Origin of the sequence: Nonomuraea maheshkhaliensis (assembly GCF_039529435.1) — a bacterium.
In the GTDB taxonomy this organism is placed as follows: Bacteria; Actinomycetota; Actinomycetes; order Streptosporangiales; family Streptosporangiaceae; genus Nonomuraea; species Nonomuraea maheshkhaliensis.
Window position 1 is genome coordinate 1 of the sequence record NZ_BAAAMU010000075.1, and the last position, 49,338, is coordinate 49,338.

The window sequence follows — 49,338 nt, forward strand, 5'->3', positions numbered from 1 at the left end:
CCCCAAACCACCAACCGCACTCCTTCCACCCCCGCCGCCCGCCCCACCCTCACCACCCCCACGACCCACCGCAACGCCACACCCTCCCCCGGCCCCGACCTGAACCCCGGTCCCCGCCCTGGTCCCGGCCTGCGAGGAGCCGCACCGAGCACGCGCGGGACAACCACCATGCGCGCAACTCCCACCACGCGCGGGGTCACCGACGCGCGCGGAACGTCCGCCGCCTCACGCCCTGCGGCCCAAAACCCGCGCCGGGCCACGTCCGACACCCAAGGGGCGGCGCCGGACACATGCGGGACCAGGACCGACTCGCACGGCACCACGTCCGGGCGAGCGAGCAGCACCGGCTCGGGTGGTACCGGAACTGATCGAGTGGGCGGATCTGGGCGGCGAGAGGGCCGGTCTGATGCCGTTGAAGCCTCGAAGGGTGGCGTCCACCAACCCACCTCGAACCACAAGCCCACCTCGAACGTCGTCGCCGGCGGGCCGTTTCTCGGGGACAGGTGGGATCGGCCCGATCTCGTCGTCCTGGCCCAGGTCGGCCCCCTGGACACGGTGCTGGTCAACGAGCTGAACACTCTGCGGATCCCCCACCTCCTCGTGGCCGCCTTCGAGGGGTACGGGTGCGTCGGCCCGCTGGTCCTGCCCGGAGAGACCGCGTGCCTGCACTGCCTCGATCTCACCCGGCGCGACCACGATCCCCACTGGCCGATCGTCACCGCCCGGCTGGGCGGTTATCCGCCCGGCGAGATCGCCTGCGACGTGGCGCTGGCCACCGCCGTGGCGGCCGCGGCGACCGGTCACGCACTCGCCTACCTGGACGGTAAGGAGTCATCTGTGACCAATGGCACAGTAGACGTAACGCCTGATTGGCAATGGAAAAGGCGATCGTGGAGGGTACATCCGCAATGTCGTTGTATGCGAAGTAACCCATATTCGCTAAGAATGGTCATGGCACCCAACCGCGACTGACGTGCTCAGACGACCACGAAGGGGGGAAGCGGCATCTCGACGAGGTTCCGCGCATCGGTGTGAACGATCTTCCGCGCCGCGCTGTCACGCGTTCGGCCAAACTGGCCACCCTTCCACTCGGCTTCGCGGGCCGCGCCGCCCTGGGGCTGGGCAAGCGCATCGGCGGCAAGTCCGCGGAGATCGTGGCGCAGGAGGTGCAGCAGCGTACGGCCGAGCAGGTCTTCAGGGTTCTCGGCGAGCTCAAGGGCGGCGCGATGAAGCTGGGCCAGGCCTTGTCGATCTTCGAGGCGGCACTGCCGCAGGAGGTCGTCGGGCCCTACCGCGCCGCGCTCACCAAGCTGCAGGAGGCCGCCCCGCCGCTGCCCGTGTCCACGGTGCACAAGGTGCTGACCGAGCAACTGGGCGACGGCTGGCGCGAGCACTTCCTGTCGTTCGACGACCAGCCGACCGCGGCCGCCTCCATCGGTCAGGTGCACAGGGCCGTGTGGCACGACGGCAGGGAAGTGGCCGTCAAGATCCAGTACCCGGGGGCGGGCAAGGCCCTGCTCGGCGACTTCGCACAGCTCGCGCGGCTAAGCAAACTGTTCGGCGCGCTGCTGCCGGGCCTCGACATGAAAGCCGTGCTCGGTGAGCTGCGCGAACGCATCGCGGAGGAGCTCGACTACCTGAGGGAGGCCGAGGCCCAGCACGCGTTCGCCCTGGAGTTCAACGGCGACCCCGACTTCCACGTGCCCGACGTGGTGGCCGCCAACGAGATGGTGCTGGTCACGGAGTGGATGGCAGGCACGCCGCTGTCGCGCATCATCGCCGAGGGCACCCAGGAGCAACGCGACCGGGCCGGCCTGCTCTTCGTACGGTTCCTGTTCTGCTCCCCAGCACGGGTCGGGATGCTGCACGCCGACCCGCACCCCGGCAACTTCCGCATGCTGGCCGACGGCAAGCTCGGCGTGCTCGACTTCGGCGCGGTCAACCGCCTGCCCGAGGGCTATCCGCCCGCGTTCGGGAAGCTCACCCGCATCTTCAACCAGGGCGACATGGCCACCGTCACGGAGGGGTTGCGGCAGGAGGGCTTCATCCGGCCGGACATCGAGGTCGACGGCGACGCGCTGCGCGCCTTCCTCGCACCGTACGTGGAGCCGACCGCCGTGGAGGAGTTCACGTTCAGCCGGGAGTGGCTGCAGGAGCAGGCGGCCAGCGTCACTGACCTCAGGCCGACCAACGTGATCCGCCAACTCAACCTGCCGACGTCGTACGTGCTCATCCACCGGGTGCACGCGGCCGGCATCGGCGTGCTCTGCCAGCTCGGCACCACGGCCCGGTTTCGCGACGAGGTGATCCGCTGGGTCCCGGGCTTCGCCGACGATCCCGACCCGGATGCGAACTCCGACGACGAACCGCTGGCGATCGGCTGACCTGGCTCAGGTCCCTTCGACTCGACTTCCTCCGGCCCAACTCCGCCCAGCTCGACCTTCCCGACGCGGCTCCTTCCGGATCAGCTCCCTCCGGCTCGGCGCCCTCCCCTTCGGCCCGACTCCCTCCGAATCGGTGCTCTCCCGCTCAACTCCTCTGGCTCGACTCTCGCGGCTCAACCATTTCCGCCTGGGATCTTCCCGCCGCTGCTGGGATCTCTCCAGCCTCACCACCGCCCTCTCCTCACCTCGTCATCACCCGCTGTCTTCATCTCGCCGCCGCCCTCCCCCGCCGCACCGTCACCCGCCGTCTTCGCCTCGCGCTGCCCTCTCTTTCGTTGCTGGTCGCGCTCACGCCAAGCCAGCCTTCTGGGGCACGGCCCAAGGTGAGTTCGTGAGACTTCGGCGACCCAGCGTTGAACTAGTGCCACTCTGTGTAATGATATGACTTCGGAGAGTAACGATTCCTTCGGAGACGCCTCATGTATCGATCAGCTCGCCCGGTGTTCGCCACCGCGCGGGTGGTTGCCGGCTCACTGGTGGACGCCGCCGCACGAGTGGTCGCCGGTTCATTGACGGGCGCCGCCACACGAGTCGTCGCTGGTTCACTGGCGGGCGTGGCCGTGCTGGTGATCGCCGCCACATTCGCGGAGGCCGGCTCGTTCGCGGGGACCGGCCCGCTGGTGATCGTCAGCTCGCTCACCACCGCTTTGGTGGCCGCACTCTCACAGATGAACGCCGAACGAGTGGCCGCCGCGCCGATTGTGGCGATCGGCTCGCTGGTGATCGCCGGCTCGCTCGGCACCGTTCCGGCCGCGATGGCGTCCACGGCCGGGGCACTTGTCACCGTCCCGGCCCCGATGATGTTCGAAGGCAGTACACGTGCCACCAGCGTGATCCCGAGGGCGCGTACGGGTGGAACATCCGCTGTCCCGATCGCGGTGGCAGCCACAGCTGGAACACCCACCACCACCTCGCCCGAGATGGCAGCTGCGGACGGTCCGCCGGCCGCTGTCCCGGCCATGGGCGCCGTGGTCGATCCTGGGATCGCCGCGCCGGTCGCGAATGCCATTGTCGATCCGAACGCCACCGGTGAGTGCTTGATCTCCAAGGCAGGGAAGGTCACCGCCATCATCGATCCGTCGTACTCGGGCGCACCCGTCGAGGTCGGCGCCCTCTCCTGCATCACCGGGCATTGAGCGTACGACTCCGGCGAGCGGTTGCGCATGGCGGCGTGATCGTGGGCCGGGTACGCACGTGGCCGGTGTTCTGACCGAGTTGTCCGATCCGCCCGTCCCGCCAGGTACTCGAACTTCCGCACGAGCCTGATGGGTGCGCGGGGGTGGACAGCTCAATGGCTGGTCGGCGGGGTAAATGCTCGCACCTGCCCCGCCGGCCAGCGCCCTTTCGTGGCCCTGGCCCCCGGCACGCCGTCCCGGTCCACCTCAGCGATCATCCAGACCATCACCGTGGCCGCGTGACCAGCTTGTGAGCCGTACTGGCCGGAGTCCGGGGGTGATGCGCTGTCCAGCTCGTCAGATCATGCCGCCGGCGGCGTTGATGGTCTGGCCGGTGATCCAGCGGGCGGCGTCCGAGGCCAGGAACGCGACGACGTCGGCGATGTCGGCCGGTTCGCCCAGGCGGCCCAGCGGGGTGCGGGCCTTGGCGTCGTCGATGAGGTGCGGGGGCACGGTGTCGAGGACTTCGGTACGGGTCAGGCCGGGCAGGACGCTGTTGACCGTGACGGATCTGGCGCCCACCTCCCAGGCCAGCGTACGGGCGAGTTGATCACCGGCGGCCTTGCCGGCGGCCAGCAGCGACATGCCGGGCAGCGGCGACACGGTCAGCGCGGACGAGATCAGGATGATCCGGCCATGGTCGCGGATGCGTCGCGCGGCCTCGCGCAGTGCCACGAACGTAGCCAGCACGTTGGCCTGCAAGAACTGGTCGAAGTCGGCATCGGTGGCGCGGGCCAGCGGGCCGGCTGTCGCCGTGGCGGCGTTGTTCACCCATACGTCGACCCGGCCGTACTGGGCCTCAGCCGCATCGAACAGCTCCTTGACCGTCTCGGGGCGGGTGATGTCCGTGCGGACCGCGGTGGCCAGCCCGCCCGCGTTCTTGATCTGGTCCACCGCCCGCGCGGCCGTCTCCTGGTCGCGGGAGCCGACGACGACGCGCATCCCCGCCGCGGCGAGCCGGTCGCTGATCGCCCGTCCGATGCCGCGCGATCCGCCGGTGACGACCGCGACCCGATCCTCGGTACGCATGATCTCTCCAATTAGTCGACTCTATGGATAGTCCATAGCATCGACTAGTTTGGTCGAGAGTGTCAACTGTCCAGGGAGTAGACTGCGTGGTATGGGCGCCGCACCCGATGACGAATTCGTCGAGACGCTGATCGGCGTCTACATGGAGATCGACGGGCTGTTCAGCACGGCCAGCCGCCAGCTGGGACTGACCCCCCAGCAGGCGCAACTGCTGTGCTTCGCCCAGCATCTGCAGCCGTCACTCGGCGAGCTCGCGACTCTGCTGCACTGCGACAAGACCAACATCACCGGCCTGGTCGACCGGCTTCAGCGACGCGACCTGCTCACCCGCGAAACCGACCCCGACGATCGGCGGATGATCCGCGTCCACCTCACTCCCGAGGGCGAGGCAGTCACCCGGAAGTTCCAGCAGGCCATCGACACCACCCTGATCACCCGCTTCGATTCCTGGCCCAGCAGCCAACGCGACCGCCTCGCCCAGCTGCTCAGATCCGCCACGACAGCGCTGCGTTCCTGATCGCCGCGGTCGCGACCGACCTCGCATACGCCTCCATTCCGGGCAGGGCTGATCACACCGAACCAGCGTGACCACCTGACCAGGAAGCCGGGTTAACGCCCCTCCATCAACACCGGACGCCGCCGTCGGCTCGGTCACGGTGTCGTTGATCCAGTACGGCGTCGGGCCCGGCCCGATGCACGATTGCTCTCGGCTCGCTCGTACCGGGGCTCAGGTCAGGCCGGAGAGGAGGGCTTGGACACCGGCGGTGAGGATGCGTTCGCCATCCTTCTCCGAGTTCAGGAACCAGCCGGGAAGCGGCGTGCGCAGGGAGCAGGTGAGCTCGATGCTGACCAGGCCGTGGATCGTGGTCCACACCAGGTAGGCCGCGCGCTGCGGGTCCGTTGATCGGATGAGGCCCTCCTGCGCGGCGGCGGAGGCGGCCAGGGTGAGCGGGTCGAAGCACAGGCGCAGGGCGTCGTGGCGCTGCTCGGGTGAAGGGTCGAAGTCGGGCAGCGGGCGCTCGAACATGAGCGCGTACAGGGCCGGGTCGGCCCGGGCGAACCGCCGGTAGCCGTAGGCCACCGCCATGATGCGGGCCAGCGGGTCCGGGTGGCCGTCCATGGAGGTGGTCATCGCCTCGTGGAGGAGACGGAAGCCGTACTCGTAGATCGCTTCCAGGAGGCCGGCGCGGCCGCCGAAGCAGGTGTAGATGCCCATGGTCGAGGTGCCGGCGGCGTCCGCAACCCGGCGGAGGGTCAGGTGAAGCGCGCCCTGTTCGCGGAGCACGCGCATGGCCGCGTCGAGCAGGTCCTGGCGCAGGGCGCCGAGTTCTTTCGAGGTGCTTACGGCTCTCGGCACCCTCTCACCATATCGGTCGATAACGCTCATCATAACAAGCGTTATCAAGGGCCGACCAACCAGGACCGAGAGGTCGAGAAGGGATCGCGACATGAGCGTTCATCGGGTCGCCGCGGCGGCCGGGTTCCTCTGCGCCGTGCTGCTCGTCGTCAACTCCGCCCGCCGTGCCGGGCTTCTGCCGGAAACGGCTCTCACGCATGCCATCGCACCGTTCGCAGCCCTTGCGGGGTTACTCGCGATCACCGGCATCTACCTGCTCATCCGCGGTACGGCCGGCGCTCTCGGGCTCGTCGGGTACGTGCTCAACTCGGCGGGGCTGGCCGGGGCGTTCGCGATCGAGTACACGCTGCACTTCGTCTTCCCGTATCTCGGCGGCGGCACCGTGAGCGGGCTGCTCGCCGGGGGGACCGGGCGGGCGTTCCTGGTCACGTCGATCGTTCTGCTGGTGGGGGTGCTGACGTTCAGCGCGGCGGCGGTCAGGAGCGGGATGCTGCCGGTGGTGGCGGTGCTGCTGTACGCCGGGGGCATGGTGCCCGGGGCGCTGCGGAGTGTGGTGCCACTGCCGGTCTATCTCGGGGGGCTGGTGGTCGCGGGGATCGGGGTCGCGTGGATGGCTGCGCGGCTCTGGGCGGCGGAAGGGGTGGATGGGGAGGTCGTGGTGTCCGCGCGGCGTCCGGTTCGTCCTACGGGCTGAGCTTCCGGCGGCGGGCCCGGCCTTCATAGCGGCGGCCGGGCCTTACGCCGCTTGCGGGCTTGGGGCTGGCGGCCCGGTGGGCTTGCTTGCTCGATCATGAATCCGCGCGAGTTTCGCTGTGGCTAGGCTCGCGCGACCCGTGTCGGGACGTCTGATGGCCGGGGTCGCGCGAGTCGGGCCGTGGGTGGGCTCGCGCAGCCGCGTGGTTGGGCGATCCAAGGTCGGGCGATCCAAGGTCGGGCGATCCAAGGTCGGGCGATCCTGTGGTCGGGTCGTGGCGGGCGGGTGTGTTTGGGTGAGTCACGTGGTACCGGTGCGTAGCCAGGCATCGCCGAGGAGGGCGTTGCATACGGCGGTGGCGTGGTCCTCGCCGAGGAGGCGGGTGCAGGCGGCTTCGAGGCATCGGGCGAAGTAGCGGACCTCCGCTGCGGCTACCTCCGCGGCCTGGGCCAGTTCTAGTCTGGGGAGCCAGCCGAGCTCAGGGCCGGGGTCGCCTTCGGTCGGTCCGGTCAGGAGCAGGGCGTCGCCGTCTGCGGCGACGTGCACCCAGGGGTGTCCGACCCACACCATGCACGGCGAGGTGTCGGTGTGGCAGGCGGCGTTTCCCCAGTTCATGACATCGGTCAGGTCGCTGCAGCAGCCTGGGGACACGATCGTGCCGTCTCCCCCTAGTAGCAGGTATCCGCCTGGTAGGGGGCTGATGCGCTCAATGGCGGCGTCGGCATCGTGAGCGAGGTGCCGTCGCACATCGGACAGGTCATCAGTGGCGAGGTCCGGCGGTGAGGGAAGTGCGCCTTCGCTTGAGTTGCCGACGTTACCGGCGCCACCCGGGGGTCGAAGTGGCGTGTCGGTGTCGGTGTGGGCATCGGTCCTGGTCCTGGTCTCGGACTCGGACTCGGACTCGGACTCGGACTCGGACTCGGACTCGGCGAAGTCTCGCCACAGGGCGGCCCGGAGCAGGGTCGTCAGTGGGCCTTCAGCGAAGAAGTCCGACAGGCGGATCAAGGATTCGGGGCGGTGGCCTGGGATAGGAGCCGGAAGGCCGGCCGCGATCACCCTTGCGGTCCAGTACGCGTTGCGGAGATCTTCGTCGGTAGCCGGGTCTTCCCGGAGCAGAGGCTCCCCCGTCGAAGGCGAAGCGTCCTGGGACAGGTGGTCCGAGGGTAGGGCATCCTCGCCCAGGTGAACCGAGGGCGCGCTGTCCGCGGAGCGGTCAGGGGACGGGACGTGCTCCCCGAAATTCGAGGGGGCGGCGTGTGCGGGTGAGGCGTGCCCGGCCGAATCCGACGAGGCCGTGGGCGCAGGTGAGGCATGCTCGCCGGAGTCCGCAGAGGCCGTGGCCGCGAGTGAGGCGTGCTCACCCGAACCCGAAAGGACCGTGGGCACGGGTGGAGCTTGGGGAGGGAGATGGTCGAGGAGGCCGGAGAGGGTGTCCACTACGGGGACCAGGCGTAGGCCGGTAAGAAGCGGCAGCGTGGGGGCCGGGTGCTGGTGACGGGCTGGGGCGGTGGCGTGGAGGGCGTGTTCGTACTGGCGGCGGGAGAAGACGAACGGGCCGAGGCGGCCGGTCAGGTCCCAGTCGCGGTGGTTGTTGCGGAAGCCCGACCAGCGCACCACCACGCCGTCGATCTCGATCCTGGCCAGCAGGGCCCAGCAGTCCGCGATGCCGCACGGGCACCCGAGCAGCATGGTCTCGTCGTCCTCCTGGTTGCAGGCCGTCTGCTCCCGCTCGCCCAAGTAGTGGCGGCTCGGCCAGCCGAAGCGGTCGCGGGAGAAGCCCTGGTAGTCGCCTGCCAGCAGTGGGGCCGGTTCGGGGGCGAAGTCCGCCTGGCGTTCGAGTTGCTCCTGGCGGGCGAAGGGGAGTTCGGCCTCTCGTACCAGGTCGAGCAGGGGTACGTCGTCGATGACGATCTCTATGAGGGCGCCGGCCCCCTGCCGGGGATCGGTGCGGAACTCGATCTGGTGCGGCGTGTTCACGAAGTGTTCCTCCCGCCGGGAACCGTTCCCCATCGGACAGAGAAAGAGCCGGGCGCTGGGTGCGCCCGGCTCTCTCATGAGCGATCTGTGCGGGAGATCCTACGCCGGCGGCAGGATCTCCTCGATCAGATCTGGCGGCTCAGGGCCTTGCGGAGGCGGTCGTTCGCCCGCTTGACCTCGCGCCGCGCCCGCTGCACGCGGCTGACGCGCAAGATGAGGCGCTGTTCGGCCGCTTCGCGGTGGAGGGTTTGTATTCGGTCGTTTACCAGGTCATGAATAAGATCCGGCACGGTGAGGCTCCTCGTCGGTCGTGCGTTCATCGGTTCAGTTCGCTTTCTGTGTGTCGTGCGTTGGTGCGAGGTGGTCAGGCAGCGACCGGGTGCTTGCGGGGACGCCCGCGCGGACGCTTGCGGGGAACGATGGTTCCCCTGAGGACCAGTTCGCCGCCCCAGACGCCCCAAGGCTCCTCGCGCTCAAGCGCGCGGGCCAGGCAGGCCTCCTGGATCGGGCAGCCGCCGCAGAGTGCCTTGGCGAACTCGACGTCCTCCGGCGACTCGGCGAACCACAGGTCAGGGTCGGTACGACAGGGGATCTTGGCTTCGTCGATCAGGTCCATGATCGTCTTCGCCCCCATCTGCTTTCTCCTTTGATCGATCTTTTTGATCTTGTTCGGGCACCTCGTGGGTGGTCGGGGATCACGGACAAACAAGAAGGCCGCGGATCCTGTGTGCGGATCCGCGGCCTGGAGGCTTTTGCTGCCGGTCAGGTTATGACCGGAGCTTCCCTCCAGGGATGCGGACCGCACAGTCCACCCTTGGTGAGCTGGTTGGCCGGCAGTTCGATACGTGCGCTGTAGGCAGGAGCACCTTGCTCGGCGGCGACACCGACATAGGCGTGCGCGTAAAAGGCGGCGGCCTGGCTACGGGCAGACTTCTCCTGCCGCGGCTTGGCGGGGCCATCGGCCAGACTCACCGAGTCACGGCATGCGAAGGCGAGCCACGGCGTGACTGGCATCTTGATGCTGATCACAGTGACCCACCTCCACTCTCGGGATCGTCGGAACAGGACTGTCCGACTCGCTTGACCATGACCCTAAACCGGGAAGCCGGGAAGGGGCAACATATTTTCTACCTGCGATTTCGTGTCACTTCGCGAGGCGAATCATGGCCTCTTGAACCACGGAGACCACGAGCTCACCCGACGCGGTGAACATCTCACCCCGCGCGAGCCCCCGGGCCCCCGCGGACCACGGCGACTCCTGAGCATAGAGCAGCCAGTCGTCGGCCCTGAAGGGGCGGTGGAACCACATCGCGTGGTCCAGCGAGGCGCCGACGATGCCGGAGGCGCCCCACGCCATGCCGTGCGCCAGCAGGATCGTGTCGACCAAGGTGAAGTCGGAGGCGTACGCGGCCAGCACCACGTGCAGGAGCGGGTCGTCGGGCAGCTCGGCGTGATAGCGGAACCACACGTTGGTACGGGAGCTGCGCAGCTCCGGGTTCTGGTACGCCTCCCAGGTGAGCGGCGAGGCGTGACGGGAGTCGACCGGCCTGGGCCGCGAGAGCCAGTCGCGCAGCTCCGGGTGGTCGCCGACGAGCTCGTACATCTTGTCCTGGAACGTCGGCAGCGTCTCGGGGTCGGGCACCTGGGGCATCACCGACGCCTGGTGGGCCACACCCTCCTCGACGATGTGGAACGACGCGGACATCGTGAAGATCGCCTTGCCGTGCTGGACGGCCACGATGCGGCGGGTGGTGAACGAGCGTCCGTCGCGCAGGCGGTCCACGTTGTAGACGATCGGGACGGACGGGTCGCCCGGCCGGATGAAGTAGGCGTGCAGCGAGTGCACGTGGCGGTCCTTGGGCACCGTGCGGCCGGCCGCCACCAGGGCCTGCGCCGCCACCTGGCCGCCGAAGACGCGCTGGATGCGCTCTTCCGGGCTCCTGCCGCGGAAGATGTCGAGCTCGATCTGCTCAAGGTCGAGCAGGTCGAGCAGCTCCTTGAGCGCCTCGTTCACGTGTCGGTCCCCTCATGCTCTTCTCCGGTCCTGGCCGATGTGCCGCGCCGGACGTAACCAGGTCTGGCCAGTGTGCCGCCCTGGACGTGACCAGGTCTGGCCAATGTGCTGCGCCGGACGTGACCAGGTCCGGGCTTTGTGCCGCGCCGGACGAAGCCAGTCTGACGTGTCGGACGAAAGCACTCGAACGCGACCCGTCCCGACCTCATCATGGCCGGTCCCGATGTCGGGGGCGTTACGCGTGACAGAGCGACAGGACGGCCTCGCCGTAACGGTCGATCTTGACCTTGCCGACCCCGGGGATCGCCCGCAGCTCCTGTTCGGTGGCCGGCGCGCGTTCGGCGATGGCCTGCAGTGTCACGTCGGTGAAGATGACGTAAGGGGGCACCTTCGCCTCCTTGGCCATGGTGGTGCGCCACGCCTTGAGTCGTTCGAGCAGCGCCTCGTCGTAGTCGGCGGGGCAGGTCGAGCAGCGGCCCAGCTTCTGCTCGGCGGCGGCCACCAGCGTCTTCGCGCACACCCTGCAGCTGACCGGCGCGGCCACCTGGCGGCGTTCGCGCGGGGCCTGCGCGGCGCGCGGCGGGGACGCGGCGCGCCCTGTGAGGCCGTCGAGGAAGCGGGACGGGCGGCGGCTCTTGCGCCCGCCGGGCGCACGGGCCAGCGCCCACGAGATCGACAGGTGCTCCCTGGCGCGGGTGACGCCCACGTAGAGGAGGCGGCGTTCCTCCTCGATCTGCTCGGGGGTCTCGGCGTAGATGATGGGCAGCATGCCGTCGGTGACGCCGACGAGGAAGACGGCGTCCCACTCCAGGCCCTTGGCGGCGTGGAGCGAGGCCAGGGTGACGCCCTCGACGGGCGGCGCGTGCTGCTCGGAGGCGCGGCGTTCGAGCTCGGCCACGAACGCGGGCAGATCGGCCCCCTCGGCGGCCAGGTCTTCCGCCAGGTCGGCCAGGGCCTTGAGCGACTCCCACTTCTCCCTGGCCTTGCCGCCCCCGGGAGGCGAGGGCGTCAGGCCGACGCCGGCCAGGATGTGGTGGACCTCGGAGGCCAGCGGCTCACCGGACACGGAGCGGGCGGCGCCGCGCAGCAGGACGACCGCCTGACGCACCTCGGGGCGTTCGAAGAAGCGCTCGGCGCCGCGCAGCACGTAGGGGATGCCGGCCTTGGACAGGGCCTCCTCGTAAGCCTCGGACTGGGAGTTGACCCGGAAGAGCACCGCGATCTCGCGCGAGGGCACGCCCTTGTCGAGCAGCTTCCTGATCGCGCGGGCCACGCCGGCCGCCTCGGCGGGCTCGTCGTCGTAGTCGGAGAACGCCGGCCGCGGCCCGTCGGGGCGCTGGGCCACCAACTCCAGGCGGTGCGGGGACTTGCCCTTGGCGATGACCAGGTTGGCCAGATCGACCACCTGGGGGGTCGAGCGGTAGTCGCGCACGAGCTTGATCACGGCCGCGTCGGGACGTTCGACCGCGAACCCGGTCAGGTAGCGCGGGCTGGCGCCGGTGAAGGAGTAGATGGTCTGGTTGGGGTCGCCGACCACGCAGACGTCGTCGCGCCCGCCGAGCCAGGTGTCGAGCAGGAGCTTCTGCAGCGGGTTGACGTCTTGGTACTCGTCGACCACGAAGTAGCGGTATTGCTGGCGGATCTGCGCGGCCACCTCCCGGTGCTCGGTCATCACCGCCGCGGTCAGTTCGAGGATCGTCTCGAAGTCGAGCAGGTGGCGCTCGCGCCTGATCTGCTCGTACGCCTCGTAAAGCCGGGCCAGCTCCTCGACCGGGATCGGCGGCTTGCGGTGGTGCTTGGCCGCGGCCGCCACGTAGTCCTCGGGGCCGACCTGGGTGACCTTGGCCCACTCGACCTCGGCGGCGATGTCGCGCAGCTCGGAGCGTTCGGGGGTCCTGCGCTGCTGGCGGCACGCCTCGGCCAGGACGGGCAGCTTCGACTCGATGATCGAGGGCGCGTCGCCGCCGATCACGCGCGGCCAGAAGTAGGTGAGCTGACGCAGCGCCGCGGCGTGGAACGTGCGGGCCTGGACGCCGGGCGCGCCGAGCGCGCGCAGCCGCTGGCGCAGCTCACCCGCCGCGCGAGTGGTGAACGTCACAGCCAGCACGCTCGGCGCGTCGACGACGCCGCTGCGGACCGCGTACGCGATGCGGTGGGTGATCGCTCTGGTCTTGCCGGTCCCCGCTCCTGCCAGCACACACACCGGCCCGCGCACGGCCTCGGCGACCGCGCGCTGCTCGGGATCGAGTCCGATCAGTACGTCGTCCGCGTTGTTCACCCGTACATCCTCCCAGCCGCTGGCGGTGCGGCACCTTATTCTGGCAACATGCGGGCCGACGTATGTTCTTAGTCTGCCGGATGCGAAGAACTGGTCTCTTCCCCCACAATGGGGCCGACCATCTGTATGGGGGAAAGGAAGGCCGTGCGAACTGCGGTTTCCGTGAGCGCTGTCGCGCTCGCAGCCGTTGTGCTCACACCCGTCGCCGCGACCGCGAGCAACGCGAGCGCGATCAAGGAGCCCACACCCGCCCCGACGGCGAGCAGCTCCATCATCGACGACGGGTTCGACGGGCTGGCGGCAGAGACCGTGAAGTACGGATCTCACCACCGCCAGAGCATGGACGTGTGGTGGACGACCGACGGCGAGAACCGGCCCGGGATCTTCCTCATCCACGGCGGCTGGTGGTCCAGCGGCGACAAGAAGTACATGAGGGAGATCACCCGCAGCTACGCCGAGCTGGGCTACACCGTCTTCAACCTCAACTACCGCCTGTCCGGTGACGCGGCCTGGCCCGCGCAGCGCACGGACGCGCTGGCCGCGATCGCGGTGGCGCGCAAGCACGCGGCCAGGTGGTCGTTCGATCCGCGCAATTACGTGCTGGTCGGCTTCTCCGCGGGCGGGCACATCGCGGCGGCGGTGGGGACGTACGGCAACGGCGTCAGCGGGCTCAAGGGCGTGGTCGGGCTGTCGCCTATCATCTCGCCGCTGCGGGCCTACGCCGACGGCGACAAGAGCCCCGACCCCAACAAGCGCAGGCTGCGCACCGCCGCCATCAAGGTGGCCGGCGGCTGCGCGCCCAGGGGCAAGTGCTCGCGGATCTGGGCCAGCATGGAGGTGGCCTGGCACGCCAGCCCCAAGGACGCGCCGATGCTGACCCTGCACTCCAAGGACGAGTTCGTGCCGCCGGTGCAGAGCCAGTTGCTGCAGAGGATGCTCGGCCAGGTGGGCGTGCCGGTGAACGTGGTCACGGTGCCGGGGATCAACCACAGCTCGCCCCTCTACCGCGAGCCCGGCGTGGCCGAGCGGGTGCAGGCGTGGATCGCCGAACGCATCGGGTAAGAACCGGGATTAACCAGGCACCCGGCGTTGTTGCACGGATCGCCTGATTTCCTGACCTTGGAGGGATTCCCCGAGATGGCGCTCACGGTCTACAGCACCACGTGGTGCGGCCCCTGCAAGCGGCTCAAGTCTCAGCTCGCCCGCGAGGGGATCAGTTTCGACGAGATCGACATCGAGCGCGACACCGCTGCCGCGGAGTTCGTGATGAGCGTCAACAACGGCAACCAGGTGGTGCCGACCGTGGTGATCGAGACGCCGAAGGGCCGTGTCGTCCGCACGAACCCCTCGGCGCGCGAGGTCAAGGCGCTGCTCGAAGCGGCCTGACCGGACTCACCAGTCGCCGACGAGCTCGCCGCCGTGCCAGGTCTCGATCAGGCGGCGGGCTATCGACACGGGAGGCGGCAGGCGCAGCTCACCCGACTCCAGGGCCGCGGTGAGCTCCTGCCGCGAGTACCAGCGCGCCTCCGCGATCTCGTCCCTGTCGGGCACGAGCGTGGTGGTGACGGCCTCGGCGAAGAAACCGAGCATGAGGCTGCGCGGAAACGGCCACGGCTGGCTGCCCAGATAGCGCGGGTTGGCCACGGCGATGCCGACCTCCTCGGCCACCTCGCGGACGACGGCCGCCTCCAGCGACTCGCCCGGCTCCACGAACCCCGCCAGGATGGACAGCCGCCCCTCCGGCCACTGCGGCCCGCGGGCGAGCAGGCAGCGGTCGTCGGCGTCGCGGATCAGCATGATGACGGCCGGATCGACGCGCGGGAAGTGCTGACTCGCGTCCTTCGGGCAGACCCGGATGTGGCCGCCCGCCGAGACCTCGGTGCGCGCGCCGCAGCGCGGGCAGAACTCGTGCGTCGAGTGCCACGCCTCCAGCGCCACGGCGTAGACCAGCAGGCCCGCGTCGCGGTCGCCGAGCAGGCCGCCGGCCTGGCGCAGCCCGGCCGGCACCGGCTCGCCCTCGGGGGTGTCGCGCAGGCCCATCGGCACGGTCAGGCGGCCGTTGACGTCGCTCTTGGAGACGCCCGGCAGCGGCGCGGCGACCGCGAAGTAGGCGACCCCGTCTTCGACGCCGAGCAGGTAACGCTGCCCAGGGGGCGCGTCCTGCGGCGTGAACAGCACGGCCTGGACGTCGTCTCCCGATCGCCGCACCAGGGTATGGCCGTTGTCGATCACCAGCACCCTCGTCGCGGGGTCGGACCACGCGCGCTCCAGCCACCGCTCGTCGGCCCGCAGCGGCGAGGATCGGTCGATGGTCCCCCGCGCGAGAAGCAGTGGCCCGATGAGTTGCTCTTCCGCGGTCTCCACTGGCCGCCCCCTCCTGAGTCCCATGTCATCCTATGACCTCGCCGTTAGCCCGCGATTGCAGTATCCGGGCACCGGGGTGATCTCTCCGGGGCTAAGATCGACGAGTTAGGTTAGCCTTACCTGATTCCTCGGGGGTGCCTTGCCGTTGCGGCTCTACCTGACCGCGCTCAAACCGACCGACTCCGTGACGGACGGCTTCCTGCCCGCGGCGCGGGCGCTCGGTTGCGAGGTGATCATCCTGACCGATCGCCCGGAGCGGCATCCGCACGCGGTGGCGTGTGACGTACGGGACCCGCGGGCCCTGATCGACGCCGTCGAGCAGCTCGGCCGGCCGGACGCGATCTTCTCCAACTCCGACCACCTGCAGACGGAGACCGCGCTCGCGGCATCCTACTTCGGGCTGCCCGGCAAGGACTGGCGGGCGTGCGCGACGGCCAAGAACAAGTTCCTGACCCGGCGCAGGCTGGCCGAGGCCGGGATCGAGCGGGTGTTCTCGCTGCGGCTCGGGCCGGGCGATCCCGTGCCCGCCGACGTGCCGTACCCCGTGGTGCTCAAGCCCCGCGAAGGGGTGGCCAGCGAGGACGTCAAGCTGGTCGAGCGGGACCTGGCGCGGGCCGTGGCCGAAGTCAGACGGCGGCGTCCCGGCGAGGCGCTGGTCGTGGAGGAGTACCTGGAAGGGCCGCTGCGGACGCTGGAGACGCTGGGGGACGAGAGCGGGCTGCGGGTGCTCGGCGGGTTCGAGACGAGCCTGGGGGCACTGCCGTACTTCGTCGAGGAGCGGCTGGACTGGGCGCCCGAGCCGGACGCGCACGTGCTCGCCGCGCTGCGGGCGCTCGGCGTGGGGTTCGGCGCCTGTCACACCGAGTACGTGCTCACCGCGGCCGGGCCCAGGATCGTCGAGGTCAACTACCGCGTGATCGGCGACCACTGCGACTTCCTGATGGCGGACGTGCTCGGGGTGCCCTTGTTCGAGTGGATCCTGCGGGTGCACCTCGGGGAGCGCGTCCCTTCCTTCACGAACGGGAGCGATTTCGGGAGTGCCGTCAGTCTTGTCGCGGACCGCGAGGGGGTCGTCAAGGAGGCGCCGGGGCACGAGAGCGTGACCAGCGGCGACGTACGGCTGTGGCACCGGCCGCTGCGCGAGGTGGGCGACATCGTCACGCTGACCAGGACGAACCGCGACTACCTGGGCGTCGTCCGCGGCGTCGGCCCCTCCCGCGAGCTGGTGGACGCGGCCATCGAGGACTACCGGGCCACCCGGCCGTGGGTGGTCGAATGAGCTCCAGGGAGGCCCACCTGGCCGCCCGCGTGCTGAACGCCCTGCTGCGCGAGGACTACGGGCGGCTGGCCGCCCGCATCACCAGGACCAGGGACGGCGTCGGGCTGACGCTGGCCGACGGGCGGTGGGCGCGGCTGACGCCCGGGGTGCTGTTCCAGGACTTCGTGCTCGCGCCTGAGGAGCGGCTGGGGCTCGAACAGGTGCTGGAGACGCTGGCGGAGGTCGCCGACCCGGCGGACGCGGAGGGGGTGGCCGCCTTCTTCGACGAATGTCTGGCGGCCCTGGCCGCGCTCGAACTGCATGACGGGGTCGCGGCCTCCGTGCTGCGCTCCGGGCCCTCGTACGAGACGCTGGCCGCGTTCGTGGACCATCCGGTCTATCCGACCTCGCGCGCGCGGGTGGGGATGGCTCCGGGCGAGCTGCCCGCGTACGCGCCGGAGTTCGGGCCCTCGTTCGAGCTGCGGTGGGCGGCGGTCCCGCGCCGGGCGCTCGCCCCGGGCTCCGCCGCGCGCCTGCCCGCCGACGTCACGCCGGACGGGGAGTGGGAGGTCGGCGCCGGCGAGGTGCTCTTCCCCGTGCACCCGCTGTCCGTCGCGGAGGTGCGCAAGATCGATGGCGTACGGGTGCTGGACGGGGCGGCCGTCACCGTACGGCCCACGCTGTCCATGCGCACCGTCGAGCTGAGCCCGCGCCTGCACCTCAAGCTGCCCCTGCCCATCAGCACCCTCGGCGTGCGGAACCGGCGCTCGATCAAGCCGGGCACGCTGGCCGACGGCGCCACGGCCGAGACGCTGCTGCGCCGGCTGGCCGATCCCGACGTCGTCCTGGCCGACGAGCAGACCTGGGCGCACGCCGGCCACGAGTACCTGGCCTGGATGGTCAGGCGGCTGCCCGAGGGCACGATCGTGCCGGTCGCCGCGCTGAACGCCCCCGGGGTGCTCGCCGAGCTGGGCGACGTGCTGCCCGGCTACCTGCGGCTGCTGCTGCGCTGGAACGTGCGGCTCTTCGTCCGGTACGGCGTCGCCCTCGAAGCCCACCAGCAGAACCTGGCCCTGCTCTTCCAGGGCGAACGCATGCGCCTGCTGGTCAAGGACAACGACGGCCTGCTCGCCTCACCGTCGCGGCTGCGGGCCGCCGGGGTCGAGGTGCCCGATTTCGCCGACGAACGCCTGCTGAACGACGACCCCCACGCCCTCGCGGACGTCTTCGTCACCATCACGCTGCACCTGGCCGCCGCCGCCGTGACGTTCGGCGCCCTGCCGCACGCCCGCGCGGCCGCCCTGGTCAGGGAGACGCTGGCCGAGGCCCTGGACGAGTACGGCGACGACCCCATGGCCAAGATCCTGCGCGGCCGGACGCTCGACGCGGTCAGGCTCACCGGCAAGTCCATGATCACCGCTGGGACCCTCGTGTCGAAGGAGCGCTCAGGCGCCCGTGACGTCAACAAGTTCTACGGCACCAGCGGGCCCAACTATCTGAGGAGAGCTTGAATGCTGCGAGGACTGGCCGTCGACGCCGTCGAAGCCGTCGAAGCGCCCTCCGGCCTGACCGACGCGCCCTTCGACCTGGCCGGCGCACCTTCCGACGCGCTTTCCCGCCGGGCCGAGGCGGGCCGGGCCGAGGCGCCTTCCCGCCTTGCTGAGGAGGCGACGCTGGCGACTCTGCTGCGGTGCTGTGTGCGGGAGGTGGCCGGGCCGCGCGGCCTGGTGTGGCCGGCGCCGCCGTACCTGCTGTTGCGGGTGGCGGGGACGCTGCTGCGGGCCCGCACCTCCGGCGGCGCGGCGCTGCGCTTCGAGGGCCGGCCCGAGCGGCTGGAATCCGGCGCGTGGCGGCCGCTGACGAGCGACGAACTGGTCCGCCTCGTTGAGACCGAGCTGCGCGGGCACGCCGTCGAGGGAGGTGTCGCGGCGCACGGACAGAATGGCGAGTTCGCCGGGCAGGTGGTGGCCAGCAGGCGGGCCGTGGCCGCGATCCTGGAAACCAGGGCGAAGGCGGAGCCGCCCGCCGATCCGTGGCTGGCCTCGGAGCAGGCGCTGGTGTACGGGCACCCGTTCCACCCCAGCCCCAAAGCGCGAGGCGGCGGCGACTGGCTGCGATACGCGCCCGAGACCCACGCCGAATTCCCCCTCAGGCTGCTCGGCGTCCGGGAGGACGTCCTGGACGAGGGCGGCGACCCCGCCGCGCTGGACGCGATGGGCCGGGCCCCCGACGGCTACCGCGTGCTGCCCGCGCACCCGTGGCAGCTCGACCTGCTGCGACCGGCCTTCGGGCCGGAACTGATCGACCTCGGCCCTGGCCCGGTGGTGACCCCGACCTCGTCCGTACGCACGGTGTACGCCCCGGACGCGGAGGTCTGCCTGAAGTTCTCCCTGGACGTCCGGATCACCAACTGCGTACGCAAGAACGCCTGGTACGAGCTGGCCGGCGCGGTCGAGCTGACCCGGCGCCTGGCGCCCCTCTTCGACCTGACGGCCGCCCGGCATCCGGGCACCCGCTGGCTGCCCGAACCCGGCTACCGCTCGGCCGGCCTCGGCGTCCGGCTGCGCGAAGGGCTCGGCGTGATCGTCCGGCGCGGCCCCTGGGCGGTCTGCTCCCCCGGCGTGACCCCGGTCCTGGCCGCCGCCCTCGCCATGACCGCCCCGGTGACGGATCCGCTCGCGTGGTGGCGGGCGTACGTGACGGTGGTGGCGCCGCCGGTGCTGGAGCTGTACTTCACGCACGGCGTAGTGCTGGAACCCCACCTGCAGAACGTCCTGGTCGGGCTGGACGCCTCCGGCACCCCGGTGCAGGCCGTCTTCCGCGACCTGGAGGGCACCAAGCTCGTCGCGGGCCGCCACGACCTGTCGGGGCTGCCCCCCGAAGTGGCCGGCGCGCTGACCTACGACGCCGGGCGCGGCTGGGCGCGCGTGGTCTACTGCCTGCTCGTGAACCATCTCACCGAGATCGCCGCCACGGTCGCCGGGACCGACGACGAGCTGCTGCGCGAGCTGTGGCGGATCGCCCGCGACGTGCTCGCCCGCCAGGCGGACGAGCTGGGCCGGCCGCTGCCGCTGTCCGACCTGCTGGCGGGGGCGCCGTTGCCCGCCAAGGCGAACCTGGGCGTGCGCTGGGCCAGGGCGGCCGACCGCGCCGCCGGTTACGCCCCGATCGCGAACCCGCTCGCATGATCGGCCCGCGCGTCCAGGAGGCCGCCACACGCCTTCCCCAGGTCCCGGCCTACCTCTATGACCTGCCCGCGCTGGACGAGCACGTCGCGTCCGTACGGCACGCGCTGGGCCCCACGGAGCTGTACTACGCCGTCAAGGCCAACCCCGACCCCGAGCTGCTGCGGGTCCTGGCCCGGCACGTGGACGGGTTCGAGGTGTCGTCGGCCGGCGAGCACGCGCACGTCACCGGCCTGCTGCCGGGGGTGCCGGTGACGCTGGGCGGGCCCGGCAAGACCGACGCCGAGCTGCGCCTGCCGCACCACCGGCTGCACGTGGAGTCCCCGAACGAGCTGCGCCGCCTGCTCGCCGCGGGCGTCGAGGCCGACGTGCTGCTCCGGCTGAACCCCGACCTGCCGGTCGAGGGCGCGGCGCTGACGATGAGCGGGCCGTTCGGGATGGACGAGGACGGGGTGGCGGAGTGCCTGCCGCTGTTCGGCGACCGCGTGCGGCTGCGCGGCCTGCACACGCACCTGGCCAGCGGGCTGGAGGCCGATCGGCTGCTCGGGCTGGCGCGGGCGTTGCTGGACAACCCGTACGAGGAGGTCAACCTGGGCGGCGGGATGGCGGTGTCGTACGAGAGCCCCGAGACCAGGTTCGACTGGGAGACGTACGGGGCCGGGCTGGCGGAGCTGGGGCGGGGCAGGCGGCTGCGGATCGAGCCGGGCCGGGCGCTGACCGCCTACTGCGGCTACTACGTGACGAAGGTCGTGGACGTGAAGCGGGTGCGCGGCCGGGCGTACGCGGTGCTGCTGGGCGGCACCCACCACCTGCGCACGCCGGCCACCAAGGGCCATGACCAGCCGTTCACGGTCCTTCCCACGGGCAAGGGCCGGACCGTGGACGGGCCGGTCACGCTCGTCGGCCAGCTCTGCACCCCGAAAGACGTCTTCGCCGGAAATATCGTGACCTCACTCGCCGTCGGCGACACAGTGGTCTTCGAGATGGCCGGGGCCTACGCCTGGAACATCTCCCACCACGACTTCCTCATGCACCCGAAGCCCGCTTTCCATCATCTACGAGCTTGACCCGCTCGATCAGCGCGACCAGCCCGTCGGCGTCGAGCAGGTCGACCGGCCGCACGGTGCGGTTGGCGCGCACGTAGTGGAAGGCCGCCCCCACCTCCTCCAGCGGCACGTCCGCGAGGTGCGCCCAGGCCAGCCGGTAGGCCGCCAGCTGCACGGTGGCGGCCTTGGCCGCCTTGCCCCGCGGCGGCTGCCCGGTCTTCCAGTCGACGACCTCGTAACCGCCGCCCGGCCGCTCGAAGACGGCGTCCATCCGCCCGCGCACCAGCCGGTCGGCGATCATCGTCTCGAACGGCACCTCAAGGTCGATCGGCCGCCGGTCGGCCCACTCGCTCTCCTCGAACCGCTCCTGCAGCTCCGCCAGCCGCACATCGGCCTCTTCGAGCTCCTCGTCGTAGAGCTCCAGGTCGTCGATGAGCCGCTGCTGCTCCCACCGCGTCTCCAGCCACTTGTGGAACGAGGTGCCGCGCCGGGCCAGCGGCGCCGGCTTGACCGGGACGGGCCGGCGGATCCTGCGGGCCAGCTCGCGCGGATCGGCCGCCAGCGTCACCAGTGACGACACGGTCAGCTTGGCCGGCAGCTCGACCGTGGTGGCAGGCCGGCGCCGGTGCAGCTCGCGCTCACGCAGCAGCAGGTCGGTGTCGCGGTCCCAGGCACGCAGCCGCTCTTCCTCGTACGTCTTGAGCGGCTCGTCGTCATCGTCGTCGCCCAGCGTGCCGGCCAGGGCGTCCTCGACCAGGTGGGCGCCGTCGAGCACGGACTCGTAGCGCAGCCCCTCGGGCGTGACCGGCCAGACCGCCTCGGCCGGCTCGGCCAGCAGCGGGTTGGTGGCGCCGTCGGCCAGGTCGTCGGCCCAGGTGGAGACCCGGTCGGCGGTGTCGCGGATCTCCAGCAGGAAGTCGGAGGGCGCGAGGGGCTTGGTCGCGGTGCCCCAGCGGTAGCCGGAGGCGATCAGGTGGTAGTGGGCTCGGGTCACGGCGACGTAGGCGAGCCTGCGCTCCTCCATCAGGTCGCGCTCGCGGCAGTGCTCGTCGAACGCCGCCAGCTCCTCCTTGCTCAGCCCGCTCAGCCGGGGCAGGTCGGCGGCGTCGCCGCGCAGGCCGTAGGGGAGCTTGCGCGGGTTTTCCGTCCAGCGGCTGTTCATCACCGGGGTGGCGGGGAACATGCTGCCGGTCGCGATCGTCCCCTTCGAGCTGACCAGCTGTGACAGGCCGGGCACCACCACGATCGGCCACTCCAGGCCCTTCGAGGCGTGCACGGTCATCAGCTTGACGCTGTTGCTCTCGCCGACCCGGCCCGCCTCCAGCCCGAACTCCTCGCTCTCCGCCGCCTGCAAGTAGGCCAGGAAGGCGCCCAGCGTCGGGTCCTCGGAGTCGCCGGCGAACCTGGAGGCCGCGTCGAGGAACGCGTCGAGGTCGGCCCGTGCCGCGAACGCCCCCACCACGCCGCTGCGCGCGGCCACCTCGATGTCGAGGCCCAGCCTGCGCTCGACCTCCGTGATCAGGTCGGGCAGCGGCTGCGCGGTGTGCGCGCGCAACTGACGCAGCTCGTGGGCGAGCGCCACCAGCCTGGTGCGGGCCAGCGGCGAGAACGACTCCAGCCACGCCTCCCTGTCGGGCAGCTCGTCGAGCGCGTCGACCAGGCTGCCGCGCTCTTCGGCCAGGTCGGCCACCACCTGGTCGAGCGGGTCGCTCTCGCGGTGGCTGTCGCTCAGCTCGCGGGCCAGCTCTCTGGCGTGCTCGCCCAGCACCCGCAGGTCGGCGGGGCCGATCCGCCAGCGGGGCCCGGCCAGCAGCCGGGCCAGCGCGTCGCCGGCCGTGGGGTCGTAGAGGACGCGCAGCGTGGCCACGATGTCGTTGACCTCGGGCACGGTCAGCAGGCCGCCCAGGCCCACCACCTCGACCGGGATGTCGCGATCTTCGAGCGCCCTGCGCAGCGCGGGGAACTGCGAGCGCTTCCTGGCCAGGATCGCGACGTCCTGCGGCTGGACGGCGAGGGTCTTCTTGCGCTCCTTCTCCCCCCACGGCAGCCCGTCGGGCGCGACCTCCTGGCCGAGGATCTTGGCGATGCCGTCGGCGATCCACCTGGCCTCGTCTTCGGCCGTCTCGTGGAAGGCGCAGGTGACGCGGCCCCGGTCGACCCGGTTGGGGCCCGGGATGAGGACCGGCACCTCTCTCGCCTCCATCCGCAGCGGGAGCTGGACCCGGGCGGCGACGTCGAGGACGCGGTCGCCGTTGCGGAAGCTGACGCTGAGCTGGCGGACGGGGGCCCGGTCGCCCGAGGCGGTGCGGAAGTCCTGCGGGAAGCGGCGCAGGTTGCCGGCCGAGGCGCCGCGCCAGCCGTAGATGGACTGGCACGGGTCTCCGACGGCGGTGACCGGATGGCCGCCGCCGTAGAGCGAGCGCAGCAGGACGAGCTGGGCGTGGCTGGTGTCCTGGTATTCGTCGAGCAGGACCACGGAGTAGCGGGATCGTTCGATCTCGCCGACCTCCTTGTGACCGGCCGCGATCCTCGCGGCCAGCGACATCTGGTCGCCGTAGTCGATGACCTCACGCCCGCGCTTGAGCCGCTCGTACGCCTGCACCAGCGGCAGCAGTTGCTCCCTGGCCGCCTGGACGCTGACCGGCTTGCGCTGCGCGAGCGTGGTGCGGCCGGGGAGCAGGTCGAGCCGCTCGCGCAGCCACTCTCCCACCCGGCGCACGTCGGCGGGCGAGCGCAGGTGCTCCGACAGCTCGCCGGCCAGCTCCAGCAGGGCGGCCGTGACCGACGGCGGGCCCAGCTCGATCCTGTCCATCGGGCCGTCGTACATCGCCACCACCCGCGAGGCGAGCTGCCACGACACGGCCGGCGTGACCAGCCGCATCGTCGGCTCCAGCCCCTCGCGCAGCGCGTGGTCGGTGACCAGGCGGGCGGCGTAGGCGTGGTAGGTGGACACGGTCGGCTCGGTGTCGAGCGAGCCGGGCTCGACCAGGCCGGCCTCCGCCAGGCCGTTGAGCCGCTCTCTGACCCGGGTGGCCAGCTCGGCCGCAGCCTTGCGGGTGAACGTCAGGCCCAGCACGTTTTCCGGTTTGACCAGGCCGTTGGCGACCAGCCAGACCACGCGCCCCGCCATGGTCTCGCTCTTGCCCGAGCCGGCGCCGGCCATGACGACCATCGGCTCCAGGGGGGCCTCGATGACCTCCGCCTGCTCGGGGGTGGGGGGCAGGATGCCGAGCTTGCCGGCGAGTTCGGCCGGGGTCAGCACACCTGGCCCCCGTTGTCGTTGACCGGGCAGCTGGCCCTGGCCGCGCACGTGCGGCAGCCGTCGTTGACCTTCGCCTGGAAGAACGGCCCCGACATGCCGATCGCCACCGTGTCGACCAGGTCTCTGGCCCAGCCTGGATCCTTGTCGTCGGCCAGCGCGCCCTGTTTCTGCTCCAGGGCGTCGTTCTTACCCGCCGCCTTGCCGAGCTGGAGCAGCGCCGCCCCGCCGGGCTCGGTCATGCCGTGCCTGGCGAACGCGCCCAGCAGCGCGGCAAGCTGGTAGACGCCGAGCTGCGGGTGCCGGTCGAGGTCGCCCGTCTTGGGCTTGGAGCCGCCCGTCTTGAGGTCGATGATCACCGCCCGGTTCTCCGAGTCGCGCTCGACGCGGTCGACGCGGCCCTTGATCTGCACGCCCTCCGACACCATCGCCGTGAACGCCTCCTCCAGGGCCACCAGCTCGCGCGGATTCTCCTTGTGCCAGCGCAGGAACTTGCCGATCATCTGCTCGGCCACCTGGCGCTGCTTGCGGTTGTACCAGACGCCGCCGAAGTCGAGCTCGTTCCAGATCTGGTCGAGGCGGTCGCCCAGCAGGTCTTCGCTGGGCAGGTCGGTGGCCGCCAGCACGGCCAGGGCGTGGATGATGTTGCCCAGGCCCTGCGCGGTGCTCGTGCCGGCCGCCCCCACCGCCGTCTCCAGGAGCCAGCGCAGGCCGCACTTGGTGAAGCTCTCGACCGCCGACGGTGAGATGTTCACGATGTCGCCGGGCCAGCTCAGCGGGCGGTCGTCGGAGATGGGGGTCAGGGCGTACCAGTCGTTGGGGTGGGCGCCCTGGACCCCGGCGGCGGCCAGGCGGGCCAGTTGCCGGGCCGCCCGCCGACGCACCCTGGCCGGCTTGGTGGGGTCGGTCACCGCGCTGCGCAGGTCGGCCACCAGCGCGGACATGGTGAGCCAGCGGGCCCGGTCGTCGACCGTGGCCGACTCGACCGCGCCCGGCATCAGCTCCGACAGGAACCTGGACGGCCGCTCGTCGGTGTCTTCCCCGCCCACGGCGGTGACCACGAGCCTGCGCCTGGCCCTGGTGGCGGCCACGTAGAACAGCCTGCGCTCCTCGGCCAGCAGCTTGGAGGCCAGCGAGGCGGCGTTGGGCTTGGCGCCCTCGACCACCTCCACCAGGTCTTCGACGCCCAGCATCGAGCCGCGCAGGCGCAGGTCGGGCCAGACGCCCTCCTGCACGCCCGCCACCACCACGACGTCCCACTCCAGGCCCTTGGAGCGGTGGGCGGTCAGCACGCGCACGGCGTCGCCGTCGGGGGCGCGGTCGGCCAGCGTGTCGCCGGGGATCTCCTGGGCGGCCAGGTCGTCGATGAACACCTCGGGGCCGGCCATGGGCATGCGGTCGACGAACTTGGCCGCGTGGTCGAACAGCGCCACGACGGCGTCGAGGTCGCGATCGGCCTGGGCGCCCCTGGGGCCGCCCGACAGGCTCAGCTCGCCCCACCGCCCGGCCAGGCCGCTGCCGTCCCAGACGGCCCACAGGAGGTCTTCGGCGGTGCCCTGCTGCCTGGCGGCCTCGCGGGCGGTGGCCAGCAGCTTGGCCACCCGCTCGGCCGGCAGCGCCACGTGGGGCTCGATCCGGGTCAGCTCCCGCACGTCCTTGATGGCGGCCACGAGCAACTCACCCGATGAACGCGCCCCAGCCCGCGACGGCACCTCGGCCTCGTCATCACCACCGGCCTCGTCGTCGCTGCCGGCGGCCTCGTCGCCGGAGTCGGGCTCGTCACCGCCGTCCGTCTCGGTCGCCTGTACGGCCTCGTTCTCGGCGATCTTGAGGGCGCGGCGCAGGCGGCGCACGCCGATCATGTCGGTGCCGCCGAGCGGCCCCGTCAGCAGTTCCTCGGCCACCCCCTCGTCGAGCTCGGCCGGATCCAGCGCCACCCGGAGCATCGTGAGCAGCGGCCGCACGCCGGGCTCCTGCGCGATCGGCACCTCGTCACCGGCGATCATTGTGGGCACCCCGGCGTTGACCAGCGCCCGCCGCAGCAGCGGCACCTGCCGGCGGGCCGAGCGGACCAGCACCGCCATCCGGTGCCACGGCACCCCGTCGATCAGGTGGGCGCGGCGCAGCGTGTCGGCCACGATCGCGGCCTCCTGGCTGACGCTGTCGGCCAGCAGCACCCGCACGTCGCCCGGGTCGGCGTCGGGCAGCGGCACCAGGTCGCGGTGGCCGTGGCGCTGGTCGTGCTCGGGCGCGGGCGCGACCGGGAGCCTGGCCGCCACCCGGCGTGATGCCTCCAGCAGGTCGGCCCCGCTCCTGCGGCACACCCGCAGCGCCAGCACCGGCGCCTCACGCCCGTCGCGGCTCTTGAACCGCTCGGGGAACTTGAGTATGCCCTGCACGTCGGCGCCTCTGAACCCGTAGATCGACTGGTCGGGGTCGCCCACCGCGACCAGGTCGCGGCCGTCGCCGGCGAGGTGGGCCAGCAGCAGCTCCTGGGCCGGGTCGGTGTCCTGGTATTCGTCGACGAACACCACGTCGTGCGCGGCCCGCTCGCGCTCGCGCACCTCCGGGTCGGCCAGCAGCGCGGAGGCCGCCCCGACCAGCTCGGCGTAGTCGTAGGTCTCCTCGGGGGCCAGGTCGAAGCGGTCCTGGTAGCGCTCGGCGAAGCGCCCGGCCACCGCCCAGTCGGCGCGCCCGTGCAGCCGGCCGAGCGCCACCAGCCGCTCTGCGTCCAGGCCGCGCTCGTTGGCCCTGGACAGGAAGTCGCGCAGCTCCTCGGCGAAGCCGCGCGTCTTGAGCGCCTCGCGCAGCGAGGCGGGCCATTCGGGCGCGCCCCGCTCCAGCTCGCCGTGGAGCAGCCGGCGGATCTCCAGCAGCTGCTCGGGGCCGGTGAGCAGGCGCGGCGGCGCCTTGCCCGCCAGCACGCACTCGCGGCGCAGCAGCGCGTAGGCGTAGGAGTGGAAGGTCAGCGCCAGCGGGGAGCGGGTGGTGCGGCGCAGGCGGCCGGTGACGCGCCGGCGCAGCTCCTCCGCGGCCTTGCGGCTGAAGGTGAGGATGAGCACGCGCTCGGGGTCGACGCCGCGCCGCTCGATCCGCTCGACCACGCTCTCGACGATCGTGGTGGTCTTGCCGGTGCCTGGACCTGCGAGAACGAGGAGCGGGCCGCCCTGGTGGGCCACCACGGCACGCTGGTGCTCATCCAGCACAGGAGGCGCAGCGGGCCCCCCGCCCCCTCGTCGCACCAACCGCCAGGTCTGAGCACTCACAGCACTAGATTCCACCAGACCACAGGGGTAGATCGTGCCGACTTGCCCGGTCTCCCTGGGAGATCCGCCTACGTTATCGAGGGAGATGCCGGATTTCTCGTGACACGCCGGTGGGTTTGTTCGCCCGCAGCGTCACGATGGGACGGCGGCACCGGCGATTTGCGCCCTCTCACGGAGAGTGAAGACCTGTAGCGTACAGTCAATGTTCGCCTTTGTGCGGGGGGTTCGAGCGCATGCGCTGGCAGGTCCACTCGGAGAAGTCGCTCTATCGCGATCCATGGATGGACGTCCGCGTGGCGGATGTGGAGCTGCCCGACGGGAGCCGGCTCGACCACCGGCTGCTGCGCACGGCGCCGGCCGCGGGAGCCGTGGTGACCGACGACCGCGATCGGGTGCTGCTCATCTGGCGCCACCGCTTCATCACCGACAGCTGGGCGTGGGAGATCCCGCTCGGGCAGGTCGAGGAGGGCGAATCGCCGGTGGCCGCGGCCGCGCGCGAGTTCGAGGAGGAGACCGGCTGGCGTCCTGGGCCGCTGCGTCCGCTGATGGGCCTCCAGCCGAGCAACGGCGTCTCCGACAGCCTGCACCACGTCTACCGGGGCGATTCGGCCACCCACATCGGGCCCCCTTCTGATCCGTGGGAGGCCGAGCGGGTGGAGTGGGTGCCGCTCGCGCGGGTCCGCAAGCTGATCGACAGCGGTGAGATCGTCTGCGCCACCAGCACCTCGGCGCTGCTCTACGTGCTCGTCGAGCACCTGCCGGCCGGCGGCGCGAAGGCCGGGGCCCGCGGCCTGGACCACGACCCTGGCCGGCGATACGTGCTGCCCGACGACCTGCCCGAGCTCTTCTGAACGCCAAAGGCCCCGCCCTCGCCGGGCGGGGCCTGTTCAGGCGTCAGGAGAAGAGGTGGTCCACCACCCGGGCCGTGGCCTTGCCGTCGTCGCGGGGCGCGAACGTGGCGCGGAAGGCGTCGTAGCGGTCGGCGTGGGCCGCCGCCACCTCGTCGATCGAGCGCAGCGCGTCGACCACGTCGGCCGACGTCGAGAGCAACGGCCCCGGCGCCTGCTCGGGCAGGTCGATGTAGAGACCGCGCTTGGCGGAGTATTTCGCCAGGTCGTAGCCGTAGAGCACGATCGGCTTGCCGGTGGCGGCGAAGTCGAACATGACCGAGGAGTAGTCGGTCACGAGCACGTCGGCCACCAGCAGCAGATCCGCGATATCCGGATACGTGGTGACGTCGCGGGCGATGTCGGGTACGGCGGGCGCGGCCTGCATCGGATGGGCGCGGACCAGGATCTCGTGGTCGGCGCCCAGCGCCTCGCGGGCCTTGGCCAGGTCGAGCTTGACCATCGCGTTCTTGCGGTCGTAGTCGCGCCACGTCGGCGCGTACAGCACCACGCGCTTGCCCTCGGCCAGGCCCAGCCGCTCGCGCACGGCCGCGGCCAGCGCGTCCCTGTCGGGCGAGTTGAGCACGTCGTTGCGGGGCAGGCCGCTCTCCAGGATCTCGCCCTTGTAGCCGAACGCCTTGCGCAGCACCGGCGTGGCCCACGGCGACTGCGACAGCAGCAGGTCCCAGCCGCGCACCTCGGCCACCTGGCGGTGCCAGATCGGCGGCCTCGGGTCGCGCTTCATGTGGGACTGGTCGCCGCCGATGAGCTTGGCCGGGGTGCCGTGCCAGGTCTGCACCACCACCTGGTCCTCGCGGGCGCGGAACCAGACGGGCAGGAACGAGTTGGTGATGATGTGGCGGGACCTGGCCAGCGCCTCGTGGTGCTCGCGGCTGCCGGCGCGGATGACGGTCGCGCCGCCGGGCGGCACGAACGCGCCGTCCTTGACCACCCACAGGTGCTCGCGGTCGTCGCCCCTGCGCAGGCGCTCCTCGTAGATGGCGCGGACGCTGTCGGCGTAGAGCCGGCCGTCGTTGACCACGTACACGGTGGCGTCGCGCAGCGGCTCGGTGCGCTGGGCCGGGTAGAAGACGCGGCGCAGGACATGGGTGCCCGCGACGCCGCGCTCCTGCGCGGGACGGTCCTCCTCGACGGTGATCACCGGGACGTCGAAGCGGGTGGAGATCATCCGGTAGAGGTGACCGCCGAGCGTGCGCGGCTCCTCGTCCAGGCCGCCCAGGGCCGCGTGGTCCATCCGCAGCGGGACGATCTCGCCCGACGGGTGGCGCAGCGACATGTTCCAGGTGCCGGAGAAGAGCGGGACGGCCTCGCCGAAGCGGTCCATCGAGGCCGGCTCCACCCGCACGGTGAACTCCTGGCCGGAGCGCTCCATGGGCAGCCAGTACGACAGCCCCGACCGGTGCCGCAGCGTGAGCGTGCGGGGCCCGGGCGCGTCGGGATAGTCGCCGCGCAGCACGAGCGCGGAGCCCTCCCAGGTCGCCGAGGTGATCACCGGGCGGATGCGGTGGGCGGAGACCACGACCCGGTCACGGCGGTCGCCGAGCACGGTGATCTCGCGGTCGCCCACCGGCGTGCGGGTCTCCACCAGGTCGGCCAGCATGACGGAGGCCGCCGGGTCGCCCTTGGGCTCGACCCAGAGCCGCCGCCCGTCCTTCTCCTGCAGCAGCGCGGGCACGGCCAGCCCGACCTTGACCTCGGTGCCGTCGCCCGACGGGGTGAAGTCGGCGGCGATGCGGTGGCCGCCCAGCCTGGCGTGGCCCTTGGTGACCTGACGGCCGGGCAGGGAGATCTTCAGTTCGAGATGCTCGCCGTCGAGCGTCACGCCGGTCAGCTCGGCCCTGTTGGGCTGGAGCACGACCTGCAGCGCCCGGTCGGAGGTCCAGACCGGCCTGACCCACCAGCCGGGCTTCAGCTTGAGCCCGGCGGGCCGCTCGGGACGGCCGATCGAGGAGCCGCGCAGCAGGCCCGTGGCCCGCGCGCCCCGGCTCCAGAACACGATCTCGGCCCGCCACGTCGTGGCGTCAGGCACGGACGGACGGTGCCGCATGCGGCGGCGCACGCCCGAGACCACGCCGCGCACGGCGCCGCGCCAGCGCAGCGGCCACATGCTCACCTCGGCGTTGAAGCCGGACCAGTCGTAGTTGCAGCCCGGCTCGCGCGCCCCGTGGGTGGCCTCGGGGGCCAGCACCCGGCGGGTGCGCATCCGGATGGGCGGCAACCAGCGCGGCCCGCGCAACACCACGGTCGCCCGGTTGAACCTGCGGCTGCGGACCGAGAGCCCCGCCAGGTAGGCGAAGCCGGTCACGCGCAGCTTGCCGTCGACCCAGACGATGTCGTCGATGTGGGTGACGGGCACCAGGTCGGCGCGCCGCAGGCGGTAGAGGTCGGGCGGCAGTTCGTCGCGGAAGGGCAGGTCGGCGTACCAGCGCAGGCCCTTGCGGATGCGCTTGGACGGCTCTGCCGCCGCCGTCACCACCTTGGTGAGCGTCTCGCCGTCGACGAGTTCCTCGTCGGGGCGGGTCTCGATCAGGTGGCACAGGACGCGGCGCGCGACCGGCAGGTCGCGCTTGACGCCGGCGTCCACGCCCGCGAGGTACGGGCGGATGAGGTCGAGCATCTCGCGCCGTCGCGCGGGGCCGCGTTTGACCGCCAGCTCGATGCGCGCGCCGAGGTGGTTGCTGAGCACCTCGGTGTCGAATGCCGCGTCGCGGCCGCCTGGGCCGACGGCTCGCATGACCGCTTCAAAAGGCTCGCCACGATCACAGAGATCCTGGACAGCCTTCAGGCGGTCGGCGAGCGAATCGCCGCCCTGGCTTTGGGCTGTGACGCCGGTGGCCATAGGGGTGGCACCGCCTTTCGGGCCGCCATCAGTGTTTTGCCCATGGTAATGGGAGTCACATGTCACAGAATCGCCGTATTGGAGAAAGTGCTGGTCAACTGGGTTACTGAAAATCGGCTGAACGCCCGTCCCAGCGCGCCAAGCGCATGTCCACCCGCTCGCCGCGCAGCGGAGTGCCCTCTTCGCGCCAGTGGTCCAGACAGCGTCGCAGGTGGTCAGGGGCCGCGGCGGTGCCGTCGGCGTGGACGACGCGCCACCACGGCACGCCGCCGCCCCACGTGGACATGACCTTGCCCACCTGACGGGGGCCGCCCTCGCCGAGATATTCGGCGATGTCGCCGTACGCCATGACCTTGCCGGGCGGAATCCGCTCGACCACGTCGAGCACGCGCTCGGCGAAGGGGTTCACGGGCTCCATGCGGACGGGCCCGCGTCGATGATCTCCTCGAACTTGCCGATCTCCACCACGCTGCCGCCCGTCGAGACCTCGATGACGCCGTCGCGCAGCGCGTAGACCTCGCCGTCCTCGCCCATGAGCCGGGCGCCGAGCGCGGTCGCCAGCCTCAGGAGCTGGGCCACCTGCCAGTCGGAGCCGGGCTCACCGACCAGTTGGCCGTGCCAGCGGGCGACGGCGTGCGTGCCACCCCCGTGCCCGGCCACGATCTCCTCAGATCCGCGCAGCTCGAAACCGGCCGGCGCGATGGCCTTCGCGAGCTCCGCGAAGGCGAGTGGCGACTCGCGCACCACCCGCAGCTCGTATCCCATGACGCGCGACCATAGCGGATCTTCCCACCAACGAGAAACCTGTTCACCTCATGCCGTTATGCCTGGTCGAGCATATCGTCGCGCCTGGTCGACGCCTGTCATCGGGCCCGTCACTGCTCCTTACGCTGGTTGAGCACGACGATCGCGCCGCAGAACGTGACCAGCGCCACGAGCAGGCCGCCCCCGTACAGCCACAGCCGCACGGGGTCGGGGCCGGGCCTGGTGGGCACCGGAGAGTCCTCGCCCTGACCGAAGTGCTCCATCCCGGGCGTGATGCTGCGCTGGGCGCCCGTGAGCCGCTCGGCGGCGTTCAGCGCGGCGGCGGCGTCCACCACGCCGAACCCGGTCTTGTCGTCGTAGCCGGCCGCCGGCCGGCCCCTGGCGCTCGCCGCCAGGGCCTGCGCGACCTGCTCGGGCGGCAACGTCGGATGACGCGACTTGATCAGCGCGGCCACCCCTGCCACCAGCGCGGCGGCCGAACTGGTGCCCTCGGACAGCTCGTAGCCCTTCTTGCGCTTGACCACCGGCACCTGCACGCCGGGCGCGGAGACCAGCACGGACAGGTTGTCGCTGCTGAACGTGGCCCGCCGGCCCTGCTTGTCGGTGGCGGCCACGCCGATGACGCCGGGGTAGCCGGCCGGGAAGCTCCAGTAGGAGGTGCCCTTGTCCTTGGCGTATTGGGTCAGGCCGTCGTTGCCCACGGCCGCGACCAGCACGACGCCCTTGCTGAGCGCGTACGAGACCGCCTCGCGCTCCGACCTGAGCGGGCCGTACGAGCCGATCGACATGCTGACCACCTGGGCGCCGTGGTTGGCGGCGTAGCGGAGCGCGCGGGCCAGCGGGCTCTCCGCCGACGCCTCGCTCTCCAGCGGCGGGATGAGCGCGGGCTCGTCATCGATGACCATGGGCAGCGACAGGATGTGGGCCGCCGGCGCGGTGCCGATGAGCCCGTCGTCCTTGCCCGAGCCCGCGATCAGGGCGGCCATGGCGGTGCCGTGCCGGCCGGGCGGCAGCTCGCGGGTGATCGAGCCCGAGGTCATGTCGGGGCCGGCGGTGACGCGGCCCTTCAGCTCCTTGATCTCGCCGTCGACGGCGCTGTCGACGACGGCGACGGTGATGTTCTCCCCCTTGGTGACCTGCCACGCCTGCTCGATGTTGAGCGCGTCGAGCACCCACTGCTGCTGCTCCCTGACGGGATCGGCGGCGGGTGCGGAGAAGGCGAGCAGCGCGGCGGTGACGACGCGTACGGCGGTCAGCACACGTTCCCCTGGGTGCAGGGCGGCACCTTGGGCGGGTCCGCCAGGAAGTAGGCGATCTGGTTGCCGATCGACTTGGCGGCCGGCCACAACTCGCTGTGCAGGATCTCCTCGGGCGGGATCGCGGCCCTGGTGCGCCCGTCGGCGTAACCCGCCGTCGAGAACACGAGGTAGGGGCCGGCGCCCACCCATCCGGTGCGCTGGCGCTGGTCGGGCCCGAAGCGCTCGCTCACTGTGCCGGGGAAGGCGACGGGCAGCACGCCGACGCGGTCGTCCTGGGTGAGCTCCTCGACCGCCGAGATCCTGGACGCCTCGTCCTTCAGCACGGCCACGCCGACCGTGATGACGAAGGAGGCCGTCTGGTCGATGTAGGTGGCCCGCAGCATGGTGAGGCAGCCGTGGTTCTGCAGCACACCGGCCACGGAGGCGTCCACGCCCTTGGCGCACTCGGTCTCGGGGGCGATGCCGACCCTTCTGGCGTACTGCTGGGCGCGGTCGAGCCCGAGGTATCGCACCTCTTCGGGGAAGACCCCACTGGCGGGCCACGCCTGCCAGCGGCGGGCGATCTCCTCCTGCTTGTACTGGTTCTGCTCGGCGGGCGTCAGCGGACGCGAGCGCGTCTCGGCGACCATGCCGACCGTGCCGAGCAGCACGACGACCGCCGACACGGCGATGATGACGCCGAGCAGCGTCACGAAGACCCGGCGATTGCGAATGCCCTGCTGGAGGAGGGCCAGCTCGGCCCGCTCCTTGGCCTCCGTACGCCGGCGCGAGCCCGCCGCCGGCCATGAGCGCACGCGTGATCGCCGGCCGGTGGTGGCGCCGAGCGGGTTCCTGCGCCCCTGCGTGGCCTCTCCCTCGGCACGCGGGAGCCCTGTGACCGACCTACGTCCCTTCACCACCGCCTCGTTCCCGCATTCGCTTCGTGTCTATTTCGTCCCCCTTGGTGGGCGGATCATGCGTCCTGCGCCATGGAGGCCCGGCGTACCCGCCTGACCAGGATGAATATGACGGCCAGGGACGCGAGCGCGCCGGCGCCGGCCGTGGCGGCGACCGCCGCGTAGACCGTGACGCGGCGTTCGTCCCTGAAGATGACCTTGACCGGCCCCGCCTGCCCGCCGGCCAGCGGCCGGGCCGGGTCCTGGGCCTGGGCGCCCGCGGCGGTCTCGGTGTGCCCGGCCAGCCGGGCCGCCTCGGCCAGGGCCTTGGCGGCGTTGACCACGCCGAAGCCGGTCGCGGTGTCGTAGCCGCCTGGAGGCCGGTCGGTGGCGCTGTCGGCCATGGCCCGCGCCACCAGGGGCGGCGACATGCGCGGATGGCGCGCCTTGATCAGCGCGGCCACGCCCGACACCAGCGCGCTGGCCTGCGAGGTGCCCCGGCCGACCCAGTATTCGTCGCCCGGGCCCGCGCCCATGATGTCCACACCGGGCGCGGCCACCAGCACCGAGGAGTTCCAGTTGGAGAACGTGGCCCGCCGCAGCTCTCCGTCGGTCGCGCCGACGGAGACGACGCCGGGGAAGGCCGCCGGGTAGGAGTAGGGGGCGAAGTCGCCTTCGACCTTCCTGTCGCCCCGGTTGCCCGCGGCGGCGACGAGCACGACGCCCTTGGAGATGGCGTAGCGGATGGCCGCGCGCTCCTCCCTGGTCGCCAGCTCCTTGGAGATCGACATGTTGATGACGTCTGCCCCCTCGTCCACCGCGTAGCGGATGCCCTTGGCCACCACGTTCTCGAAGCGCTCGGCCGAGTTGAACTCCCGGAAGCCCGGCTCCTCGTCTTCGAGGATGACCCTTACCGACAGTACGTCCGCTTCGGGCGCGACGCCGATGATCCCCCGTTTTCCCTGGGGTCCGTGGCCGTGCCCGGCGATCAGGGAGGCCATGTAGGTGCCGTGCAGCCTGCTGGGCGTGGTGCCGGGCGGGTTTGCGCCCTCGGTGAAATCTTTGCCCACGCGGACCGAGCCGGCCAGGTCGCGATGGCCCGGATCGACGCCGGAGTCGAGCACCGCCACCAGCACGCCCGCGCCCTTGCTGGTCCGCCACGCCTGCGGCAGTTTCAGCGTCTCGATGACGGCCTGCTGTCCGCCGCGCACGTCATCGGCGTGGGCGGGGTGGAGCAGGGTTCCGGCCGCGGCGGGGGCGGCGGCGAGCAGCAACACCCCCACCACGGCGCCGACGCCGCGCCCCCTGCCCCCGGTCAGCACCGCCACTCCTTCGCGGCGCAGTCGGGCATCTTCGGGGTGCTCAGCGCACTCAGCACGCGCTCGGCGATGTCGGTGGCGAAGGCGAAGATCGCGGGACGGGGCTCGCCGGCCGCGTCGGCCGGGCGCCCGTCGACCTGGCCGGCCGTGGTCAGCACCAGGTACGGGCCCGCCTGGCGGACCGACCCCGACTGGCGCACGGCCGGCGTGAACCGGTCGGAGACCGTGCCGGTGAAGGCCAGCGGACGCAGCCCGGGCGCCGGTTTGCCGTTGTCGGCGAAGGCCGACCTGGCGTGCACGGCCCCAGGCTCGTCGCGCAGCGCCACCACGCCGATCGTGACGAGCACGCCGCGCAACGCGTCCACGTACGTGGCCCGCAGGACGCCCTTGCAGCCCGCCGCCCGCAGCGTCGCGACCGCCTTGGCGTCCACGGCGTCCTTCCCGCACGTCGCGTGCGGCGAGATGCCGACCCGGTGGGCCCGCTCGTGCCCGCCCTGTTCGGCGGAGTAGGGCAGCGTCGCGGGGAAGATGCGGCCCGTGGGCCAGGTGCGCCAGCGCTCGGCCACCTCCAGCGCGGCCGCCGTGCGCAGCTCGGCCGTGCTGGGCCCCCTGGTGAGCTCCGTGCCCGCCGCGCTGCCCGCCGCTCCGGCGGTCACCGCGCAGAACAGTGTCAGCGCGGAGGCCACCACGAGTGTGGGCCAGGGGCGGGCGGAGTTCACACCTTCGACCTTAAAGCGGATGTCGGGGGAACATCCCCAGAAACCCTCAGTAGCTGGGCAGGCTCGGGTCCACGGTCTTGACCCAGCTCAGCACGCCACCGCCCACGTGGACGGCGTCGGAGAAGCCGGCGTTCTTGACGACCGCGAGCGCCTCGGCCGAGCGCGCGCCCGACTTGCAGTGGAGCACGATCTTCTTGTCCTGGGGCAGCCTCTCCAGGGCCGAGCCGTTGAGGAACTCGCCCTTGGGGATCAGCGTGGCGCCAGGGATGGAGACGATCTCGTACTCGTTGAGCTCGCGGACGTCGACGACGTAGATGTTCTCGCCGCGGTCCATCATGCCCTTGAGCTCGGCCGCGGTGATCGTGGAGCCGCTGGCGGCCTCGGCGGCCTCGTCGGAGACCGCGCCGCAGAAGGCCTCGTAGTCGTCGAGCAGCTGGGTGACCGACGGGTCCTTGCCGCACAGCACGCACTCGGGGTCCTTGCGGACCTTGACGTCGCGGTACTTCATCTCCAGGGCGTCATAGATCATCAGCCGGCCGACCAGCGGGTCGCCGATGCCGGTCAGCAGCTTGATGGCCTCGTTGACCTGGATGGAGCCGATGGACGCGCACAGCACGCCGAGCACGCCGCCCTCGGCGCACGACGGCACCATGCCGGGAGGCGGGGGCTCCGGGTAGAGGCAGCGGTAGCAGGGCCCGTGCTCGGCCCAGAAGACGCTGGCCTGGCCGTCGAAGCGGTAGATCGAGCCCCAGACGTACGGCTTGCCGAGCAGCACGGCGGCGTCGTTCACCATGTAGCGGGTGGCGAAGTTGTCGGTGCCGTCGACGATGAGGTCGTAGCCGGCGAAGATCTCCATGACGTTTTCGGTCGTCAGCGCCGTGTTGTGGATCACGACGTCGACCAGCGGGTTGATCTCGCGGATCGAGGCGGCGGCACTCTCGGCCTTCGGCCGGCCCACGTCGGACTGGCCGTGGATGACCTGGCGCTGCAGGTTGGACTCATCGACCACGTCGAAGTCGATGATGCCGAGGGTGCCGACACCCGCCGCCGCGAGATACAGCAGCGCGGGGGAGCCCAAGCCACCGGCGCCCACGCACAGCACCTTGGCGTTCTTCAGCCGCTTCTGCCCCGCCATGCCCACATCGGGAATGATCAGGTGGCGCGAGTAGCGGCGCACTTCGTCGACGGTCAGCTCTGCGGCCGGCTCGACCAGCGGTGGCAACGACACGTTCTACGCTCCCGTTTCAGGGGTCTTATCTCAACTGTGAAACCTAGCTGGGCAGTGGGGCATTCCCCAATCGAGTCTCACTGATCAGACGGCGTGCCTCGGCCGCCACCACCTTCGGCGTCTCCATCATCGCCACGTGCCCCGCCGTCGGCAGCAGCACCAGCCTGACCTGCCGGAACGTACGGTACGCCTTCCTCGCCATGGCCGGGCGGACCAGGCGGTCGTGGCGGCCGTGAATGATCAGGGTGCGGGCCCTGACCTTCTCCGCCTGGCGCCACAGCGTGTCCTCGCCCCTGCGGAAGTACTCGGCGACGATGCCCCGCGCGGAGCGGATCATGGCCTCGCCCGCGTGCGGCAGGTCGTCACGCCTGCGCTGCTCGTCGATGGCGTCGCGCAGGCGTACGGGGTGCACGGCGCCCGCGTCGGCCCACACCAAGGACATGGACGCGGTGATGCGCTGCTCGACCGGGATCATGCGCAGCCTGTCGGCCACCCACTCGCCCAGCCTGGGCACCGCCGCCGCGGCGATGCGGACGGGGCCGTACCTCGGGAGCAGATCGGGCAGGGCCGGCGAGACGAGCGTGAGCGAGCGGACCAGGTCGGGGCGGGAGGCGGCCACCCTGACCGCGATCGCGCCGCCGAGCGAGTTGCCGAACAGGTGGGCCGGGCCCGTGTGCTCCAGCAGGCCGATCACGGCGCCCGCGTGGGCGGCGACCGAGTAGTCACCGTCGGGCGGCACGGGCGAGAACCCCGCGCCCGGCAGGTCGATGGCGTGGCCGGTGACGGTGTCCTTGAGCTCGTCCATCAGATCGGTCCAGTTGGTCGCCGCCCCCGCCAGGCCGTGCACGAACACCGCCTGCTCGGCGGGGCCCTTCGGCGTGGATCGGACGTGCACCGAGCCGATCATGCGTCCCGGCCAGTGTGGGACCGGCTCCGCGGCCATGATCTCTCCTCCTCGTTTCCTTCGAACGCCTCATCCCGACTTTCCACGATAACCATCGGCCCTTGGTGGGGGCCGGACTCCGTACGGAGGGGTACGCGCATGATCGGCGGAGGGCTCACCGTCCTGAGCGGCGCCCCCCTGCGCCCTCGACGATCGCCCTCGACCGGCCCGGCGGGCCAGGCTGGGCCGGGCGCCCCGGGCCGCCCCCCCCCCTGCGGCGGGGAGCACCCCGCCGGGCCCAACCCCTGCCATGGCCGCCGGCCGGGGGCTGACCCGGGCGTGTCTGGATTTTTCGCTGGATAGATGTCTAAGCGATCTCATGACGCACCAAGGCTGTGGCAAAAGCTGGCGTAAGCCGTTTATGGCCATCCCCGCCGGAAAGCATGACGATACCTAGCGTGACGAGCGAGGCACGTATCGTGAACAGACGGAACGGGCCGGCGAGCGTCATGGCCGGGATCCACGCACAGCGGCGGACATCTCCCGGGACGGCTCGATCGCCGGTTCCCGCCTGACGATGATCGCCGCTCGCGCCGGACAACGCACCTCGGCTTTTGGCACGCATCCCCATTGTGGCGAAAACGGCCAAGCCTGCTCGTGCGTTTGTCATGGCCGGCGTCGCGTCATTGTTCGCTCGCGGACTTTTGTTTCCAGGAGCGGCCCGCGCATGCGCATCATCGGTGCCGAAAAGGGTCCGGCGCCATTCGGCGTCCGGACGATGTCCCGCTGCCGCCCATACTTGGCCGGGGCCAAATGCGGAAGATTCGGACATATCCGCTCTTTTCAGTGGATAAATCTTTAATCCGAGCAATAAGATTGTTAATGCAGAGCAAAATGGAGTCGTGACTGTTTGCCCGCCCACCGACCCGGAAATGACATTCCGTGGATGAGCCTTCAGCAGCCGTCCAAGATCTGTTTCCCGGCAATCCGGAAAACGCCGAGAACGGGGCAACCGATCCTTTAGGGGGAAAACGCAATGCCCAAGCTCAAGAGTGTTATCGCAGGCCTCGCCTTCAGCACGGCGCTGACCGGCGGCATGGTCAGCGCGGGCGCGGCGACGACCGCGGCCAACGCCGCCACCCAGGTCACCAGCGGCACGTCCGTCCTCGCGTCGGACGGCTGGGGCTGGGGCCGTCACCACCACCGCTACGGTCGTCACCACCAGCGCTGCAACAGGGGCCACCACGGTGGCGGCGGCTGGGGCTGGGGCTGGGGCGGCCACCGGCGCAACCGTAGCGGCAACATCTGCATCGTCATCCGCAACGACAACCACAACATCAACGACGGCCAGGAGCACCACCACCACCAGCGCCGTGACGGGCAGAACTGGTAACAAAGTCCGTGCGTTGATGGCGCAGGGATGAGCGCCCGCCATTAGTGCGGGTTCTCGGGAGCGGTCCGCTTTCTCGCGCGGTTCGGCCTGAGGCTTTCATTTCTCCTCGTCTCCACGGCAACTCGGTGAGGGCTCCCTCGGCAACAGCCGGGGAGCCCTCGCTGCGTCATTTTCGAACCATTGTCACTGCCGCCGGGAATCGCCGTCCCGGCTTTTCGCCGTGGGCGCCGTGCTGTTCATTGCCCCACGGAAATGCCTCGTGTCGGGCAAAACCCGGTAAGTCCGGTTTGTCGCGCTTTCTGCTGGAAATATGCCTCGTACGGATGAAATGCAAGTCGTCATCCGAGTCGCTGTACGGACCATTCGCTTTGACGCGGACAGTTCTGCGGCGGCTGAACGGGGCAATCGATCCTTTAGGGGGAAAGCGCAATGCCCAAGCTCAAGAGTGTCATCGCAGGACTCGCCATCAGCACCGCTCTGACCGGAGGCGTGGTGAGCGCGGGAGCGGCCACCACCACGGCGAGCGCCGTCGCGGCCACCCAGGTCAGCGCCGGCACGACAGTCCTGACCGGACACGGTTGCGGCTGGCGCCGCTGCGGCGGATGGGGCTGGGGGTGGAACCGCGGCAAGCGCTGGGGTCGCCACCACCACGGCCCGGGCCGCATCAGGATCGTCATCATCAACAGGAACCACAACCACAACGGTGTTGATCACCACAGGTGGTAGCACCCCTGGCACGGCCTGAACCCGCCGCGCGCCCGGCGCGCCGGCGAGGAGTCCGCCCAGAGTGATGAACCACCCGGGCGATGAGCTCAGGCACACCACCGAGTGCCCGCATTCACCGGCAGACGACGCCGGCCCTCCACACCGAGGACCGGAAGTCCACCCGCCGAATGCGGGCACTCACCACGTCCGCCCCCACCGCACCTCCTGAACCCGCGTCACGTCGTCGCCCTCCACGCTCCGCCGACGAGCACCGGCCCCGCCCGACCCGTACGGGCACTCAGCACGTCCTCCCCCTCCCACCGAAGACCTACACGGCCGATGCGAACGCCCCAGCACGTCCGTCCCCCCTACACCGAAGGCGCGCGCGGCCGATGCGAGCGTTCGGCGCCTCCCCTCCGCCGGATGTCCACCCGGCGGCCAAAGGCACCTGGCGGGTGTCCGCTGCACATGCGGACCCACCGTCCGCCACACAGGGGCGGAGTCTGTGCGCGACGGTGGTCCACGGTGTCCCACGGTGGCCCACGGTGCGGGGATCGGCCGTCGTGAGGTCCGGGTCGCGAGCCGGACCACCCCGCCTCCGCGCGACCTCGCCGGGCGGCTCCCCGCCACGCCGTGCCGCGCACGTGCGTCACCCTCACAGCGACGTCCTCGCCGCCATGAAGTGCCGACGCCTCTTCCGGGCGGACGCTCCCCCGCGCACGTACGCGGGCACGTCCGAGCCGCCCTCACCCACAAAGGCGAGCGCTCTTTTCGCGGGTGTGCGAATAACAGGATGAGGACCCCCCGGCAAACACCGGAGAGTCCTCACCTGAATACCGCTAGGAGAAAGGAATAGCATTCCGTATAAAACTACGGACCCCACTCCCGAACGGCCACCGATTAACGAGTGGTGTCCACGTGCCGCTCGTGCCTCGGGAAGACGTTGCGGTTGTAGTTGCGGTTGTGGATCTTAACCCTGACGCGGAACTTGTGGTGGCCACGGCGCCATCCCCAGCCGCCACGGTTCCAGCCCCAGCCGCCGCAGCGGCGCCAGGCCCAGCCACCGCCGCAGCCGTTGGTGAGGACGGACGTGCCGGTGCTGACCTGGGTGGCGGCGTCGGCGGTCGCAGCGGTTGTGGCCGCTCCCGCGCTCACCACACCGCCGGCCAGCGCGGTGCTGACGGCGAGGCCTGCTAGTACGCTCTTGAGCTTGGGCATTGCGTATTCCCCCTAAAGGATCGATTGCCCCGTTCTCGACGTTTCCGGATAACCAGAAACAAATCTTGGACGCCCGCTGAAGAGTCATCCACAAGCTGTCATTTCCGGCAGATTGCCTAGCAAACAGGCACGACTCCATTTTGCTCTGCATTAACAATCTTATTACTTGCATTAAAGGGCTATACAATGAAGTAACACGAATTATCCTGATATGTCCTATTTGGTGATCGACACAGCAGCGCCGCCGGGGTGATCGCGGTCGGCTTGCCCCTGGCCGATCCCGGGCCTCCCAGGCCGGTCTCCGGCCGGTCCTCTCGCCGATCCCCGGCCGGGGCGCACCGGGTCGCATCGACCTCCGGGCACAGCTCAGCGACCCGTCACACGGCGCCAAGGCGGCCTGCACAGCCGTAGGGACGCGGCCGTACACACAAGCGGCCTACGCGGCCGTACAAGGATGGAAACAGGCCCGCACCACAGCAGGGCCCAGTGAGACAAGCCGGCAGCACAGCCGGCCCTTCGAGAAAGCTCCTAAGCGGACTTGCGGGTCTTGCGCTTGGCGGGAGTCTTCTCCTCGCTCTTGGGCTTCCCGGCCGCCGCCTTCTTCGGCTTGGCCGGCGCCCCTTCGCGCTCGCGCTTGGCGGCCTCCACGCTCGCCCGAAGCGCCGCCATGAGGTCCACCGCGGGCCCGGCCTCCTCTTCCTCCTGGGCCGGGACGACCTCCTTGCCCGCCACCTTGGCCTCGATCACCTGCTGCAGCGCCTCGCGGTAGGTGTCGTGGTATTCACTGGGGTCGAAGTCCGACTCCATGGTGGTGATGAGGGACTCGGCCATCTTGAGCTCCTGGGCGCGTACCTCGATGTCCTCTTCCAGGAAGCCGAAGTCGGGCGTGCGGATCTCGTCCGGCCAGAGCATGGTCTCCAGGACGAACACGCCGTCCCTGACCCGCAGCGTCGCCAGCGACTCGCGCTGGCGCAGCGCCACCTTGACCACCGCGACCTGGCCCGAGCTCTCCAGGGCGTTGCGCAGCAGCACGTACGGCTTCGCCCCCTGCGCGTCGGGCTCCAGGTAGTACGACTTGGCGAAGTAGATGGGGTCGATCTGCTCGGCGGGGGCGAACTGGAGCACGTCGATGCGGCGCGACGTGCTCAGGGGCAGGCCCTCGAAGTCCTCGTCGGTGAGCACGACCATCTCGCCGGAGGCCAGTTCGTAGCCCTTCGCGATGTCGGCGTACGGGACCTCCTCGCCGTCCAGCGTGCACACGCGCTTGTAGCGGATCCTGCCGCCGTCCTCGCGGTGCACCTGGTGGAAGGAGACGTCCTTCTGTTCTGTCGCGGAGTAGAGCTTGACCGGGATCGTCACCAGTCCGAAGGAGATCGCACCTTTCCAGATGCTGCGCATGGACACTCCTCAGCTCTCATTAGCTCACCTTTGGGCACATACCCGTCATGGGGCAACCAATGCCATACCCAATCGAACCGATGCTGGCCGTACCTGGGGGGCTACCCTCCGACCGCGATCTGTACGGTCTGGAGGTCAAGTGGGACGGCATCCGGGCCCTGCTGCACCTCGACGGCGGTGTGCGGCTGACGGGCAGGCACGGGGTGGAGTACACCCGTCGTTATCCGGAAATATCCGGCTTCGGGATCAAGAACGTGGTCATCGACGGGGAGCTCGTGGCGCTGGACCCCCGAGGCCGGCCCAGTTTCGTCCGGCTCCAGCACCGTATGCACCTGACCGACCCTGAGCCGGCCGTGCTGCGGCTGTACCCGATCACGTACATGCCGTTCGACCTGCTCTATCTCGATGGGATGCCGCTCTTCGACCTCACCTACCGCGACCGCCGCGCGCTGCTCGACGAGCTGGACATCGGCGCGGCCCCCTACTTCCCCGGTGACTCCGACCTGCTGAGCGCCACGTACGAGCAGGGGCTCGAAGGCGTGGTCGCCAAACGGCTCGACTCGCCCTACCGGGCGGGCACCCGGTCGCCGTGGTGGATCAAGGTGAAGAACCTGACCACCCGCGAGGTCGTGATCGGCGGCTGGAAGCCGGGCAAGGGGCGCCGCTCGGGAGGCATCGGGTCGCTGCTCATGGGCGTGTTCACGGACGACGGGCTGACGTACGTCGGGCACGTCGGCACGGGGTTCACCGACGCCGTGCTCGACGATCTGTACCGGATGCTGCGGCCCCTGGAGATCCCGCGCAGCCCGTTCCGCAACGAGGTTCCGTGGAGAAATCGGTGGGTTAGGCCAGATCTGGTCGGGGAGGTGGCCTACACGATGTGGACCGACGAGCGGCGGCTGCGCCACCCCGTGTGGCGCGGTCTGCGCCCCGACAAGCTCCCCGCGGAGGTCACGCCATGAAGGTGCCGGTCAAGGTGGACGGCCGCGAGCTGACGCTGAGCAATCTGGACAAGGTCCTCTATCCCGAGTACGGCTTCACCAAGGCCGAGATCATCGACTACTACAGCCGCGTCGCGCCTGTCCTGCTGCCGCACCTCCAAGGCCGGCCGCTGACCGTCAAGCGCTACCCCAACGGCGTCACCGGCCAGTCCTTCTTCGAGAAGAACGCCCCCGACCACACCCCCGGCTGGGTCAGGCGGGCGAACCTGCCCGTGCCCGGCAGCACCAAGAACCGCGAGACCATCGACTTCGCGATCGTGGACGATCTGCCCACGCTCATCTATTACGCCAACCTCGCCGCACTCGAACTGCACGTCCCCCAGTGGCGCGTGGACGAGGACGGCCAGGCGCTGCCGCCCGACACGCTCGTCTTCGACCTCGACCCCGGCCCGCCCGCGACGATCGTCGAGTGCACGCGCGTGGCGCTCATGCTGCGCGAGACGCTGAAGGAGGAGGGTCTCACGGCCGTGCCCAAGACCAGCGGCAACAAGGGCATGCAGCTGTACGCGGACTGGGACCGCCGCGAGGAGCCCTCCGCGTACGCCAAGAGGCTGGCCCAGCTCCTGGCCAAGGAGCATCCCGGCGAGATCGTCAGCGTGATGACCAGGAAACTGCGCCCGGGGAAGGTGTTCATCGACTGGAGCCAGAACAACCCGGCCAAGACCACCGTCGCGCCCTACTCCCTGCGGGCCAGGGAGCGGCCCACGGTGTCGACGCCGCTCACGTGGAAAGAGGTGGAGAGCTGCGAAGACCCCCATGACCTGGATTTCACCGCGCCCGACGTACTCGCCAGAGTGGAGAAGCGCGGCGACCTTTTCCGCCGGGCGTAGGCTGGGTGCGTCCACACCGAGAGGGGACCGAGATGTCGGAGATGGACATTCGCGGGGATGAGCGGGCCTACATCGAGGAGGAAGAGGCAGAAGTGCCGATCGACGAGGGGGAACTGTCCATCGAGACGCCCGAGGCGGACGCCGCCGAGCAGCAGCGCGAGCTGGGCGCACAGACCGGCAGGCTGCGCCGTGAGCTGCCGCTCGACGTCGATCCCGCCGACGCGGCCGACCAGGACCGCGAGGTGGATCTCGACGACGACGACTACCGCTGAGCTGGGCTGATGCCGGCGATGTGCGCGACGGACGACCGGCGATGAGCGTTGTCACCGGGCCGTGGCCGACGCGCACGTAGGATGTCCGCACAGTCCGCTGAGAGCAATGGAGACCCGCGTGACCGCAACCCCGGATGCCAAACCCCGGGGCACCCGGCTGCCCCGTCTGGCCCGCCGCCGGCAACTCCTGAGCGCTGCGCAGGAAGTGTTCGTGGAGAACGGCTATCACGCGGCCGCCATGGACGAGATCGCCGATCGGGCCGGGGTCAGCAAGCCGGTGCTCTACCAGCACTTCCCCGGCAAGCTGGAGCTCTATCTGGCGCTGCTCGACCTGCACGTCGAGGACATGGTCAACCGGTGCAGGGAGGCGCTGGCCTCCACGCAGGAGAACAAACTGCGCGTGCAGGCCACGTTCAGCGCGTTCTTCGACTTCGTCTCCAGCCAGGGTGAGGCGTTCCGCCTGGTCTTCGAGTCCGACCTGCGCAACGTCGCGCCCGTACGCCAGCGGGTCGAGCGCTCGCTCAGCCAGTGCGCGGAGATGGTCAGCGAGCTCATCCAGGAGGACACCGGCTGCACCAGCGACGAGGCGCACCTGCTCGGGGTCGGGCTGGTCGGCATGGCCGAGGTGAGCGCCCGCTACTGGGTCACCACCCAGGGCTCGATTCCGAAGGACGCGGCCGAGCAGCTCATGGCCCGGCTGGCCTGGCGCGGCATCAGCGGTTTTCCGCGTACGGCATAACCCGTTCGCTGGCCGCGATCATTCACCCTTTTCACCGGCCTGAGCGGTCACGATGGGAGAGTGAGCCAGCCTGTCGACTAGGGAGCCACCAATGGAAGTCAAGATCGGCGTACGGTCCGTACACCGCGAACTCGTTGTCGAGACCGACCTCACCGCCGAGCAGGTCGAGGAGGAGATCAGAAACGCGCTGGCCGTCGATCGCGGCGGCGTCTTCTCGATCACCGACGTGAAGGGCAGGCGAGTGCTGGTGCCGGTGGCCTCGCTGGGGTTCATCGAGATCGGCGAGGACGAAGCCCGTCCGGTCGGCTTCGGCGGCACGCTTTAACGACTTGTCGGCAGGGGTGCGGCCCGACCGCCGTACCCCTGCGTCCGTGCCATGCCAGTTCCGGCGCGTCCTCAACGTACGCCGGCCCGAGGTCAGCCTCCGCCCTTGAGACGGCCGGACCTGCCACGGTGAGCGGACAACCGGGCCGCATCGGCTTCGCCATGGGCGAGCCAGGCCGCACGTGAGCGCGGCCGCACGTCAGCCGGGGGGCCGTAGGTGAGCCGGGCCGTAGATGAGCCGGCCGCGCGGCGTTGCCGTGGGCGGGTGGCGTGGCGGGGTGGGTCAGTGGTGGGTGACGGGTCGGGCGAGTTCGCAGGCGCGGGGCCATCGGCGCCGGGGGACGCACGCCCGTCCCGATTCGGTCGCCGGGCATCCCGCGCTCCCCCTCCGCAACACCGCGCGCGAGGTCCAGCGATTCGGCCCACATCTGGTCAAGGAACTGCCGTAGCGGCGCGAGGCCCTCATGTCTGCACGCTACAGCCGTTTCGTGCCCTCGCGCCGCCCGATGACCAGACCCGCCGCAGAACAAACCACACAACAGCCGCACAATCCTCGCAGGACAACCCACGCAACAGCCACACGACCCTCACCCGACAGCCGCAGCCCGGGCCAGCCCGACCCGGCCAGTGTGACCGTCACCGCGACCGCGCACAGCCGCCCGGGCGACCATCACCGCGAGCGCGTTCAGGCACCCACGCGACCCGCGAGCCGGTACAGCGAGCACTGCGACCTCCCCCGACCGGCGGGGGGAAAGAATCAGAGGCCCATGGCGGTCATGCGTTTGTTGTGGGCCTCGGTCAGCCTTGCGAAAAGCCGGGAAAGGTCGGTCTGTCCCTCCCCCAGCGACTCCATCAGCAGCATGGCCAGCTCCGGCCGCGCGGAGGCCACCTGCTGCCCCTGGCTGAGCGCCTCCCCGACGAGCCGGCGCGCCCACAGCGCCAGCCGCCCGGCCGCCGTCGGCTCGGCCTCGATGCCCGCCCTGACCCGCTCGACCGCGAACTGCGAGCGCTCCTCGTCCACCAGCACCTCGTCCACCAGCTTGGCGATCGAGGGGTCGAGGTGCCTGGCCGCCTCCCGGTAGAAGTCGAGCGCGATGCCGTCTCCCACGTACGTCTTGACCAGCGCCTGCAGCCAGTCGGCCGGCCTCGTCTGCGCGTGCCAGGCGTCCAGCGCGGCCACGAACGGCGCCATCGCCGCGTCGGGATCGGCGCCGAGCTCGCCCAGCCGGTCGCGCAGGAGGCGGAAGTGGGCGTACTCGGTCACGGCCAGCTCGCTCAGCGCGGCCCGGTCGGCCAGCGAGGGCGCCAGGGTGGCGGCGTCCTCGGTCATCCGCTCGTAGGCACTGAGCTCCGCATAGGCCAGCACGCCGAGCAGATCGACGACTCCAGGAGACTCGTTCATGGAAGGCAGCGTACTTCGGTGAATCTACGGGAACATACGCAAGCTCGGCCAGCGTTGTGGTATCGAGTACACTGCTCTGTGAAAGTGCGACCGCACTGTGTTAATTCGGGGGAATCCCCCGATAATAACCCCCGATTCCCCGGGTGCGCGGTCGCGATGACGCGAGAGGGCTGGCTCTACCGCGAGGACCCACGACACGGGGGCTGTTTTCCGCCCGTCGGTCCCGGCAGGCCCGCCTTCATTTGAGACTGAGGCAGGCCACGCTGACGACTTTCCGAGACCTCGGAGTCACACCAGAGATCGCCGATGCCCTCGAGACCGAGGGCATCGTCACACCGTTCCCCATCCAAGAGATGGCGCTCCCGCTCGCCCTGAGCGGCCAGGACCTGATCGGCCAGGCCCGCACAGGCACGGGAAAGACCCTCGCGTTCGGCATCGCGATGCTCCAGAGCATCGGCAAGCCACGCAAAAACCGCAAGAAGCCCCGCGGGCTGGTCATCGTGCCGACCCGCGAGCTGGCCGTGCAGGTCAGCGAGGACCTCGTGACCGCGGCCGGCAAGCTCGGCTCCCGGGTCCTGACCGTGTACGGCGGCCGTGCGTACGAGCCGCAGATCGAGGCGCTCAAGGCCGGGGTCGACGTGATCGTCGGCACCCCCGGCCGCCTGCTCGACCTGGTCAAGCAGAAGCACCTCGACCTGAGTCAGGTCACCGCCCTCGTGCTCGACGAGGCCGACCGCATGCTCGACCTGGGCTTCCTTCCTGACATCGAGCGGATCTTCAAGCTGATCCCGGCGCAGCGGCAGACGATGCTGTTCTCGGCGACCATGCCGGGCGAGATCGTCTCGCTGTCGCGCAAATACCTCAACCGTCCGACGCACGTACGCGCCGAGATGGAGAGCGGCGAGGGCGAGGCCACCCCGCAGGTGCGCCAGATCGTGTGGCGCGCCCACCGGATGGACAAGATCGAGATCGTCGCGCGGCTGCTGCAGGCCGAGGGCCGCGGGCTCACCATGGTCTTCTGTGAGACCAAGCGGGCCTGCGACATGGTCGCCGAGCAGCTCGACACGCGCGGCTTCGCGGTCGCGGCCGTCCACGGCGACCTCGGCCAGGGCCAGCGCGAGCAGGCCCTGCGGGCGTTCCGCAACGGCAAGATCGACGTGCTCGTGGCCACCGACGTGGCGGCCCGCGGCATCGACATCGACGACGTCACCCACGTGGTCAACTACGACTGCCCCACCGACGACAAGACCTACGTGCACCGCATCGGCCGCACCGGCCGGGCCGGGCGCACGGGCATCTCGGTCACGTTCGTGGAGTGGGAGGAGCTGACCCGCTGGAAGATGATCAACCAGATGCTCGGCCTGGAGTTCGCCGAGCCCGAGGAGACCTACTCCACCTCGCCGCACGTCTATTCCGAGCTGAACATCCCCAAGGGCACCAAGGGCGTCCTGCCGCACGCCAGCCGATCACGCGCCGGTCTGTCCGCGGAGCGCATCGAGGACCTCGGTGAGACCGGCCGGATCCGCACCCGTGGCGGACGCCGCCGGGAAGAGCGCGAGGAGCGCCCTGCCCGCACGCCGCGCCAGCCCCGCCGCACCCGCGGCGGACGGGAGCTGGCGGAGAACGCACCCGTCGAGAGGCCGGAGGTCGAACCTGTGAATGCCAAGACGGACGAGACTCCGGCGATCTTCACGGCGGACGAGGTCCAGGCCGCGGCCGAGCCGAAGCGCACCCGCACCCGCAGGGGCGCCGCGTCCTCGGCCATCGAGCAGGCGCTCGCCGAGGCTCCCGAGTCTCCGGTCGCGGACACCCGCGCGCAGCCGACCGACGCCGACGAGGTCACGGAGGCGCCCGCCAGGCGCACCCGTACCCGCAGGACGGTTTCTGACGTTCCCGCCGACGAGGTCGCGGAGGC

Annotated in this window: 43 protein-coding genes; 20 read left to right on the plus strand and 23 right to left on the minus strand. The window is 70.7% G+C overall.

Going from position 1 to position 49,338, the window contains the following annotated elements; all coding sequences use genetic code 11:
- Positions 1-555: 555 nt before the first annotated feature.
- The 3 genes from ABFX54_RS36985 (at position 556) to ABFX54_RS36995 (ending at position 3,580) form a co-directional block, all read left to right on the plus strand.
- The gene (locus tag ABFX54_RS36985) at positions 556-972 is read left to right on the plus strand and encodes a hypothetical protein (protein WP_346111384.1); all 417 of its coding nucleotides are present in this window, start codon (positions 556-558) and stop codon (positions 970-972) included.
- A 59-nt stretch (positions 973-1,031) separates the two neighbouring features.
- A complete protein-coding gene (locus tag ABFX54_RS36990; RefSeq protein ID WP_346111385.1) occupies positions 1,032-2,384 on the plus strand; it encodes an ABC1 kinase family protein in 1,353 nt (450 codons plus the stop codon).
- A gap of 479 nt (positions 2,385-2,863) precedes the next feature.
- Positions 2,864-3,580 carry a hypothetical protein gene (locus ABFX54_RS36995; protein WP_346111386.1) on the plus strand — a complete coding sequence of 239 codons (717 nt, stop codon included), beginning with the start codon at positions 2,864-2,866 and terminating at the stop codon, positions 3,578-3,580.
- A gap of 336 nt (positions 3,581-3,916) precedes the next feature.
- Here ABFX54_RS36995 and ABFX54_RS37000 read toward each other — a convergent pair whose 3' ends face one another.
- On the minus strand, positions 3,917-4,648 hold the full coding sequence (locus ABFX54_RS37000) for an SDR family NAD(P)-dependent oxidoreductase (RefSeq protein ID WP_346111387.1): 732 nt from the start codon (positions 4,646-4,648) through the stop codon (positions 3,917-3,919).
- Between the two features lie 91 nt (positions 4,649-4,739).
- On the opposite strand from ABFX54_RS37000, the gene ABFX54_RS37005 reads away from it, so the two are divergent.
- Positions 4,740-5,165 (plus strand): MarR family winged helix-turn-helix transcriptional regulator, encoded by a 426-nt coding sequence (locus ABFX54_RS37005; RefSeq protein WP_346111388.1) that lies wholly within the window; start codon positions 4,740-4,742, stop codon positions 5,163-5,165.
- A gap of 210 nt (positions 5,166-5,375) precedes the next feature.
- Here ABFX54_RS37005 and ABFX54_RS37010 read toward each other — a convergent pair whose 3' ends face one another.
- Entirely contained in the window at positions 5,376-6,005 is a 630-nt protein-coding gene (locus ABFX54_RS37010; RefSeq protein WP_346111389.1) for a TetR/AcrR family transcriptional regulator, read from the minus strand.
- 91 nt (positions 6,006-6,096) lie between these two features.
- Between ABFX54_RS37010 and ABFX54_RS37015 the strand changes: the two genes are divergently transcribed.
- Positions 6,097-6,699, plus strand: coding sequence for a hypothetical protein (locus ABFX54_RS37015; RefSeq protein WP_346111390.1), 603 nt, complete (start codon positions 6,097-6,099; stop codon positions 6,697-6,699).
- Positions 6,700-6,999: 300 nt separating this feature from the next.
- On the opposite strand, the gene ABFX54_RS37020 is transcribed toward ABFX54_RS37015, so the two are convergent.
- The 6 genes from ABFX54_RS37020 to ABFX54_RS37045 form a co-directional block, all read right to left on the minus strand.
- On the minus strand, positions 7,000-8,676 hold the full coding sequence (locus ABFX54_RS37020) for a hypothetical protein (protein WP_346111392.1): 1,677 nt from the start codon (positions 8,674-8,676) through the stop codon (positions 7,000-7,002).
- Between the two features lie 125 nt (positions 8,677-8,801).
- Positions 8,802-8,966: a hypothetical protein gene (locus ABFX54_RS37025; protein ID WP_346111393.1), complete on the minus strand. Its 165-nt coding sequence runs from the start codon at positions 8,964-8,966 to the stop codon at positions 8,802-8,804.
- A 74-nt stretch (positions 8,967-9,040) separates the two neighbouring features.
- The gene (locus ABFX54_RS37030) at positions 9,041-9,310 is read right to left on the minus strand and encodes a WhiB family transcriptional regulator (RefSeq protein ID WP_106240958.1); all 270 of its coding nucleotides are present in this window, start codon (positions 9,308-9,310) and stop codon (positions 9,041-9,043) included.
- Positions 9,311-9,438: 128 nt separating this feature from the next.
- The gene (locus ABFX54_RS37035; RefSeq protein WP_346111395.1) at positions 9,439-9,705 is read right to left on the minus strand and encodes a hypothetical protein; all 267 of its coding nucleotides are present in this window, start codon (positions 9,703-9,705) and stop codon (positions 9,439-9,441) included.
- Between the two features lie 115 nt (positions 9,706-9,820).
- Positions 9,821-10,690, minus strand: a complete 870-nt coding sequence (tesB, locus tag ABFX54_RS37040) for an acyl-CoA thioesterase II (protein ID WP_346111397.1) — start codon at positions 10,688-10,690, stop codon at positions 9,821-9,823.
- Between the two features lie 235 nt (positions 10,691-10,925).
- The gene (locus ABFX54_RS37045) at positions 10,926-12,968 is read right to left on the minus strand and encodes an ATP-dependent DNA helicase UvrD2 (RefSeq protein WP_346111398.1); all 2,043 of its coding nucleotides are present in this window, start codon (positions 12,966-12,968) and stop codon (positions 10,926-10,928) included.
- A 189-nt stretch (positions 12,969-13,157) separates the two neighbouring features.
- On the opposite strand from ABFX54_RS37045, the gene ABFX54_RS37050 reads away from it, so the two are divergent.
- Positions 13,158-14,030, plus strand: coding sequence for an alpha/beta hydrolase (locus ABFX54_RS37050; protein ID WP_346111399.1), 873 nt, complete (start codon positions 13,158-13,160; stop codon positions 14,028-14,030).
- Positions 14,031-14,105: 75 nt separating this feature from the next.
- Positions 14,106-14,354 (plus strand): mycoredoxin, encoded by a 249-nt coding sequence (locus ABFX54_RS37055; RefSeq protein ID WP_346111400.1) that lies wholly within the window; start codon positions 14,106-14,108, stop codon positions 14,352-14,354.
- Between the two features lie 6 nt (positions 14,355-14,360).
- Here the strand turns inward: ABFX54_RS37055 and nudC are convergent, their stop codons facing one another.
- Complete coding sequence (nudC, locus tag ABFX54_RS37060) at positions 14,361-15,332, minus strand: NAD(+) diphosphatase (protein WP_346111401.1); 972 nt, start codon at positions 15,330-15,332, stop codon at positions 14,361-14,363.
- A gap of 145 nt (positions 15,333-15,477) precedes the next feature.
- Between nudC and ABFX54_RS37065 the strand changes: the two genes are divergently transcribed.
- From ABFX54_RS37065 to ABFX54_RS37080, 4 genes are read left to right on the plus strand one after another with little or no spacing between them, the layout of a single operon-like run.
- Complete coding sequence (locus tag ABFX54_RS37065) at positions 15,478-16,611, plus strand: siderophore biosynthesis protein (protein ID WP_346111402.1); 1,134 nt, start codon at positions 15,478-15,480, stop codon at positions 16,609-16,611.
- Positions 16,608-18,101 (plus strand): IucA/IucC family protein, encoded by a 1,494-nt coding sequence (locus ABFX54_RS37070; RefSeq protein WP_346111403.1) that lies wholly within the window; start codon positions 16,608-16,610, stop codon positions 18,099-18,101. Before ABFX54_RS37065 ends, ABFX54_RS37070 begins: the two co-directional genes overlap by 4 nt.
- Entirely contained in the window at positions 18,102-19,778 is a 1,677-nt protein-coding gene (locus tag ABFX54_RS37075; RefSeq protein ID WP_346111404.1) for an IucA/IucC family protein, read from the plus strand.
- A complete protein-coding gene (locus tag ABFX54_RS37080; protein WP_346111405.1) occupies positions 19,775-20,842 on the plus strand; it encodes a type III PLP-dependent enzyme domain-containing protein in 1,068 nt (355 codons plus the stop codon). The genes ABFX54_RS37075 and ABFX54_RS37080 overlap by 4 nt, the downstream gene beginning before the upstream one ends.
- Here ABFX54_RS37080 and ABFX54_RS37085 read toward each other — a convergent pair.
- Positions 20,802-24,083, minus strand: coding sequence for an ATP-dependent helicase (locus tag ABFX54_RS37085; protein WP_346111406.1), 3,282 nt, complete (start codon positions 24,081-24,083; stop codon positions 20,802-20,804). The genes ABFX54_RS37080 and ABFX54_RS37085 overlap by 41 nt on opposite strands.
- Complete coding sequence (locus ABFX54_RS37090; protein WP_346111407.1) at positions 24,077-27,286, minus strand: ATP-dependent helicase; 3,210 nt, start codon at positions 27,284-27,286, stop codon at positions 24,077-24,079. The genes ABFX54_RS37085 and ABFX54_RS37090 overlap by 7 nt, the downstream gene beginning before the upstream one ends.
- 293 nt (positions 27,287-27,579) lie before the next feature.
- Here ABFX54_RS37090 and ABFX54_RS37095 point away from each other — a divergent pair, with 293 nt between their 5' ends.
- Positions 27,580-28,197 carry an NUDIX domain-containing protein gene (locus ABFX54_RS37095; protein WP_346111408.1) on the plus strand — a complete coding sequence of 206 codons (618 nt, stop codon included), beginning with the start codon at positions 27,580-27,582 and terminating at the stop codon, positions 28,195-28,197.
- A gap of 43 nt (positions 28,198-28,240) precedes the next feature.
- Here ABFX54_RS37095 and ABFX54_RS37100 read toward each other — a convergent pair whose 3' ends face one another.
- The 9 genes from ABFX54_RS37100 to ABFX54_RS37140 all read right to left on the minus strand — a co-directional run bounded on the left by ABFX54_RS37100 (position 28,241) and on the right by ABFX54_RS37140 (position 38,201).
- Positions 28,241-30,988 carry a CDP-glycerol glycerophosphotransferase family protein gene (locus ABFX54_RS37100; protein ID WP_346111409.1) on the minus strand — a complete coding sequence of 916 codons (2,748 nt, stop codon included), beginning with the start codon at positions 30,986-30,988 and terminating at the stop codon, positions 28,241-28,243.
- A gap of 208 nt (positions 30,989-31,196) precedes the next feature.
- Complete coding sequence (locus ABFX54_RS37105; RefSeq protein WP_346111410.1) at positions 31,197-31,511, minus strand: MGMT family protein; 315 nt, start codon at positions 31,509-31,511, stop codon at positions 31,197-31,199.
- Positions 31,499-31,858, minus strand: a complete 360-nt coding sequence (locus ABFX54_RS37110; RefSeq protein WP_346111412.1) for a hypothetical protein — start codon at positions 31,856-31,858, stop codon at positions 31,499-31,501. The genes ABFX54_RS37105 and ABFX54_RS37110 overlap by 13 nt, the downstream gene beginning before the upstream one ends.
- Positions 31,859-31,968: 110 nt before the next feature.
- A complete protein-coding gene (locus tag ABFX54_RS37115; protein WP_346111413.1) occupies positions 31,969-33,117 on the minus strand; it encodes a S8 family serine peptidase in 1,149 nt (382 codons plus the stop codon).
- Positions 33,111-34,013, minus strand: a complete 903-nt coding sequence (locus ABFX54_RS37120) for a hypothetical protein (protein ID WP_346111414.1) — start codon at positions 34,011-34,013, stop codon at positions 33,111-33,113. Before ABFX54_RS37120 ends, ABFX54_RS37115 begins: the two co-directional genes overlap by 7 nt.
- A 56-nt stretch (positions 34,014-34,069) precedes the next feature.
- A complete protein-coding gene (locus ABFX54_RS37125) occupies positions 34,070-35,314 on the minus strand; it encodes a S8 family serine peptidase (protein ID WP_346111415.1) in 1,245 nt (414 codons plus the stop codon).
- A complete protein-coding gene (locus ABFX54_RS37130) occupies positions 35,308-36,030 on the minus strand; it encodes a hypothetical protein (protein WP_346111416.1) in 723 nt (240 codons plus the stop codon). The genes ABFX54_RS37125 and ABFX54_RS37130 overlap by 7 nt, the downstream gene beginning before the upstream one ends.
- A gap of 46 nt (positions 36,031-36,076) precedes the next feature.
- On the minus strand, positions 36,077-37,258 hold the full coding sequence (moeZ, locus tag ABFX54_RS37135) for an adenylyltransferase/sulfurtransferase MoeZ (RefSeq protein WP_346111417.1): 1,182 nt from the start codon (positions 37,256-37,258) through the stop codon (positions 36,077-36,079).
- Between the two features lie 43 nt (positions 37,259-37,301).
- A complete protein-coding gene (locus ABFX54_RS37140) occupies positions 37,302-38,201 on the minus strand; it encodes an alpha/beta fold hydrolase (protein ID WP_346111418.1) in 900 nt (299 codons plus the stop codon).
- 976 nt (positions 38,202-39,177) lie between these two features.
- On the opposite strand from ABFX54_RS37140, the gene ABFX54_RS37145 reads away from it, so the two are divergent.
- Positions 39,178-39,534, plus strand: coding sequence for a hypothetical protein (locus tag ABFX54_RS37145; protein WP_346111419.1), 357 nt, complete (start codon positions 39,178-39,180; stop codon positions 39,532-39,534).
- 429 nt (positions 39,535-39,963) lie between these two features.
- On the plus strand, positions 39,964-40,260 hold the full coding sequence (locus ABFX54_RS37150) for a hypothetical protein (protein WP_346111420.1): 297 nt from the start codon (positions 39,964-39,966) through the stop codon (positions 40,258-40,260).
- A gap of 879 nt (positions 40,261-41,139) precedes the next feature.
- Here the strand turns inward: ABFX54_RS37150 and ABFX54_RS37155 are convergent.
- Together ABFX54_RS37155 and ku are read right to left on the minus strand one after the other, a co-directional pair.
- Positions 41,140-41,457 (minus strand): hypothetical protein, encoded by a 318-nt coding sequence (locus ABFX54_RS37155; protein ID WP_346111421.1) that lies wholly within the window; start codon positions 41,455-41,457, stop codon positions 41,140-41,142.
- Between the two features lie 528 nt (positions 41,458-41,985).
- Positions 41,986-42,855 carry a non-homologous end joining protein Ku gene (gene ku, locus ABFX54_RS37160; protein ID WP_346111422.1) on the minus strand — a complete coding sequence of 290 codons (870 nt, stop codon included), beginning with the start codon at positions 42,853-42,855 and terminating at the stop codon, positions 41,986-41,988.
- An 80-nt stretch (positions 42,856-42,935) separates the two neighbouring features.
- Here ku and ligD (ABFX54_RS37165) point away from each other — a divergent pair, with 80 nt between their 5' ends.
- The 5 genes from ligD (ABFX54_RS37165) (at position 42,936) to ABFX54_RS37185 (ending at position 46,022) form a co-directional block, all read left to right on the plus strand.
- The gene (ligD, locus tag ABFX54_RS37165; protein ID WP_346111423.1) at positions 42,936-43,817 is read left to right on the plus strand and encodes a non-homologous end-joining DNA ligase; all 882 of its coding nucleotides are present in this window, start codon (positions 42,936-42,938) and stop codon (positions 43,815-43,817) included.
- Positions 43,814-44,686 (plus strand): non-homologous end-joining DNA ligase, encoded by an 873-nt coding sequence (gene ligD / locus ABFX54_RS37170; protein ID WP_346111424.1) that lies wholly within the window; start codon positions 43,814-43,816, stop codon positions 44,684-44,686. Before ligD (ABFX54_RS37165) ends, ligD (ABFX54_RS37170) begins: the two co-directional genes overlap by 4 nt.
- Positions 44,687-44,727: 41 nt before the next feature.
- The gene (locus ABFX54_RS37175; RefSeq protein ID WP_346111425.1) at positions 44,728-44,958 is read left to right on the plus strand and encodes a hypothetical protein; all 231 of its coding nucleotides are present in this window, start codon (positions 44,728-44,730) and stop codon (positions 44,956-44,958) included.
- 118 nt (positions 44,959-45,076) lie between these two features.
- Complete coding sequence (locus tag ABFX54_RS37180) at positions 45,077-45,697, plus strand: TetR/AcrR family transcriptional regulator (protein ID WP_346111426.1); 621 nt, start codon at positions 45,077-45,079, stop codon at positions 45,695-45,697.
- A 91-nt stretch (positions 45,698-45,788) separates the two neighbouring features.
- Entirely contained in the window at positions 45,789-46,022 is a 234-nt protein-coding gene (locus tag ABFX54_RS37185) for a DUF3107 domain-containing protein (RefSeq protein ID WP_346111427.1), read from the plus strand.
- Positions 46,023-46,778: 756 nt separating this feature from the next.
- Here the strand turns inward: ABFX54_RS37185 and ABFX54_RS37190 are convergent.
- Positions 46,779-47,423: a ferritin-like fold-containing protein gene (locus ABFX54_RS37190; protein WP_346111429.1), complete on the minus strand. Its 645-nt coding sequence runs from the start codon at positions 47,421-47,423 to the stop codon at positions 46,779-46,781.
- Between the two features lie 353 nt (positions 47,424-47,776).
- Between ABFX54_RS37190 and ABFX54_RS37195 the strand changes: the two genes are divergently transcribed.
- Positions 47,777-49,338: DEAD/DEAH box helicase (locus ABFX54_RS37195; RefSeq protein ID WP_346111430.1), on the plus strand; the 1,562-nt coding region annotated here is incomplete at its 3' end.

Coding starts and splice junctions, on each gene's coding strand:
- ABFX54_RS37190 (WP_346111429.1), bottom strand. CDS start 47,423: ATGAACGAGTCTCCTGGAGTCGTCGATCTGCTCGGCGTGCTGGCCTAT.
- ABFX54_RS37000 (WP_346111387.1), bottom strand. CDS start 4,648: ATGCGTACCGAGGATCGGGTCGCGGTCGTCACCGGCGGATCGCGCGGC.
- ABFX54_RS37005 (WP_346111388.1), top strand. CDS start 4,740: ATGGGCGCCGCACCCGATGACGAATTCGTCGAGACGCTGATCGGCGTC.
- ABFX54_RS37155 (WP_346111421.1), bottom strand. CDS start 41,457: ATGCCCAAGCTCAAGAGCGTACTAGCAGGCCTCGCCGTCAGCACCGCG.
- ABFX54_RS37175 (WP_346111425.1), top strand. CDS start 44,728: ATGGACATTCGCGGGGATGAGCGGGCCTACATCGAGGAGGAAGAGGCA.
- ABFX54_RS37100 (WP_346111409.1), bottom strand. CDS start 30,988: ATGCGAGCCGTCGGCCCAGGCGGCCGCGACGCGGCATTCGACACCGAG.
- ABFX54_RS37070 (WP_346111403.1), top strand. CDS start 16,608: ATGAGCTCCAGGGAGGCCCACCTGGCCGCCCGCGTGCTGAACGCCCTG.
- ABFX54_RS37110 (WP_346111412.1), bottom strand. CDS start 31,858: ATGGGATACGAGCTGCGGGTGGTGCGCGAGTCGCCACTCGCCTTCGCG.
- ABFX54_RS36995 (WP_346111386.1), top strand. CDS start 2,864: ATGTATCGATCAGCTCGCCCGGTGTTCGCCACCGCGCGGGTGGTTGCC.
- ABFX54_RS37015 (WP_346111390.1), top strand. CDS start 6,097: ATGAGCGTTCATCGGGTCGCCGCGGCGGCCGGGTTCCTCTGCGCCGTG.
- ligD (WP_346111424.1), top strand. CDS start 43,814: ATGAAGGTGCCGGTCAAGGTGGACGGCCGCGAGCTGACGCTGAGCAAT.
- ABFX54_RS37185 (WP_346111427.1), top strand. CDS start 45,789: ATGGAAGTCAAGATCGGCGTACGGTCCGTACACCGCGAACTCGTTGTC.
- ABFX54_RS37095 (WP_346111408.1), top strand. CDS start 27,580: ATGCGCTGGCAGGTCCACTCGGAGAAGTCGCTCTATCGCGATCCATGG.
- ku (WP_346111422.1), bottom strand. CDS start 42,855: ATGCGCAGCATCTGGAAAGGTGCGATCTCCTTCGGACTGGTGACGATC.
- ABFX54_RS37055 (WP_346111400.1), top strand. CDS start 14,106: ATGGCGCTCACGGTCTACAGCACCACGTGGTGCGGCCCCTGCAAGCGG.
- ABFX54_RS37150 (WP_346111420.1), top strand. CDS start 39,964: ATGCCCAAGCTCAAGAGTGTCATCGCAGGACTCGCCATCAGCACCGCT.
- ABFX54_RS37075 (WP_346111404.1), top strand. CDS start 18,102: ATGCTGCGAGGACTGGCCGTCGACGCCGTCGAAGCCGTCGAAGCGCCC.
- ABFX54_RS37105 (WP_346111410.1), bottom strand. CDS start 31,511: ATGGAGCCCGTGAACCCCTTCGCCGAGCGCGTGCTCGACGTGGTCGAG.
- ABFX54_RS37080 (WP_346111405.1), top strand. CDS start 19,775: ATGATCGGCCCGCGCGTCCAGGAGGCCGCCACACGCCTTCCCCAGGTC.
- ABFX54_RS37145 (WP_346111419.1), top strand. CDS start 39,178: ATGCCCAAGCTCAAGAGTGTTATCGCAGGCCTCGCCTTCAGCACGGCG.
- ABFX54_RS37140 (WP_346111418.1), bottom strand. CDS start 38,201: ATGGCCGCGGAGCCGGTCCCACACTGGCCGGGACGCATGATCGGCTCG.
- ABFX54_RS37030 (WP_106240958.1), bottom strand. CDS start 9,310: ATGGGGGCGAAGACGATCATGGACCTGATCGACGAAGCCAAGATCCCC.
- ligD (WP_346111423.1), top strand. CDS start 42,936: ATGCTGGCCGTACCTGGGGGGCTACCCTCCGACCGCGATCTGTACGGT.